The sequence below is a fragment of the Streptomyces rectiviolaceus genome (assembly GCF_039533825.1).
Taxonomy (GTDB): Bacteria; Actinomycetota; Actinomycetes; order Streptomycetales; family Streptomycetaceae; genus Streptomyces; species Streptomyces rectiviolaceus.
The window spans coordinates 15,875-71,495 of the sequence record NZ_BAAAUG010000077.1 but is presented as its reverse complement, the minus strand read 5'-3'; the positions used below and the strand labels follow the sequence as shown (position 1 = coordinate 71,495).

54 protein-coding genes and 3 pseudogenes are annotated in these 55,621 nt (G+C 70.4%); 29 read left to right on the top strand and 28 right to left on the bottom strand.

Features of this window, described 5'->3' with window-relative positions; genetic code table 11:
• Nucleotides 1–157 precede the first annotated feature (157 nt).
• Nucleotides 158–1,048, top strand: a pseudogene (locus tag ABD378_RS44210) (TauD/TfdA family dioxygenase); the annotation flags it as partial.
• A gap of 192 nt (nt 1,049–1,240) precedes the next feature.
• Here the strand turns inward: ABD378_RS44210 and ABD378_RS21830 are convergent.
• The 5 genes from ABD378_RS21830 to ABD378_RS21810 form a co-directional block, all read right to left on the bottom strand.
• On the bottom strand, nt 1,241–2,521 hold the full coding sequence (locus ABD378_RS21830) for a lipase family protein (RefSeq protein WP_344522685.1): 1,281 nt from the start codon (nt 2,519–2,521) through the stop codon (nt 1,241–1,243).
• 242 nt (nt 2,522–2,763) lie between these two features.
• The gene (locus tag ABD378_RS21825; RefSeq protein WP_344522683.1) at nt 2,764–2,979 is read right to left on the bottom strand and encodes a DUF6243 family protein; all 216 of its coding nucleotides are present in this window, start codon (nt 2,977–2,979) and stop codon (nt 2,764–2,766) included.
• 209 nt (nt 2,980–3,188) lie between these two features.
• On the bottom strand, nt 3,189–4,502 hold the full coding sequence (locus tag ABD378_RS21820; protein WP_344522681.1) for a cytochrome P450: 1,314 nt from the start codon (nt 4,500–4,502) through the stop codon (nt 3,189–3,191).
• 217 nt (nt 4,503–4,719) lie between these two features.
• Entirely contained in the window at nt 4,720–5,655 is a 936-nt protein-coding gene (locus ABD378_RS21815; protein WP_344522679.1) for an endo-beta-N-acetylglucosaminidase H, read from the bottom strand.
• A gap of 189 nt (nt 5,656–5,844) precedes the next feature.
• Entirely contained in the window at nt 5,845–6,537 is a 693-nt protein-coding gene (locus tag ABD378_RS21810; protein WP_344522677.1) for a TetR/AcrR family transcriptional regulator, read from the bottom strand.
• 53 nt (nt 6,538–6,590) lie between these two features.
• Here ABD378_RS21810 and ABD378_RS21805 point away from each other — a divergent pair, with 53 nt between their 5' ends.
• The 4 genes from ABD378_RS21805 (at nt 6,591) to ABD378_RS21790 (ending at nt 12,416) form a co-directional block, all read left to right on the top strand.
• Nucleotides 6,591–7,715 carry an FAD-dependent oxidoreductase gene (locus tag ABD378_RS21805; protein WP_344522675.1) on the top strand — a complete coding sequence of 375 codons (1,125 nt, stop codon included), beginning with the start codon at nt 6,591–6,593 and terminating at the stop codon, nt 7,713–7,715.
• A 75-nt stretch (nt 7,716–7,790) separates the two neighbouring features.
• Nucleotides 7,791–8,249 (top strand): SRPBCC family protein, encoded by a 459-nt coding sequence (locus ABD378_RS21800; protein ID WP_344522673.1) that lies wholly within the window; start codon nt 7,791–7,793, stop codon nt 8,247–8,249.
• A 182-nt stretch (nt 8,250–8,431) separates the two neighbouring features.
• Nucleotides 8,432–9,763, top strand: coding sequence for a phosphatase PAP2 family protein (locus ABD378_RS21795; protein ID WP_386546914.1), 1,332 nt, complete (start codon nt 8,432–8,434; stop codon nt 9,761–9,763).
• 238 nt (nt 9,764–10,001) lie between these two features.
• Entirely contained in the window at nt 10,002–12,416 is a 2,415-nt protein-coding gene (locus tag ABD378_RS21790; protein WP_344522671.1) for a SpoIIE family protein phosphatase, read from the top strand.
• A gap of 32 nt (nt 12,417–12,448) precedes the next feature.
• On the opposite strand, the gene ABD378_RS21785 is transcribed toward ABD378_RS21790, so the two are convergent.
• The 4 genes from ABD378_RS21785 to ABD378_RS21770 form a co-directional block, all read right to left on the bottom strand.
• Nucleotides 12,449–13,276 (bottom strand): aldo/keto reductase, encoded by an 828-nt coding sequence (locus ABD378_RS21785; protein ID WP_344522669.1) that lies wholly within the window; start codon nt 13,274–13,276, stop codon nt 12,449–12,451.
• A gap of 224 nt (nt 13,277–13,500) precedes the next feature.
• Nucleotides 13,501–15,006: a hypothetical protein gene (locus ABD378_RS21780; RefSeq protein WP_386546219.1), complete on the bottom strand. Its 1,506-nt coding sequence runs from the start codon at nt 15,004–15,006 to the stop codon at nt 13,501–13,503.
• 310 nt (nt 15,007–15,316) lie between these two features.
• Entirely contained in the window at nt 15,317–16,495 is a 1,179-nt protein-coding gene (locus tag ABD378_RS21775) for a serine hydrolase domain-containing protein (RefSeq protein ID WP_386546217.1), read from the bottom strand.
• 213 nt (nt 16,496–16,708) lie between these two features.
• The gene (locus ABD378_RS21770) at nt 16,709–17,980 is read right to left on the bottom strand and encodes an alginate lyase family protein (protein WP_344522667.1); all 1,272 of its coding nucleotides are present in this window, start codon (nt 17,978–17,980) and stop codon (nt 16,709–16,711) included.
• 256 nt (nt 17,981–18,236) lie between these two features.
• Between ABD378_RS21770 and ABD378_RS21765 the strand changes: the two genes are divergently transcribed.
• Nucleotides 18,237–18,803, top strand: coding sequence for a DinB family protein (locus ABD378_RS21765; protein WP_344522665.1), 567 nt, complete (start codon nt 18,237–18,239; stop codon nt 18,801–18,803).
• A gap of 140 nt (nt 18,804–18,943) precedes the next feature.
• Here the strand turns inward: ABD378_RS21765 and ABD378_RS21760 are convergent, their stop codons facing one another.
• The gene (locus ABD378_RS21760) at nt 18,944–19,525 is read right to left on the bottom strand and encodes a TetR/AcrR family transcriptional regulator (protein WP_344522663.1); all 582 of its coding nucleotides are present in this window, start codon (nt 19,523–19,525) and stop codon (nt 18,944–18,946) included.
• Between the two features lie 272 nt (nt 19,526–19,797).
• On the opposite strand from ABD378_RS21760, the gene ABD378_RS21755 reads away from it, so the two are divergent.
• From ABD378_RS21755 to ABD378_RS21745, 3 genes are all read left to right on the top strand, one after another.
• Complete coding sequence (locus ABD378_RS21755; RefSeq protein ID WP_344522661.1) at nt 19,798–20,964, top strand: agmatine deiminase family protein; 1,167 nt, start codon at nt 19,798–19,800, stop codon at nt 20,962–20,964.
• A gap of 161 nt (nt 20,965–21,125) precedes the next feature.
• Nucleotides 21,126–22,634, top strand: a complete 1,509-nt coding sequence (locus ABD378_RS21750) for a carotenoid oxygenase family protein (protein WP_344522932.1) — start codon at nt 21,126–21,128, stop codon at nt 22,632–22,634.
• A gap of 64 nt (nt 22,635–22,698) precedes the next feature.
• Complete coding sequence (locus ABD378_RS21745; RefSeq protein ID WP_344522659.1) at nt 22,699–23,469, top strand: MBL fold metallo-hydrolase; 771 nt, start codon at nt 22,699–22,701, stop codon at nt 23,467–23,469.
• Nucleotides 23,470–23,528: 59 nt separating this feature from the next.
• On the opposite strand, the gene ABD378_RS21740 is transcribed toward ABD378_RS21745, so the two are convergent.
• A complete protein-coding gene (locus tag ABD378_RS21740; RefSeq protein ID WP_344522657.1) occupies nt 23,529–24,596 on the bottom strand; it encodes a S1 family peptidase in 1,068 nt (355 codons plus the stop codon).
• A gap of 246 nt (nt 24,597–24,842) precedes the next feature.
• On the opposite strand from ABD378_RS21740, the gene ABD378_RS21735 reads away from it, so the two are divergent.
• The 4 genes from ABD378_RS21735 to ABD378_RS21720 all read left to right on the top strand — a co-directional run bounded on the left by ABD378_RS21735 (nt 24,843) and on the right by ABD378_RS21720 (nt 27,008).
• Nucleotides 24,843–25,442: an RNA polymerase sigma factor gene (locus ABD378_RS21735; RefSeq protein ID WP_344522655.1), complete on the top strand. Its 600-nt coding sequence runs from the start codon at nt 24,843–24,845 to the stop codon at nt 25,440–25,442.
• Between the two features lie 322 nt (nt 25,443–25,764).
• On the top strand, nt 25,765–26,076 hold the full coding sequence (locus tag ABD378_RS21730) for a hypothetical protein (protein WP_344522653.1): 312 nt from the start codon (nt 25,765–25,767) through the stop codon (nt 26,074–26,076).
• 97 nt (nt 26,077–26,173) lie between these two features.
• Nucleotides 26,174–26,572, top strand: coding sequence for a hypothetical protein (locus tag ABD378_RS21725; protein ID WP_344522651.1), 399 nt, complete (start codon nt 26,174–26,176; stop codon nt 26,570–26,572).
• A 34-nt stretch (nt 26,573–26,606) separates the two neighbouring features.
• Nucleotides 26,607–27,008, top strand: coding sequence for a peptidase M23 (locus tag ABD378_RS21720; protein WP_344522649.1), 402 nt, complete (start codon nt 26,607–26,609; stop codon nt 27,006–27,008).
• A 95-nt stretch (nt 27,009–27,103) separates the two neighbouring features.
• Here ABD378_RS21720 and ABD378_RS21715 read toward each other — a convergent pair whose 3' ends face one another.
• Nucleotides 27,104–28,141 (bottom strand): helix-turn-helix transcriptional regulator, encoded by a 1,038-nt coding sequence (locus tag ABD378_RS21715; RefSeq protein ID WP_344522647.1) that lies wholly within the window; start codon nt 28,139–28,141, stop codon nt 27,104–27,106.
• Between the two features lie 69 nt (nt 28,142–28,210).
• Between ABD378_RS21715 and ABD378_RS21710 the strand changes: the two genes are divergently transcribed.
• From ABD378_RS21710 to ABD378_RS21690, 5 genes are all read left to right on the top strand, one after another.
• Entirely contained in the window at nt 28,211–28,423 is a 213-nt protein-coding gene (locus ABD378_RS21710; RefSeq protein WP_344522645.1) for a hypothetical protein, read from the top strand.
• Nucleotides 28,420–28,881, top strand: a complete 462-nt coding sequence (locus ABD378_RS21705) for a VOC family protein (RefSeq protein WP_344522643.1) — start codon at nt 28,420–28,422, stop codon at nt 28,879–28,881. The genes ABD378_RS21710 and ABD378_RS21705 overlap by 4 nt, the downstream gene beginning before the upstream one ends.
• 124 nt (nt 28,882–29,005) lie before the next feature.
• Entirely contained in the window at nt 29,006–29,197 is a 192-nt protein-coding gene (locus ABD378_RS21700; RefSeq protein WP_344522641.1) for a CsbD family protein, read from the top strand.
• 305 nt (nt 29,198–29,502) lie between these two features.
• Entirely contained in the window at nt 29,503–29,931 is a 429-nt protein-coding gene (locus tag ABD378_RS21695; protein WP_344522639.1) for a hypothetical protein, read from the top strand.
• Nucleotides 29,932–30,014: 83 nt separating this feature from the next.
• A complete protein-coding gene (locus ABD378_RS21690) occupies nt 30,015–30,701 on the top strand; it encodes a DUF6766 family protein (RefSeq protein ID WP_344522637.1) in 687 nt (228 codons plus the stop codon).
• Between the two features lie 31 nt (nt 30,702–30,732).
• Here the strand turns inward: ABD378_RS21690 and ABD378_RS21685 are convergent, their stop codons facing one another.
• Nucleotides 30,733–31,542, bottom strand: coding sequence for a uracil-DNA glycosylase (locus tag ABD378_RS21685; RefSeq protein WP_344522635.1), 810 nt, complete (start codon nt 31,540–31,542; stop codon nt 30,733–30,735).
• Nucleotides 31,539–32,087 (bottom strand): cysteine hydrolase family protein, encoded by a 549-nt coding sequence (locus tag ABD378_RS21680; RefSeq protein ID WP_344522633.1) that lies wholly within the window; start codon nt 32,085–32,087, stop codon nt 31,539–31,541. The genes ABD378_RS21685 and ABD378_RS21680 overlap by 4 nt, the downstream gene beginning before the upstream one ends.
• A 177-nt stretch (nt 32,088–32,264) precedes the next feature.
• Between ABD378_RS21680 and ABD378_RS21675 the strand changes: the two genes are divergently transcribed.
• Nucleotides 32,265–33,803, top strand: a complete 1,539-nt coding sequence (locus ABD378_RS21675; RefSeq protein ID WP_344522631.1) for a carboxylesterase/lipase family protein — start codon at nt 32,265–32,267, stop codon at nt 33,801–33,803.
• 46 nt (nt 33,804–33,849) lie between these two features.
• Here the strand turns inward: ABD378_RS21675 and ABD378_RS21670 are convergent, their stop codons facing one another.
• Nucleotides 33,850–34,380, bottom strand: coding sequence for a YceI family protein (locus ABD378_RS21670; protein ID WP_344522629.1), 531 nt, complete (start codon nt 34,378–34,380; stop codon nt 33,850–33,852).
• 143 nt (nt 34,381–34,523) lie between these two features.
• Entirely contained in the window at nt 34,524–36,065 is a 1,542-nt protein-coding gene (locus tag ABD378_RS21665; RefSeq protein WP_386546202.1) for a SulP family inorganic anion transporter, read from the bottom strand.
• A 196-nt stretch (nt 36,066–36,261) separates the two neighbouring features.
• On the opposite strand from ABD378_RS21665, the gene ABD378_RS21660 reads away from it, so the two are divergent.
• On the top strand, nt 36,262–36,687 hold the full coding sequence (locus tag ABD378_RS21660) for a MerR family transcriptional regulator (protein ID WP_344522930.1): 426 nt from the start codon (nt 36,262–36,264) through the stop codon (nt 36,685–36,687).
• Here ABD378_RS21660 and ABD378_RS21655 read toward each other — a convergent pair.
• On the bottom strand, nt 36,660–37,880 hold the full coding sequence (locus tag ABD378_RS21655) for a 4-hydroxybenzoate 3-monooxygenase (protein WP_344522625.1): 1,221 nt from the start codon (nt 37,878–37,880) through the stop codon (nt 36,660–36,662). The two genes, ABD378_RS21660 and ABD378_RS21655, sit on opposite strands and share 28 nt — an antisense overlap.
• Nucleotides 37,881–37,967: 87 nt before the next feature.
• Between ABD378_RS21655 and ABD378_RS21650 the strand changes: the two genes are divergently transcribed.
• Nucleotides 37,968–38,510, top strand: a complete 543-nt coding sequence (locus ABD378_RS21650) for a hypothetical protein (RefSeq protein WP_344522623.1) — start codon at nt 37,968–37,970, stop codon at nt 38,508–38,510.
• Nucleotides 38,511–38,558: 48 nt separating this feature from the next.
• On the top strand, nt 38,559–39,092 hold the full coding sequence (gene cpt, locus ABD378_RS21645) for a chloramphenicol phosphotransferase CPT (RefSeq protein ID WP_344522621.1): 534 nt from the start codon (nt 38,559–38,561) through the stop codon (nt 39,090–39,092).
• Between the two features lie 190 nt (nt 39,093–39,282).
• On the opposite strand, the gene ABD378_RS21640 is transcribed toward cpt, so the two are convergent.
• The 3 genes from ABD378_RS21640 to ABD378_RS21630 form a co-directional block, all read right to left on the bottom strand.
• Nucleotides 39,283–39,639 carry a PRC-barrel domain-containing protein gene (locus ABD378_RS21640; protein ID WP_344522619.1) on the bottom strand — a complete coding sequence of 119 codons (357 nt, stop codon included), beginning with the start codon at nt 39,637–39,639 and terminating at the stop codon, nt 39,283–39,285.
• A 147-nt stretch (nt 39,640–39,786) separates the two neighbouring features.
• Nucleotides 39,787–41,856, bottom strand: coding sequence for a CocE/NonD family hydrolase (locus tag ABD378_RS21635; protein WP_344522617.1), 2,070 nt, complete (start codon nt 41,854–41,856; stop codon nt 39,787–39,789).
• A 39-nt stretch (nt 41,857–41,895) separates the two neighbouring features.
• Nucleotides 41,896–43,200 (bottom strand): ATP-grasp domain-containing protein, encoded by a 1,305-nt coding sequence (locus ABD378_RS21630; RefSeq protein ID WP_344522615.1) that lies wholly within the window; start codon nt 43,198–43,200, stop codon nt 41,896–41,898.
• Nucleotides 43,201–43,559: 359 nt separating this feature from the next.
• Here ABD378_RS21630 and ABD378_RS21625 point away from each other — a divergent pair, with 359 nt between their 5' ends.
• Genes ABD378_RS21625 through ABD378_RS21615 form a run of 3 tightly spaced genes read left to right on the top strand, consistent with a single transcriptional unit; the run spans nt 43,560 to nt 45,583 of the window.
• Complete coding sequence (locus tag ABD378_RS21625; RefSeq protein WP_344522613.1) at nt 43,560–44,240, top strand: HemK2/MTQ2 family protein methyltransferase; 681 nt, start codon at nt 43,560–43,562, stop codon at nt 44,238–44,240.
• Nucleotides 44,241–44,244: 4 nt separating this feature from the next.
• Complete coding sequence (locus tag ABD378_RS21620) at nt 44,245–44,544, top strand: CDGSH iron-sulfur domain-containing protein (protein WP_386546912.1); 300 nt, start codon at nt 44,245–44,247, stop codon at nt 44,542–44,544.
• Nucleotides 44,534–45,583, top strand: coding sequence for an iron-containing redox enzyme family protein (locus tag ABD378_RS21615; protein ID WP_344522609.1), 1,050 nt, complete (start codon nt 44,534–44,536; stop codon nt 45,581–45,583). The genes ABD378_RS21620 and ABD378_RS21615 overlap by 11 nt, the downstream gene beginning before the upstream one ends.
• Before the next feature lie 18 nt (nt 45,584–45,601).
• Here ABD378_RS21615 and ABD378_RS21610 read toward each other — a convergent pair whose 3' ends face one another.
• Nucleotides 45,602–46,606 carry a MerR family transcriptional regulator gene (locus ABD378_RS21610; protein WP_344522607.1) on the bottom strand — a complete coding sequence of 335 codons (1,005 nt, stop codon included), beginning with the start codon at nt 46,604–46,606 and terminating at the stop codon, nt 45,602–45,604.
• A gap of 154 nt (nt 46,607–46,760) precedes the next feature.
• Between ABD378_RS21610 and ABD378_RS21605 the strand changes: the two genes are divergently transcribed.
• Complete coding sequence (locus ABD378_RS21605; RefSeq protein WP_344522605.1) at nt 46,761–47,357, top strand: sigma-70 family RNA polymerase sigma factor; 597 nt, start codon at nt 46,761–46,763, stop codon at nt 47,355–47,357.
• Nucleotides 47,358–47,579: 222 nt separating this feature from the next.
• On the opposite strand, the gene ABD378_RS21600 is transcribed toward ABD378_RS21605, so the two are convergent.
• The 3 genes from ABD378_RS21600 to ABD378_RS21590 all read right to left on the bottom strand — a co-directional run bounded on the left by ABD378_RS21600 (nt 47,580) and on the right by ABD378_RS21590 (nt 50,224).
• Nucleotides 47,580–48,290, bottom strand: a complete 711-nt coding sequence (locus ABD378_RS21600; RefSeq protein ID WP_344522603.1) for a C39 family peptidase — start codon at nt 48,288–48,290, stop codon at nt 47,580–47,582.
• A gap of 83 nt (nt 48,291–48,373) precedes the next feature.
• A complete protein-coding gene (locus tag ABD378_RS21595; RefSeq protein WP_344522928.1) occupies nt 48,374–49,000 on the bottom strand; it encodes an SDR family oxidoreductase in 627 nt (208 codons plus the stop codon).
• 243 nt (nt 49,001–49,243) lie between these two features.
• Complete coding sequence (locus ABD378_RS21590) at nt 49,244–50,224, bottom strand: ArsR/SmtB family transcription factor (protein ID WP_344522601.1); 981 nt, start codon at nt 50,222–50,224, stop codon at nt 49,244–49,246.
• A 293-nt stretch (nt 50,225–50,517) separates the two neighbouring features.
• Here ABD378_RS21590 and ABD378_RS21585 point away from each other — a divergent pair, with 293 nt between their 5' ends.
• Nucleotides 50,518–51,099 carry a TIGR04222 domain-containing membrane protein gene (locus ABD378_RS21585; RefSeq protein ID WP_344522599.1) on the top strand — a complete coding sequence of 194 codons (582 nt, stop codon included), beginning with the start codon at nt 50,518–50,520 and terminating at the stop codon, nt 51,097–51,099.
• A 94-nt stretch (nt 51,100–51,193) separates the two neighbouring features.
• Here ABD378_RS21585 and ABD378_RS21580 read toward each other — a convergent pair.
• Nucleotides 51,194–51,778, bottom strand: a pseudogene (locus ABD378_RS21580) (dioxygenase family protein); the annotation flags it as partial.
• Nucleotides 51,779–51,963: 185 nt separating this feature from the next.
• Nucleotides 51,964–52,920, bottom strand: a complete 957-nt coding sequence (locus ABD378_RS21575) for a helix-turn-helix transcriptional regulator (RefSeq protein WP_344522597.1) — start codon at nt 52,918–52,920, stop codon at nt 51,964–51,966.
• Nucleotides 52,921–53,097: 177 nt separating this feature from the next.
• On the opposite strand from ABD378_RS21575, the gene ABD378_RS21570 reads away from it, so the two are divergent.
• Both ABD378_RS21570 and ABD378_RS21565 read left to right on the top strand, forming a co-directional pair.
• On the top strand, nt 53,098–53,856 hold the full coding sequence (locus ABD378_RS21570) for a PP2C family protein-serine/threonine phosphatase (protein ID WP_344522595.1): 759 nt from the start codon (nt 53,098–53,100) through the stop codon (nt 53,854–53,856).
• 100 nt (nt 53,857–53,956) lie between these two features.
• Entirely contained in the window at nt 53,957–54,577 is a 621-nt protein-coding gene (locus ABD378_RS21565) for an L-threonylcarbamoyladenylate synthase (RefSeq protein ID WP_344522593.1), read from the top strand.
• Between the two features lie 9 nt (nt 54,578–54,586).
• Here the strand turns inward: ABD378_RS21565 and ABD378_RS21560 are convergent, their stop codons facing one another.
• Together ABD378_RS21560 and ABD378_RS21555 are read right to left on the bottom strand one after the other, a co-directional pair.
• Entirely contained in the window at nt 54,587–55,246 is a 660-nt protein-coding gene (locus ABD378_RS21560; RefSeq protein ID WP_386546195.1) for an alpha-ketoglutarate-dependent dioxygenase AlkB family protein, read from the bottom strand.
• Nucleotides 55,243–55,621, bottom strand: a pseudogene (locus tag ABD378_RS21555) (hypothetical protein); the annotation flags it as partial. The gene ABD378_RS21560 and the pseudogene ABD378_RS21555, both read right to left, overlap by 4 nt.

Here is a 55,621-nt window from a genome sequence, read left to right as displayed (position 1 = left end):
GGGAGCAAGCTCACCTCCCACGAGGCCTGCGGAATTGTGGCTGAAACCCAGCAAAGTCCAGGTCCCGCCGGGTACTTCTGGGTTCCGTGCCGGTGCGCCGCGAAGGACGGAGGGTTGGCGCGCACCGGCACGCGGAAAGAGGGGAGGCGTGACGTTGATGACTCACGACAGCGGCATCATCACCCTCGACGAGACGCCATTCGCGCTCCCCTGGCTGCGCTTCAGCTGCCCCTGCGGAGACTGTCGGCACCCGGGCTCCTTCCAGAAGACCGCAGACCTCAGTCTGGGGCCGCAGGAACTGCCCGTCGCCCGGACGGCCGCCCTCAGCCCGGACGGCCGTCTGCTGCACATCACCTGGCGTGAAGACCCGGGGCACCGAAGCACGTACCGGGTCGACTGGCTGCTCGACCACGCCTGGGACCGCAGCGACAGCGAACAGTTCGGCAAGGAAACACTCTGGGACAGCACAACGCCCGGCGCAGCGGGCATGCGCCGGCACCAAGCGGTGGACTGCCACGCCGGACTCGGCCCCTGGACCGATGACCTGTTCACCCATGGTTTCGCCCTGCTGCGCGACACCACCGTGCCCGAACTGGAGCGGCTGCTCGAGGAGTTCGATCCCGTCCACCACACCGAATACGGCAGATACGCCGACGTGCGCGCGGTGCCGGAAGCCGAGGACCTGTCCGAGATGGCCCTCACCCTGACCGCCCACACCGACTACCCCTACCGGACGGTCGGCCCGCTGCTGGAGTTCTGCTGCTTCGTCGAGAACCAGGCGACGGGAGGCGAGTTCTTCTTCCTCGACGGCTTCAAAGCCGCCGAGGACTTCCGGACCGCGCACCCATCCTGGTTCGCCCTGCTCACCGATACGCCCGTGGAGTTCGAGCAGCTCTACTCAAGCCACCGCTACCTGTACCGCCTGCGCCGCCCCGTCATCACTGTTGGCCCCGACGGCCGCGTGCAGGCACTGCACTTCGGCCACTCGCACGTCTGGACCTGGCACCTCCCACCCACGCAGGCCGGCGACTTCTACGGCGCCTACCACGCATTCCTGCGCCATCTCCGCTCCGAGCCCTACCGGATCACCAGGCGGTTCGAGGCCGGAGGCCCGAGCCCGTTTCCACCGCGAAGCCCCTCACTATCGAATGCCTCCGCCCGAGTAGGCCGCCGACAGACATCGGCGCCCCTCCGCCACCGTCCGTGGACGGCGGCGGAGGGGCGCGTCCGGGCCCTTGCCTCAGGTACCGCAGTTGCCCGACGTGGGCTCGTCGGCGAAGCGTCGTCCCAGCCATTCAAGTGCCGGGCCATTGCCCTGAATCGCCGTCCCCACATGGGACTGCCCAGGGAAGGACTTCCACTCCACCGCGTTGCCCTTCGCGCACCAGTCGGCCCGCAGCTTCTGCCCGATCGCGTAGGGGATCGTCTCGTCCGCGTCCCCGTGGTACACGAACGTCGGTGCCGACGGCCGCTTGGTTCCGATCAGCTGCTTGGCGATGGCCCGCTGCCAGTCCGGCCGGTCCAGCGGGTTGGACGTGGTGACGTCCTCGATCGTCTTGCCGCGCCCTGCCTCCAGGACCGTACCGACGCACTCCTTCCGCACCACTTCGGCGAGCTTGCGGCCCTCCTTGTTGAGGTACTTGTTGAGCGCCAGGGCCGGGTGGGCGGCGTTCTGGCCGACGGCGGACATCAGCAGATAGCCGGCACTGTCCCCGCCCTCCAGTGAGTCGGCGACCTTGGTGAGATCGGCGGGGACGCCGCCGCTCGCCGTTCCCTTGACCTTCAACTCGGGAGCGTAGGTCGCGGCCATCTCGGCGGCCTTCGCGCTGGCGCCGCCACCCTGGGAGTAGCCCATGATCCCGACGGGCGCAGCCGCGGAGACACCGTACTTCGCCGCATCCGGATGCCGCTGGGCCGCACGTGCCGCGTCGAGGACGGCGCTGCCCTGAGCCTTGGCGACCATGTAGGTGTGGTCACCAGGGGTACCGAGGCCTTCATAGTCGGTGACGACGACGGCGTAGCCACGTACCAGCGCGGCGTTGACGAGCGGCGCCTCGGCCGTCGTGCCGCCCGGGAATCCGGCGGACGGCGCGCACTTGTCGCCGAGGCCGACCGTGCCGACGGCGTACGTGATCAGCGGGCGGGGGGTGGCCCTGCCGTCGTCGGGAACGATCACGGTGCCGGAGACCACGTTGGGCCGTCCGTCGGCGGAAGTCGACCGGTAGGTGATCTTCCAAGCTTTGGTGGGGGTCGGTACGCCCGGGGTGTACTGGAACGAGGACGTCTTCGAGCTGATGATCTTGCCAGGGTCGGTCTTCTTCTTCGGGCTCTTCCTGGTCTTGCCCGGGTGGTGATTGCCCTTCTTGTGCTTCGCGGCTCCGGGAGCCTCCCCGGCGGTCTGCGCCGCGGATCGGGCCGAGGGGGTCGCCTCTGGGGCGCCGCCCGGCGCGTTCGCGCTCTGCGCGGCGGCGGACCCGGGGAGACCGAGCACCGCTACCGCGAGGACGGTACCCGCGGCCACCGGTCGTCTGCGTAAGGATGACATCATGCAGCACTCCCAACTCTCCTGTGGGCAAGGGGGGTTGGGCAGCACCGTACTGACCCGTCAGTAATACGGCCATAGATGTGCAGGGTCCGAGGCGACGAATCGACGCGGTCACGCCGTCGGGAAAGGGCGCAGGCCCCTTTACGGCAGCAGGGCCCGGACCGCCACGCGCGGTCCGGGCCCTGCCCCGTGCGGTGCCGCCCTGCGGCGGCGGTGCGTCAGCTCTGTGCGGTGTCGTCGCTCGTCTGCCCGGCGCCCTCGGCTGCGCCTGCGCCTGCCTTCTCGCGCATCTTGCGCACCAGCTCCGCCTTCTGGTCGGCGGCACCCTGGCGGTCGAGGTTGCGGTACGGACCGTTGTTCTGCCGTTCGGCGCGGGACAGCTTCTTGCGCTGGCCGCCGCCCTGGCCCACGGGGTTGTTGATGTTCTTGCTCACGGGTTCTCCCGGAATGATGTGAAGTGATCTACGGATTCATCGGTGGGGGACGGGCGCGGCGACGTCGCAGGGCGTCAGCGGGGGCCCATCACGCTCTCACTCGTAAATCAGCGTCTGGAAGAACATGGCCAAGACATTACCTCGTTCCGTCGGCCCCGCACACCAAGTTTTCGCCGTCCCGGTGTCGGCCGGGCTTCATGAGAAGCGCCCTAGAGCCCCCGCGGCCCCACCGTCATCCGGATTCCGTCCCGTGCCCACAGCACGAAACGTTCCACCGGAATCACTTCGTGCCCCACCGCGGGCCGAAAGCGCAGGCGCTTGAGGAGAACGGCAAGGACAACCTGGGCCTCGACCGTGGCCAAAGCGGCACCCTCGCAGCTGCGTGGCCCGATCCCGAAGGGGACGTACGCGAGCCGCGGCCGCTTGGCCACCTCCTGCGGCGTGAACCGCTCGGGGTCGAACCGCTCCGGCTCCGGCCAATGCTCAGGGTTCAGGTGCACCGCCCAGAACGGATAGAAAACCGTCGTCCCGGCCGGGATCTCGTACGGGCCCAGGACCAGGTCCTCGGTCGTCTCGCGCGCGCCGTACGGACCGGGCGGGAACAGGCGCATCGACTCCTTGAGCACCATGTCCAGATACGTGAGCCGCCGCAGATCACCGTATTCGGGCGTGGCCCGCTCGCCCAGCACCTGGTCCAGTTCGGCGGTGAGGCGATCGGCCACGTCAGGGTGGCGGCCCAGCAGGTGCAGCGTCCACGAGACGGCGACGCCCGTGGTGTGGTGGGCGGCGAGCAGCGTCACCATCACGGTGTCCCGGATCCGCGCCGGGCTCTGACCGGCCTCGACGAGCGCCCCGATCAGGTCGCTGCGGTCGGTGCGGCCTTCCGAGCGGTGCGCCGCCACCACGCGGTCGACCGTCGCGCGCAGATATGCGAGGGCCGCATCGGCCCGCTCCGCCGAGCGCGGGTCCGCCCGCGGCACCTGGTACAGCCGCCCGAGGTGTTCGGTGAGCACCTCCTCGAACGCGGCGACGACACGGTCCGTGTCGGTTTCCGCGCCCCCGAGCGCGAACCCGCAGATCATACGGAGCGACAGCGCGGTCAACTCCTTTTGCAGCTCGACGGGTTCGCCGTCGGCCTGCCCGGCCCAGCGGTCCGCGAGCTCTCGCGCCAGCTCGGTGAAGCGCGCGAAGTGCCGCTCGTGAGCGGGCCGTCCGGCCAGCACCGAGAGCAGTAGTCGGCGCCAAGGTGTGTGCTCGTCGGCGGGCAGCACTTGCAGGTTGCCCGCCTCGCACAGCGGGTCCAGGAACGCGAACAGCTCCTCGGGCCGCTTGTCGATGTGCGCCGTGGCCTCCAGAAGCACGGGGTCGGCGACCGACACGGCCGTGCCCGCGCCCGGCAGTTGGAAGCGCACGACGGGCCCGTACGCCTCATGCAGGCGTAACTGGTGCCGGTGCAGCCCGCCCGCGGCCGCGATGGCGCTCAGCCCGCCGTCCTCCTGGTGCTCGGGTCCGGGGATGCGCACAACGGGGCCTCCTGTCGTAAGTCCCGCCCTCGGGTCTGTCCGAGGGCCCTCGACTCGCCCTTGTATCAGCCTGCCGGACCGGTGTCGCGGTGGTCGGGCAGGTCGGCCCGCACCGCGCCCCCGACATCGTTGTCGAAGGCGCGGCTTGCACGGATCGCGGCCCTACGGGATGCGGCTAGCCCCGAGGGAGCACCGCGCACTGGGGCGTGCGGTCGCCCTATGGCGTGTAGACGGCGTCACTGCCGTACAACTCCCTGGTGAACGCGGAGACATCGGCGCTGCGGTCGGTGCCGTCGAGGTTGTACGTCAGATAGACGCCGTACCCCTCGCTGACGGTGCGGCGGGCGAGGTCGGCGGCCGTGCCCTGCGAGGTCCCGCCGATCTCGACGGCCGCCGGCGACAGCTTCGACTTGGGCAGTGCGATGCCGGGGACCTGCCAGGTGCCGTAGTACGGGTTCCAGGCGTAGTCGAACTTGGACGAGACGTCGACACCGCCGTAGGAGAGGCGCGACGCGGCCGGGCCGATGTTGTAGAGACTGATGATCTTGTCCGGCATGTTCGCGCGCAGCGCCGTCACCAGGTGCACGAACGAGCTGGCGTTGGGCTGGCCGGTGCCGTTGTTGCCGTATTCGGCGTACTCGTCGTCGAAGTCGATGCCGTCGAGGCCGTACTTGGTCACGGTGTCCGACATCTCTTTCGCGAACGCCGAAGCCGCTTGCTGGGAGGGGAAGTTGGCGAAGCCCGCGCCCTGGTGGTTGCCGAGCACCGAGAGGACGACCTTGATGCCCTTCTGCTGCAACGGCTTTATCTCCGTGGCGGCGTTGTCGAGGACGCGCTGCACGTTTTCGTTGAAGTGCAGATACGCCTTCTTCTTGCCCGTGTCGTAGTTGATGTTCGCCGCGAAGATCACGGCGACGTCGAAGACGTTGTCACCGCCGTTGGCGAGGGTGTACTTGCCGACGTTCAGCATGCTGTTGTTGTTCACCTCGACGTACGCCACCGAGGTCGGTCCCTGTTTCGCGGGAGCGGGAGTCGGAGCGGAGGCAGGGGCCGCTGCCGCGCCGGTCATGGCGGTCGTGCCGAAGGTGAGGGCCGCCACGGCCGAGAGCGCGAGCGCGGCCGTCCGCACCCTGCTCCGTACCAGAGTGAACATCGTTGATCGGTCTCCCATCGCATGGGTCGGCGCCCGACCTGTTCGAAAGCGCCGAGTGAGCCCTCCGAGTTTTCCTGTCCCGTGACCGAATCCCAAGAATCATGCGCAAACTCGTTACGACTCCTACGCACCTCACGCCGCAGCCCGACGCCTGACCTGCCGTCGGGTGGCCCGAGCACGAGCTGAGCCTCACGCGTGCGGCGGGGTGAGTTTGGCGGCCACGGCGTCGAGGACCCAGTCCAGGCCGGTCGCGAAGGATGTCTCGGCGTCCACGTCCGTGCCGTCGTACACGGCCTTGGTCAGCGCCGGGAAGCGGCCCGTGGCCAACATTCTCGTCACATGCGGGCCGGAGGCGCGCTGCCAGTCGCGCTTGGACAGGCCCGTGGCGCGCTCGGCCCGCAGGTTCGCGATCTCGCGCCTGATCGCGCCGGTGAAATAGGCGCTGACGGTCTCCACGGCGCGCATGACGGTGTCGATGTCGGCGACGCCGTCGAGTGCGGCCAGCGTGGCCTCGGCCACGGCGAGGCCGTTCGGGCCCAGGGTCGGGCGGCCGCCGAGCAGGTCGGCCAGCCATTCGTGACGGAGAGCGGCCTGCCTGGTGCGGTGGGCGAGGACGCGCAGCGCCTCCCGCCAGTCACCGGGCTGCTCAGCGGGGAGGATCTCGGCCTGGACCTCGTCCACCATGAGGTCGAACAGCTCCTCCTTGGTGGAGATGTATCCGTACAGCCGCATCGGGCCGGCGTTCAGCCGGGCGGCGACCTTGCGCAACGACACCGCCTCAAGACCGCCCTCGTCGGCCAGCGCGATGGCGGCGGCGACGATCCGCTCCCGGTCGAGGGGCACGGGGCGAGTCGGCGGCTCCGGCCGGTCCCACACAGTCATGGTCACTCCGCACTGTTGCGATGCATCGTAATGAGGAAATACAGTGTATCGATATGAGACATCGTATCGCCGTGGTCGGGAGCGGCCCTGCCGGGCTTACCTTCGCCCGCGTCCTGCAGCGTCATGGTCACCCTGTCACCGTCCTCGAACGCGATCCCGCCCGCGACGCCCGTCCCGCGGGCGGCACGCTTGACCTGCACGAAGGGCTGGGCCAGCTCGCGCTGGACAAGGCGGGTCTCCTTGCGGAGTTCCAGGCGCTGTCTCGTCCCGAGGGGCAGGCCATGCGCATCCTGGACCCGGCCGGGACCGTCCTGCGCGACTGGCAACCCCGTCCGGATGACCGGGCCAATCCCGAGATCGACCGCGGGCAACTCCGTGACCTGCTGCTCGGCCCTCTCGACGTCCGGTGGGGGCGGGGCGTGACGCAGGTGGAGCCGGGGGCCCGGGACGGCGTGCTGGTCCATTTCGCGGACGGGCGACAGGAGACGTTCGACCTCGTGGTCGGCGCGGACGGCGCCTGGTCCCGGGTCCGCCCGGCGGTCTCGTCGGTGACGCCGCAGTACACCGGCGTCATCTTGGTCGAGACCTCCCTGGACGACGTCGACACCCGCCACCCTGACCTCGCCCGGCTGATCGGCGACGGTTCCGTGGCTGCGTACGGCGTGAACCGAGCTCTCGTCGCCCAGCGCAACAGCGGCGGCCACGTCAAGGTGTACGCCCAGTTCCGCGCGCCGCTGGACTGGCACACGAACCTGGGCCTGGACCTGGCCGACGTCGAGGCCGTGCGGTCGAGTCTGCTGGCTCTGTTCGACGGCTGGGCCGCTCCCGTCCTCGACCTCCTCCGCCACTGCACCGCTTTCGTCCACCGCCCCCTCTACGTCCTGCCCGTGTCCCACACCTGGACCCACGCCTGCGGGGTGACGCTACTGGGCGACGCCGCCCATCTGATGCCCCCCTTGGGTGCGGGCGCGAACCTCGCGATGCTGGAAGGCGCCGAACTCGCCGAGTCCATCGCCACCGGCCCCGGAGACCTGGACGAGACCGTCCGCGCCTTCGAGGAACAGATGTGGGCACGGGCCGGCAAGTGGGCGAAGATCACGACGGCCGGTCTGGAACGCCTCGTGAGCCCGGACCCCGCCGAAGCCCTCGCCCTCTTCGACCAAGTCCAGCCATCCTGACCGCCAAACGCGAGACCGCTCAGCGGTCGCCGCCCAGGATCGCAACGCTGAAACCGCGCGTGCGAGCATCCCGGCATGAAGTGTTTCGAGACCGTCACGCTCATCGCCGCGTCTCCGGCGACCGTCTTCGACCTGTCGCTGGACGTGGATCTGCACACCGCGTCCATGGCCGGCTCCGGGGAGCGGATCGTCGGCGGCGTCCGCGCCGGACGTATGACGCTCGGTGACACGGTGACGTGGGAGGCCCGGCACTTCGGTGTGCGGTGGCGGATGACCTCACGCATCAGCGCGTACGAGCGGCCCGGAAGATTCGTGGACGAGCAGGTGGCCGGGCCGTTCAAGCGGTGGCACCACACGCACCACTTCGCACCGGACGGGCGCGGGGGCACGGTGATGCGTGACGTGATCGAATTCGCGGCGCCGTTCGGCCTGTTGGGAACGGGCGTCGAGGCGGTGGCGCTCGCCCGCTACATGCACAAGCTCATCGAGGCGCGCAACGTGCACGTGAAGGAGTGCGCGGAGGCGTCGGCGTGACCGGCGCAGCCACCCGCACCGCTCCGATGGCATGATCAGCCTCGCAAGGCCCCATCACCCTTCCTTCACCGGAAAACCACGCCATGCGGCATGAAGGGGCATCTATACGAACACCACCTAACAAAACGGTCAAATAATTGATACCTATAGTCTCGCGGGCGCTCTCACGAACAGGCCGCAAGATCAAGTTCACTGCATGGCGTCAACCACGGGTGATCCTGTGGGCCACGGCATGTGTGGTGGCCATCGGATTCCTCGTCGCGCTGGAGATCGCCGCGCGTCGCTACGGCGGCGTACCGGGACCGATCACCAACCAGGCGCGCGAGGTGGTGTTCGCGCCCAAGCCGGGTCCGCTGTACGGCGGCCTGGCGTTGATGATGGTGGTGCTGACTTGGCGGCAACGGTTCATCGCGGCCGGCGTCGCGATCGGCGTCGACGTCGTCTTCATACTGGTGCGATGGGCGGTCGACGCCGAGGTGCCGGAGGGTCAGTTCTTCGGCAACGGCGCGTTGTGGGCGATGCTGGGCTGTGCGGTCGTCGCGATCACACGCCGTACCGGCCAGGAACGTGTCCTGCTGCTGAAGGGCGTCGGCCTTGGCCTGCTCCTTGTGACCGGCCGCAAGACCGGTGATACGTGGCTGCTCATCACGGCGAAGACCCGCCCGACCGTGTTCGACCCGTACGTGGCAGTCGCCGACCACGCACTGGGCAACCCGTCGTGGCTTGCGGGCCGGATACTTGAGGCCACGGCACCGATCGGCACCCATGTTCTCGACCTTGTCTACGCCCAGCTCGCGGTGGCGGCGGTCGCCGTCGCCCTGTACCAGCTGCGCAACGTGGCGTCCGAGCGCCGCTTTCCGCGCCACCACCTGGTGCGCACCTTCCTGGTGATCGGCCTCCTCGGCCCGGCCATCTACATGATCTTCCCGGTGGTCGGACCGATCTTCGCCTACGGCCCGGGCACCTCGGGCACCGGCGGCGTGCAGTGGGCGGTGGCCGACCTGTGGCCGGACACACCGCCGCCGATCAGCGTCCCGCACCCGGTGACGTACGACGGGATCACTCCTCGCAACTGCATGCCCAGCCTGCACACGGCGTGGGCCACCGCGATCTTCATCCACTCCCGCAAGGGCCCGCGCATCCTGCGATTCGCGGGGACGTTCTGGCTGACCGCCACGCTCGGCGCGACGCTGGGCTTCGGTTACCACTACGGCGTGGATCTCATTGCCGGCGTGGTGTTCACGCTCACGGTCGAGGCGGCTCTGCGCGCGTTCGACCGCGGCTGGGACCGGCAGGGCGTTCAGCTGGTCGCCTACGGCACGACGGTCTTCGCCGTGCTCCTGGTGTCGTACCGCTATCTGCCGATGGACATGGCCGCGCACCCTCGGGTGTTCGGACCACTTCTCATTCTGGCGCTGGCCTCAGTGATCTACGGCTACGTACGGACCACCAGGCTGTGGGAACCGAAGGCCGCGCCAGCACTCCAACCGAAACCACAACCCGAACCGATCTGAGTCTCTGTGGGCCGTCACCACTGGTGAAAGACCACTCCTGACCAGCCCTTCCGGACCAGTCACAGCCAGTTTTCTTCATCAGCGCCGGTCAACGCCCCGGGCGTGGGAACGGCAGCGCCGGGGACGGGAGGCAGGTCGGTCTTTGCCCGGCCGTGCCACGTTCAGTGGGTGCACCGCGGTTGTGCCTGCCCCGGAGACGGCGGATTCTGTAGGGGATGAACGGGGCTGATGTGGCGCCATGACTGCATGGAACGCGGAGCAGAAGGCTGACTTCCGTGGCCCCCTCGACGTCACCAGGGCGGCCACGGCGGTCGTCGACGCCCAGGACACGGTCATCGGATGGAGCCCCGCGGCGGAGCGGCTCCTCGGTTACCGGCCGCAGGAGATCGTCGGCCGGCCCATGGCCACGTTCCTGGCGCCCGGCCCGACGCCCTCTGTTCTCCCGCTCCCGCTGCCTCCCGGGTTCCAGGGAAACGAGATCCGTGTCGCGCGGCATCGCGACGGGCGTGAACTCATTGTCGGCACCGCCGTGTGCCCTCTGCCGGGCGCCGGCACGGCGTCGCGCGTCCTCGTCGCGACGGAACTGAAGGATCTACGGCTGTGGGAATCCCGGCAGGCCCTCCTGCACGGGCTGGCCACCCAGTCACCCGTCGGCCTGGCCATCTACGACACCGACCTGCACCTGGCCTGGTGCAACGCGGCGTACGAACAGGAGATGGGGCGGCCGTTCGCCGAGTTCCGTGGCTCTCGCCCGGATGAGCTGTACTCCGAGGGAAGATTCGTGTCCAAGGGGCACCCGCCCACGCTCGACGCGGTCATGCGTCACGTCCTGGACACCGGGCAACCCTTTCTGGACCTGCACTTCCAGGGCCGACCGCCCAGCGACCCCGAAACGGACCACCTCTGGTCCTGTGCCTACTACCGGCTCCAGGACGCCGACGGACACGTGTTCGGCGTGTGCGAGGACGCGTTCGACATCTCCGATCGCTTCAGGGCCCAGCGGCGCCTTGCCCTGCTCGTCGAGGCGGGCCGCGGGATCGGAACCGCGCTCGATGTGCTGGCCACCGCCGAGAAGATCACCGAGGTGGCGGTGCCGGAGTTCGCCGCCACGGTCACGGTCGACCTCGCCAGGGCGGTACTGGAAGGCGAGGTTCCGGCCACCAGCGGTTCGGCGGCGATGTCTCTGGTCCGGGTCGCCCGCTGCTCGGCCGATGACGCCGACCAGGAGGGGCCGGGGCAGCCGACCTGCTCTCCTCCCCCTCCCCCGGTGGACCACTCACCCGTGGAGTACCCGCCCGGTTCACCGCAGGACCGTTGTCTCTCATCGGGCGGGCTCGTGCACGACGACACGGTCCTGGTCGTGCCGCTGCGGGCCGGGAACAGCACGCTGGGGCTCGTCACCTTCGTTCGCCGCACCCGTTCGGCCACCTTCGACAGCGGCGAAGTGGCGCTGGCCGTCGAGTTGGTGGCCCGTACTGCCGTGTCCATCGACAACGCCCGCCGCTTCACCCGTGAGCGCACCGCATCCCTTGCCCTCCAGCGCCAGTTGCTGCCACAGCACGTACCGGAGCAGTCAGCGGTCGACCTGGCCTACCGCTACCTGCCCACGGACGACGTGACAGGGGTCGGCGGTGACTGGTTCGACGTCATCCCGCTGTCCGGGACCCGGGTCGGACTCGTGGTCGGGGACGTGGTCGGCCACGGACTGCAGGCGGCCGCCACCATGGGCCGGCTGCGTACGACCGTACGGGCGTTCGCCCAGATGGACATGGATCCCGTCGAGCTGCTTTCGCGGCTCGACGATCTGGTGGCGCAGTCGGCGGAGGAACAGCGGAGCGAGCTGGGAACGCCCGACGGCACCTACGCCGACGTGACCACCGGAGCGACCTGTCTCTACGCGGTCTACGACCCGGTCTCGCGGCGCTGCGTCATGGCCAGGGCAGGGCACCTGCCTCCGGCGCTCGTCGACCCGGACGGCCGGCTGACCTTCCCGGACCTGCCGGCCGGGCCGCCGCTCGGCCTCGGCGGCCTGCCGTTCGAGTCGCTGGACATCGAGCTGCCGGTGGGCAGCCTGCTGGCTCTTTTCACGGACGGCCTGGTCGAGGCCCGCGACCGCGACATCGATCACGGTCTCGACATCCTGGGCCGGGTACTCAGCGACCGGCAGGCGTCACTCGAAGAACTGTGCGACCGGGCGGTGGCGGAGCTGCTGCCGGGCGGCTCGATTGCCGACGACACCGCCCTGCTGCTCATCCGTACCCGCGAACTCGACGCTTCGCAGGTCATCGAGTGGGAACTGCCCGCAGAACCGGTCGCCGCGGGCCATGCCCGGGACCTGGCCACCCAACAGCTGCACCACTGGGGCCTCGAGGAGCTGTCGTTCGCGACCGAGCTCGTCGTCAGCGAGCTGGTGACCAACGCGGTCAGGTACGCCGAAGGCCCGATCCAAGTACGCCTCATCCGCGACCGCACCCTCCTGTGCGAGGTGGCGGACCGGGGCCACACCTCACCGCATCTGCGCCACAGCGGCGAGGACGACGAAGGCGGGCGAGGCCTGTTCATCGTCGCGCAACTCGTCCAGAGGTGGGGGACGCGCTACACCCGCTCCGGCAAGACCATCTGGACCGAACAGGCCTTTCCCAAGACGGGATGAGACGGGTCCGTCCGGGTGACGTGGCCCGGCGCTCAGCCGTTGAAGCGGTCCGGGTCGGGGCCGATCCGCTCGTCGCGGTTCAGCGCGGAGATCTCACCGATGTCGCCCTCGCTGAGCTCGAAGTCGAAGAGGTCGAAGTTCTCCTCGATGCGCTTTTGGGTCACCGACTTGGGGAAGACGATGTCACCGCGCTGGATGTGCCAGCGCAGGGTCACCTGGGCAGGGGACTTGCCCACCCGCTGCGCGATGCGGTTGATCGTCGGGTCGTCGAGCACCTTGCCCTGCGCGATGGGCGACCAGGCCTCGGTGGCGATGTCGTGCTCGGCGCCGAAGGCCCTGACGTCGTCCTGGGTGAAGTAGGGGTGCACCTCGATCTGGTTGACCGCGGGCACCACGTCGCTGCCTTGCAGCAGCCGACGCAGATGGTGGGGCTGGAAGTTGGAGACTCCGATGGCCTTGGACCGCCCGGAGCGGTAGATCTCCTCCAGAGCCTTCCAGGTCTCCACGAAGTCGCCCTTGCCCGGCAGCGGCCAGTGGATGAGGAAGAGGTCCAGGTAGTCGAGGCCCAGGTCCTCCATGGTGCGGTCGAACGCCTTGAGGGCGTCGTCGTGCTCATGGGCGCCGTTGTTGAGCTTGCTGGTCACGAAGATGTCGGCGCGGTCGAGACCGGAGTCACGGACCGCCTCGCCGACCTCCTTCTCGTTGCCGTACATCTGCGCCGTGTCGATGTGCCGGTAGCCGGCCTCCAGCGCGGCCAGCGTCGTCTCGCGGGTCTCCTCCGGCTCGATCTGGAAGGTGCCGAAGCCGAGCTGAGGGATCCGCACTGCGTTGTTGAGGGTGATGGCGGGTACTGCGGTCACGGTTGCTCCTTGGGCATTGCTGGTTTCGCGTGCGGAGGGCTTCGCGTGCGGACGGTTTCGCGTGCAGAGGGCTTCCTGTCGGGGGCTGCTCTCCGTTCACTCGGAACGTCACGCTCCGGCCCCACCCCGGGGTACCCGGCATTGCGATGCACAAACCGCCCATATATCCAAAAAGGGTGCGCACGCCTGCACGGGAGTCGGGTGCCCGGTGAGGGCCCGCCCAGTCATCCCTGGCTTCCCGACCTGGTCGCGGGGCCCACATGGATACGCAGGTCGCCGAACCGGTGGGACGGCCAGCCACGCGCGTGCCCCGGCGGCCGGTCCTCCGCCGCGACGAGGGTGGCCGTCGGCGTCTGCCGGGCGGTCCGCAGGAGGTCCGCCCGGGTGGTACTGGCGTTGTGCCCCTGCGTCTGGGCGGAGGAGCACCCGGCGTAGAAGGCGATCGGCAGCGCCTCGTGCCCGGTCAGCACGCACGGCGGCCGTACGCCGATGCGGTGCAGCTCCGATGCCGTGCGGGCCCAGCCCTCGCGCCCGGCGGTGGAGCGGCTGACGGCGTCCTCCAGGACCGCGTACTGCACGGCCAGATGCCCGGCGAGGCCGAACGCCACCAACGTCACGACCACCGGCCGCCACGCTGGGCGCGGGGTGGTGACCAGGTGGATGAGGGCGTCGGCGACCGGGATGGCGAGCAGCGCGTAGAACGGCAGCAGGAACCGCGGCGCGGCGTATCCGATCATGAACAGGTACGGGAGGCTCGCCGTCGTGGCGCAGGCCAGCGGCAGAAGCGTGCCGCCGGTGCGCCGGGACCTGACCGCGACGGCGAGACCCAGTGCGGCGAGCAGCGGCAGGGCGAACCACCACGCGATCAACTCCGGCGCCGGAACCGAACCGGTGCACGGGCGGCACAGGGTCTGGCCGCGCAGGCTGCGCAGCTGATCGAGGACGGCGATGTTCCAGCCGAGGCCGCCCTGGATCCGGGAGGCATCCGCCAGCCGCGCGCCCAGGCCCCCGAAACTGATGTGCGCCTCGACGATCCACCCGACCGCCCCTGTCCCCAGCCCCACGACGAGCGCCGCCGGCAGCCGCGGTCGCCGCCACCGGGGAGCACACACCAACAGAACGAACAGGGGGAGGGTCACCCAGACGGCGTCGGTGGGCCGCATCCACGCCATCAGGGCCGCGCTCGCGGCCACGCCCCACAGGGCGGCCCGGTCGCGGCGGTCCGCCCGGACGCGCAGGAAGCATCCGACGCCCGCCAGGGCACCGATCGCGACCCAGTAGTTGGGCATGACCTCAGGGCCGTAGAACACGGTCACCCAGAGCGTCGCGAACAGGGCTCCGGCGAGGGCCACCACCCGTACGGGGAACAGTCCGCGCCAGACGCGCAGCGCCAGGAACAGGCCGAGCCCGGACAGCAGGGCCAGATAGACCCGCAGGAGTGAGGTGGACGACGACCACGAGGCGATCGGCGCGACCAGCAGGGAGATCCCGCGGGAACGGGGTGCGCTGAAGAACGCCGCCGGAGCGTGGCCGCTCACCTGGCTGACGTACACCGCCTCGTCCCAGCCGAGACCCATTCCGGGCCGTACGAGCGCCAATTGGGCCAGCGTGAAAGCCACCGCCACCGCGGCGAGCCAGCCCTGGCCTCCGGTGCGGCGCGGGGTGCGCACGACCTGCATCGCGCCGCGGTGGTCCATTCCGACGAGCGGCACGTTCAAGGTCCTGGCCATCGCCCGCCTTTCCCCCTACACGCCGTAGGGCTCCTCTGCTGACCTACAGGGCGCAGGACAGAAGGCCGGTACAAACGTGGACAAACTAACCCGACCTCTGCGGGAGCGCAGGGCGAAGATCGAGGATGTGCACGGGCGGCCGTCCGGCGTCGCCACAACAGAAGGGGCCCCGCCCGCCGCACCGAGAGACGCTCGGCGAGCGTGGGCAGGGCCCCACCTCTGTCTTGCCTGACTGGCCATCACGTGCAGCGTCAGGCTGCCTGGTTCACCTGGATCATCCGGTTCACCTGGTTCATCTGGTTCATCTGGTTCAGCGACAGAGGGCCGCGACCACGACCTTGTCGACGCGCTTTCTGCCCGCCTCGTCGCTCAGTTGCATGGTCACCGCGACATTGGCGGCGCGGCCGTCGTCGGTGGCTCCGCCCCGGGTCTCGTATCCCGGGAAGCTGCCGCCATGGCCCCAGTAGAGGCCGTCCCCGCACGGAAGCGGCTTGCTCACGATCCCCAGGCCGTAGCGGGCGCCGCGTCCGAAGGTCCCTTCGGCGGGGCGGGTGGAACCGCGCATCTGGGCGAGCTGTGCCCGCGGGAGGAGGTCGCCGGACAGGAGTGCGGAGTAGAAACGGTTGAGGTCGGAGTTGGTGGAGACCAGCTGACCTGCGGCCCACCCCCAGGAAGGGTCGATCTCCGTGACGTCCTGCAGAGGCGCGTCGGCCGCGTCCCGGTAGTAGCCGTGGGGATGGGGTTCTCGGATGGTCGCGTCGCCGGGGGCGGGGAAGTAGGTGTGGCGCAGCCCGATGCGCTTGATGATGCGCTGGTCCATCTCCTTGGCGAGAGGGCGGCCGGTGACCTTCTCGACGATCAGACCGGCCAGGACGTAGTTCGTGTTGCTGTACGCCCATTTCTTTCCCGGGGCGAAGTCAGCCTTGTGCTGGAGTGCGATGTCGACGAGCTCGCGGGGCTCGAAGTAGCGGACGTCGTCCCCGAGGTAGTTGCTGTAGTTGGGGAGCCCACTGGTCTGCTGCAGGAGATGGCGGACGGTGATGCGGCGTCCGTCGATGCCCTTTCCGCGGACGAGGCCCGGCAGATAGGTGTCGACCGGGGCGTCGAGGCGGATCTTCCCTTCACCGACCAGCTGCAGCACGACCACCGCGGTGAATGTCTTGGTGTTGCTGCCGATCCGCACCTGCCCGTCTCTGGGCACCTTCGAGCCGGTGGCCAGATCGCCGACCCCCGCGGTGTAGTCACGGGTGCGGCCCTCGCGGTCCTGGGTGCCGGCCAGCGCGGCGGGCAGGCCGTCGGTGTGCACCAGCGAGTTCAGGCCCTGCTGGACGGTGTCCGGCCTGGCGGCGGCGGAGGCCGCGGGCGGTGCGAGGGCACCCATCGTCATGACGCCTACGGCCACCGCGGCCGCGGCCGGGACGGCCCTGCGCAGACCGCTCTGCTGCCTGGACCTGGGAGAACGGGACCTCTGCCATACCTGCTCACGCACGAGCCAACTCCTACGGAATCTTGGAAAACCACCGGCATATGCCGGTCCCAGCATTTCCGTAGGCGGCTGCCCGGGACGATCCCGCTAGCCGCCCGGCTCCGGGTAGGGCTATCCCCCGGTACCCAGGTACCCCATCGCAGACGCCGTCTCCGCGACGGAGGAGCCTCCTCCAGCACCGGCCCTGCCCGTCACCCGACACCGAACAGCCGCCGCTCATCCCGCGATCGAGTCCAGCTGCTCGGCCGCGGGACGCAGCGCCCACAGGTCCCCGCCGGGCGGTGTCTCCAGCTTCGGGACCGCCTCGCGAGCGGCCGCGTCCCCCGCGTCGGCCGCCGCGTGCACGACGTCACTCGCGGCGAACCGGTGGAATTCCAGCTCGGGGTGCGGCCACTTAGCCGCCCCCGTGGCCGCGGGCAGCAGATAGTCGACGGCCTTGAACAGGCTCTGTCCGTCGGGCCCTTGGTGCGACCAGAGGTCCACGCCGACGTTCCGGCCGATGGCGGCGAGCCGGGTGTAGGCGACCAGGTCGAAGGTCGAGTAGTGCCAGCTCCGCGTCCGGGCGAGCTCCTGCGGCTGGCTGCCGTCGGCCGCGATCTGCGGGTCGATGCGGCGGGCTCGGGCGTCGAGGACGGTGCGCCGGGCGAGCGCCGTGTCCCCGGTGGCGTAGGCGAGGGCGGCGACCTGCATGTCGTAGAACGTGCCGTGATTGTTCTGCGCGGCGCTCTCCTGCTTGCCGAAGTCGCTGTCGACGAGCCAGGTCAGGAAGTCCTTGTTCCATTTCCCCATCGCGGAGCGGTCGCTCTTCGACCAACCGGGCGCGCCCGTGCCGAGGATGGCGATCGCGTCCACGACGCTCGTGTACGACTGCGAGAAGTCGATGATGCCGATGGCGCGGCCGTCGTACTTGCAGGGGATGAACTGCGCGTGGTCCAGGTTCGGGTTCATCTTGGTCGCCGGGTCGAGGAACCAGGTGCGCAGGACGGAGGCGGCCTTCTCGGCGTACCGCTTCTTGCCGGTGTAGTACCAGGCGAGCGTGAGGTCGTACGTCGAGTCGAAGACCTTCTCCACGTCCTGACGGTCGGTCCCGGTGTCGACCTCGGGGTTGCGCTGCCCGTCGCGCTGTTCGTACGGGCAGCCCCACGGATTGTCGGCGGTCGGCGTCTGCGTGGGCCACCAGTAGGGCGCCTGGCTCAGATAGTCGTGCACGTCGCCGCCGGGCGCGGGCTTCGGTTTGTCGACGACCGTCCAGGGCCCCTGGTCGATCCAGGCGTCGGCGCGGTCCTTCAAGTCCCGGACCGAGCGCTTCAGTTGGGGGTCGCCGTGGTCCAGGCGGAGCTTGGTCCGCTGGAGCCGTTCGCCGTCGAGCACGGCGGTTCGCGGGGCGCCATCGCGGGCGGTGGCGTTCGCGGTCGGCAGCAAGACGGAGGCGAGGGCCGCCGCCGCGGTGAGCAAAGCGCCGAACCGTACCCGGGATCTTGCGCGCATCACACACTCCAGTCACAGTCACGGATCAGCGGCGAGTCATGAATGTGAACATCGTTCGCCATGCGGACCGGGCGAGCGTAGAACCAGCGGGGTCACGCAGGCAACGGGTGTGACACGACGATCACTTGTGTACCGATGTGTACCGACTGGCGCTCTACGTCGAGGAAGGGGCTTCCATCTAGGACCACATCTGGCCTATATAACCCATAGCGTGGTCCATGACCGGCGGGACAGGCACCTTCGGAAGGCTGCAACCATGACTGCGAACGAGCTGACCACCACCCCAGACCTGGCGGAGGCCCCGGCCGTCACCGTCACCGGTGAGCGTGCCGAATGGCTGGAGACGCTGGCCAAGCACCGGTACTTCCTGCGCTTCACCACCCGTGACCTGACCGACGAGCAGGCCGGGCTTCGGACCACCGCCGGCGAGCTGTGTCTCGGCGGCCTGATCAAGCACGTGACCGAGGTCGAGAAGACCTGGGTGGACTTCATCCTGGACGGCCCGTCGACGATGGCGGATGTCACGGACCTGTCCGAGGACGACTTGACCAGTCGGGCCGACGGGTTCCGGCTGCTGCCGGGCGAGACGCTGGCGGGCGTACTCGCCGACTACGCCGAGGTGGCCCGCCGGACCGACGAACTGGTCGCCACACTGCCCGACTTGGACGTCGCGTGGCCGCTGCCGAAGGCCCCGTGGTTCGAGCCCGGTGCGCAGTGGTCGGCACGCCGGGCGCTGATGCACATCGTCACCGAGACCGCCCAGCACTCCGGACACGCCGACATCATCCGCGAGTCCCTGGACGGCGCGACGAGCATGGCCTGAGGCGCGTCCCGCCCGGCAGCAGCATCAGCAGTGGGTCACGGCCGGGAGGGATCACGAACCACAGGCCTTGAAGGCACTGAAGGCACTGAAGGCACTGACTGACTTTTCAGTTTCGAGAAGATCCACCCTGGAACCCGGAGCTACTTCTCCCGCAGCAGCGCCAGCTCGGCGTCGATGGCACCGCGCAGCAGGTCACGCGCGTGGTCGATCTGCAGTCCACCGCTGAGCCAGCGCATGCTGAGCCCTTCGAGCAGGGCGGTGAGCCGCTCGCCCGCGGCGGCCAGGGCGGGCGCGGGGGCCGTCGGCGTCACCTGACCGAGGAGAGCCGCCACCTCCTGCACCCACACCAGGGTCGCCCTGGCGAGGTCCTCCCGCAGCACTTCGTCGAAGACGGCGCTCGCCCGCAGCTCGCCCCAGGCGGAGCTGTTCTCCCTGACCACCGGGGTGTCCTGCAGTTCCAGGAGGAGGGTCTCCGCCAGCTCCTCACGCGGAGCGAGCGGTTCGGCGTCCACCGCGCGGCCTGTGGTGTAGCGCTCCGCACGGTCGTTGATGAACTCCAGCGTGTGGCGCAGGATCCCGGTGCGGTCCTTGAAGTGGTAGTAGATCAACCCGGTCGAAACACCCGCCTCCGCGGCGAGCTCTTCGACGCGCAAGCCGCGGACGCCGCGACGGGCGATGAGCCGTGCGGCCGCTTCGAGGATCTGAGTAGTGCGAGACGCCATGAATCCGAACCCTATCGGGCCGTTCCCCGCCCGGTGATCTCGGGCGACCGGCAGAAAGCGACACCTGGGCGGACGCGGGCGCCTCCATGCCCACCTTCTCGGCCCCTCCTCGCCCCCTCCTCGGCCCCTCCTCGACTCTTTGACTGAATTTTCAGTCCGTGTCACAGTCGACGTGTCGAGAGCGTGGGGCGGCTTCGTCCGCGCCGCGCTCGCCGCGCGTCCCGCCATGCCGATGGATAGCTTGATCCCCATCACGATGATCGGAGTTCACCGTGTCCCCCCTCCTCCCGCCGCTCCCCTCCCGCCGCTCGGCCCTGCGCGCACTGGCCGGTGTCGGCACCGTGGTCCTGGGTGCCTCTGCCTGCGGCCCTGGAGACGAAACCGCCGGGGCCGCGAGCACCGCGGGTGATGCGGACACGGCGGCAAAGGGGCTGCGCATGGGCGCCGAGTGGGAGAGTCACGCGCGCACCTTCATGTCGTGGCCCGCCCTGGAGTCGGTGTGGGAGGAGGATCTCCCCTACGTACGCCAGGACATCGCCCGCATCGCCCGCACCATCGCGGAGTACGAGTCCGTCGTGATGATGGCCAGGCCCGACCAGCACAAGGCCGCCCAGAAGGCCTGCGGGCGTGACGTCGAGGTCATCCCGCTGGCCGTCGACGACCTGTGGGCCCGCGACACCGTGCCCGTGTTCGTGGAACAGGACGGCGACGTCGTCGGCGTCGACTTCAATTTCAACGGGTGGGGCGACAAGCAGGAGCACACGAACGACGCCCGGGTGGGCCGCACCCTCCTGTCGCGGTACGACATCCCCCGCAGGAAGGCCCCCCTGATCGCCGAGGGCGGCTCCTTCGAGACCGACGGCGAGGGCACCCTCCTCATCACGCAGAGCTCGATCGTCAACGACAACCGCAACCGCGGAAAGAGCCAGGCCCAGATCGAGGCCGAGATCAAGCGGACCTTGGGCATCAAGAAGGTGATCTGGCTGGCCGGTGTGCGCGGCGAGGACATCACCGACGCCCATGTGGACAGTCTCGTGCGCTTCACCGCACCCGGCGTGGTCCTCCTCGACCGGGCGCACCCCGATATGCCCGCCGACTCCTGGTCACGCGCGGCCGACCAGGCCAAGTCCGTACTCAGCAAGGCCACCGACGCCGACGGCCGGTCCTTCGAGATCATCGACCTGCCCCAGCCCGACCTGTACGACATCACCGGCGAGGGCGACGACTTCGTCTCCACCTACGCCAACTTCTACGTCGCCAACGACTCCGTGTTCATGCCCAAGTTCGGAGACCGCAAGGCCGACAGGCGCGCCCGCAGCATCCTTCAGGAACACTTCCCCAAGCGCGACATCGTGCCCATCCCCATCGACACCATCGCCTCCGGTGGCGGCGGCATCCACTGCTCCACACACGACGAGCCCGGAAAGCCGGTCGACTGAGCCCGGCCACCCGCGGAGACGGGCGGGGTGGCCTCAGCAACACCCCCGGCTCGGGCCCCAGACCTCCTGCCCCGCGGTCACCGTCGGCGCAGGCTTACTCCCGTAACCAGCGAACAGTCCGGCGGTCCCCCGCCGGACACCGAGCGGAACGGGGAGACATGATGGCCAGTCATACACGGCGGAGGATTCTCCAAGGGGCGGCGCTCACGGCGGCGGGCAGCGTGGTCGGTGGCTACGCTCTCGGCCAACACGCCCCGGCGGCGCAGGCCGCGACGCGCGGGGCGACGGCCGGCGGCAAGAAGTCACTCCCGTTTCTGGAGGGCGCTTTCGCGCCGGTCACCGAGGAGTTGACCGCGTTCGACCTGAAGGTGACCGGCCGCGTGCCGCGCGACCTGGACGGCCGCTTCCTGCGCACAGGACCGAACGCCCTGGGCCTCGAGGACCCGCGGGCACACCACTGGATGCTGGGCGACGGCATGGTGCACGGGGTACGGCTGCGCGGCGGACGCGCCGAGTGGTACCGCAACCGCTGGGTGCGCTCCTCGCAGGTCGCGAAGAAGCTGGGCGAGACGTACCCGGGTGAGGCACCGCCGGACGACTTCGCGTGCAACACGCACGTGATCCCGTACAAGGGCCGGATCCTGGCGCTCCAGGAGGGCGGACCGCTGCCCTACGAACTGGACGGCGAGCTCGACACGGTGCGACCGTACGACTTCCGCTCCACGCTGCGGGGCGCGTTCACCGCGCACACCAAGTACGACGCGGCGGCGGACGAGCTGCACGCGGTGGCGTACTACCCCACCTGGGACCACGTACGGCACATCATGATCGACCGGACCGGGCGGGTGGCGCGGACCAGCAAGATCCCGGTGGCGGACGCGCCGATGATGCACGACTTCGCCCTCACCCAGAAGTACGTGGTGATCGTGGACGTCCCGATCACGTTCGACGCGGCGGCCGCGGAGGCGGGGGCGACGGTGCCGTACATCTGGAACGGCCACCACCCCATGCGCGTCGGGATCATGCCGCGGGCCGGAGGTGCCACCCGCTGGTTCGAGATCGACCCGGTCTACTTCTCGCACACCCTGAACGCGTACGACCAGGGCGACACGGTGGTGGTGGAGTACACCGGCATGCCCGCCCCGTTCTACGCGGCCGGTCGGGGCAGCGGCGGCCCTTCCGCGACCGGCACGCCGACGCTCGACCGCTGGACGGTCGACCTGCGCACCGGCCGGGTCCGCAGCAGCCGCATCGACGACCTGCCGCAGGAGTTCCCTCGCGTCAACGAATCCCTGGTCTCCCGCCGGCACCGCTTCGGGTACACGGCGAGCGCGGCCGAGATGTGGCGTGCGTACGAGACGGTGGACGGGGTCGTACCGGACGGCAAGTTCACCAACTGCCTGGTGAAACACGACATGTTGCGCGACAGCAAGCAGGTCGTCCGCTTCCCGAAGGGCGCGGCGGCGAGCGAGCCGGTGTTCGTTCCGCGCCGGGGCGCGCGGGACGAGGACGACGGCTACATCCTCTCCTACGTGAACGACCCCGACCGCGGCGCAACCGATCTGGTGATCCTCGCGGCACAGGACTTCACAGGCCACCCGCTGGCCCGCGTCCACCTGCCAGGACGGGTACCGCTCGGCTTCCACGGAAGCTGGGTGGGGGACGCGTAGCAGCCGGGCGCTCCGGTGGGCCGCAGGAAGCCGCTCTCTGGTCCAGGCGTTCTAGACTCGCCGGGTGACCAGCGATCTTCTCCGTCTCACCGTTCTGGGTTCCGCGACGCCTTATGCGAGCGTGGACAGTCCGTGCTCCGGATATCTGGTGTCCGGCGGCGGCGCCCGGGTGTGGGTGGACGCGGGCAGTGGGACGCTGGCGCAGTTGCAACGGCACGTGCGGCTGGATGAGTTGGACGCCATCTGGATCTCACATCTGCACGCCGATCACAGCGCGGATCTGCTGACCGCCTATTACGGCGCGCTCTTCGCGGACGTTCGGCTCACCGCGCCCATCCCCTTGTACGGGCCGCGGGGCATCGCCGACCGGCTGGCTCATTTCCTCACGAACACCGAGGTCCGAAGCCCGATCGAATCGGCCTTCGAAGTTCATGAACTGCACGACGGACACCGGGTGCGCATCGGTGCGCTCACGCTGACCAGCCGCGCGGTGGCGCACGGCATCCCGGCGTTCGCCCTGCGCGTCGAGGCCGCGGGCAGATCGTTGGTCTACTCCGGGGACACCGCGCCGTGCGCCAACCTCACGAGTCTGGCCGAGGGTTGCGACGTACTGCTGTGTGAGGCCGACAGCGCGCAGCCGCCCGCGGAGGGCGAACAGGTCCATCACACGCCCGAAGAGGCCGGGGACACGGCCGCCGCGGCCCGCGCCGGCCGGTTGATCGTCACGCATGTGGGCCGCTCCCTCTCGCCGGGACAGGCGGTGGCCCGCGCCGCGACCCGCTTCGACGGCCCCGTCGACCATGCCGCCCCAGGGGCCACCTTCCCGGTCGGTTGAAACACGACAGAGGCCTTGGCCGGCGTGGCCGCCGCCACGCCGGCCAAGGCCGCCGCACGTTACGCGCCGCCTCCGATTTCGGCGCCGACCGCCGCCAGTGCGGTGGTGACGGGCTGGAAGAACGTCTCGCCGCCCGCCGTACAGTCGCCGCTGCCGCCCGAGGTGAGGCCGATCGCGCTCCCGTCGGTGGTGAACAGCGAGCCTCCGCTGTCTCCCGGTTCGGCACAGACATCGGTCTGGATGAGGCCGCTGACCGTGCCTTCCGGGTAGTTCACCGTGGCGTTGAGGCCGGTGACCGCCCCGGTCTGGAGGCCGGTGGTGCTGCCCATGCGGGACACCTCGAGCCCGACCGCCGCCTCGGCGACCTGCGTGATCTCTGTGGTCTGGCCATCGCCCGTGTTGACCACGCTCGGGGCATCGGCGGCCGGGTCGTCGTACGTGACCAGTGCGAAGTCGCCGTCACCCGGGAACGTCGCGGCCTGGACGGTGCCGATGGCCGCGCCGTCCTGGGCGTCCGACCAGCTCTCGGCGGCCACCCCGCAGTGCCCGGCGGTGAGGAAGCCGGGGCTGCCGTCGTCGGTCGTCACGTTGAAGCCGAGCGAACAGCGTGAGCCGCCTCCGAAGATGGCGTCACCGCCTGCGGCGAAGGGCTTGAACTCTCCCGCGGACTTCTGGATGCGGGCCATTCCTGTTCCGAGCGACTCGACGGTCGTCTCGAGCTTGTCCCAGCGTTCACCGGTGACCGTGCGGTCGGCCGTGACCACGATCTGATTGGTCCTGGGGTCGGTGGCCCACGCGGTTCCGGCCATGGTGGCCCGACTGGCCAACGTCTTTGTTGCGGAACCCAGTTCACCGTTGCTGTTGTCGACGCTCCGCGCCACCGCTCCAGTTCTGTTCACCTCGTTCACCGCGTCGGCGTCGCCCGCGACGTTGACGACGAGCTGCTGCTTGTCCTCGTCGTAGAACGCCCCGCCGTAGGCGTCACCGAGCTCCGAGGCCAGCGGCTCGACAAGCTTCGTCGCCGATGCCGCGCTGATCCTCTTGGCGGCGGCACCTGAGGCGTTTTCCGTCCCGGATTGCGAGGCGTTGGCCTGCTGCAGCAGGACGGCCGTCGCGACCATGCCCATGGCCGCGGCCCCTGCCAGAACGGCCTTTCGCTTGGGTATTCGCTTGTGCCTCAACTCGTCGCCTCCTGTGGGGGATGCCGAATCCGATCACCGGCCGAAGCCGGGGACATGTCCGGCCCTAGATACGGGTGAGACCAGAGTTGCGTTCATCGGCACCGCCGAAGACGGTGTCTGACGGGCAGTCGGAGGCCAGAGCTGACGGTTCACCAGATTGGGAGGCGCGTGGCGGGGTAGCCTCACGCGGCTATGCCCAACGATCAGACTGGTGGCGCGAAGCCCGACAGGTCGACGTTCGATGACGTCTTCTGCGGCCTGCTGCCGAGGCTCTATCGCAGAGCCGTGATGTTCTCCGGATCACGGCAGCTCGCCGAGGACGCCGTGCACGAGGCCTATCTCAAGCTCGCCGGCCGTCCCGAACGGCTGCTCGCACATCCCGAGCCCTACGCCTACGCTTTCTCGGCACTGCTGAGCGCCGTGCGGGACGCGTACCGCAGGGAGAGACGGCAGGTGCTCATCGAGGACGTCGAGACGCATGCCGGGGTGAGGGCGCTCGAGAGCGGGGGTGCGCACGGTGGTGCCTTCGTCGACGGCGCCTGGGACGGCGGACTTGAGCGGCGGCAGGGCGAGTGGGAGGCTGTGCGGCTGCTGAGCAGGCTCTCGGCGCGCCAGGCGGGTGTCGTCATCCTCGTCGATCTCGACGGCTACACCATCGACGAGGCCGCGAAGATCATGAAGGTGCACCGGGGGACCGCGGCCCGCCATCGTGCCCGCGCCCTGGACAGCCTGCGCGGCATGCTCGTCGAATCACGGTCCGGGCCGAGCCCCGAGGAAGGGAGGGCGTCATGAACTCGACTCCGGGCCCCCCGGGGCAGCCTCCCCCGGACGACGCCGCGGTCGCCGTGCTGCGCGAGCGGTTGCGCGCGGCCGACGAGGCGATCGAGGTCCCGCACGGACTGTGGGACCGCGTCCGTGCGGACGCCCCCGCCGGGCGCCGGCAGCGCTGGACGCGTCGCCTTGCCCCGCTCGACGTACCGGGCACGGCCCGTGCTCGCCTGGCTCTCGTCGTCGCGGCGGCGCTNNGCTGGTCGGCGCGGTCGCGCTGGGGACGTGGTGGCTGGTGCGCCCAGACGCGGGGCACCGGCCGGCACCGCCCGCAGGCGCGCGGAGCGTGACCGTCACGGTGCACAACGCGGAGTCGGCCTGCCGTGAACTGCGCACCCTGGAGTGCGCGTTGCGGGTCGCGAAGGATCCGTACGGGCGGTATGCCGCACCCGGCAACCGCGCGGCCCGCGTCTGGCACGGCGACCGCATGAAGGCACTGTGCGTCGTCACCGACGGCACGCTCGTGCGGGACGAGAAGGGGATCACATCCACCCGGTGGTACTTGGTGCGCACCGCGCTCGGCACGGAGGGCTGGCTCCCCGGTGTCCGTACGCGCAACAGCGCGGAGGTGCCCGACTGCGTGGAGGACGACCACTGACACGTTTGTGACGCAGGTCACATCAACAGGTGTCATACAGGAGGCCGTGCCGCCCCGTGTAGCGCATGAGAGTACGCACTACACGGGGAGAACGAGCATGAGCGTACGTACCTTTCTGACCGGGACCGTGGCGGCCGTGGCGCTGACCGCGGGCGGGCTCGCCATGACGGCGGGCACGGCATCCGCCGAGGCGGCGCCGAAGGCCGAAGCGGCTGCCGCCTTCACCGTCTGGGCCACCGATGTGAACGTCCGCGACAACCCGCAGTCGCCCGCGACCTGTGACGGATTCCCGTCGCCGGGCAACTGCCCGGTCGTGTCCGGCAAGTTGCAGCCGGGGCAGCAGTTCGAGGCCCGCTGCCAGCGCAAGGGCGAGGCGGTGAGCGGCAACGACTGGTGGGTGTTCATCGAGCGGGGTGACTCGCGCGGCTGGATCGCCAGTTACTTCGTGGACACGCCCTCCAACCAGCTGCCCGGTGTACCGGTCTGCGGCGCCTGACCAACCGAACCAACCACCCAACGGGGAGACAGAGATGAGGATTCCGCGAAACACGGGCCGGACCGTGGCACTGGCGGTGGCCGTCGGCGCGCTGGCGCTGACCGCGCCGTCGACGGCGTCGGCCGGGAGCGCGCCGTCCGCCGGGGTCAAGCCCGCGGCAGCACAGAAGGCGCAGGCGGGCAAGGAGGTCCAGGTCTGGGCCGACCATGTGCGCCTGCACGTCGAACCGTTCGTCAACTCGCCCTCACCGACCACCTTCGGGCCGGGCAAGCTGATCGACTTCTGCCAGCGGCAGGGCGACTTCGTCTCCGAGCCGGGCCAGGGATCGAGCAGCTGGTGGTCCTACGTGGAGCTGCCCGGCGGCAGTGACGGACTGTGGATCAGCAACGTCTATCTGGTCGGCGGGGAGAAGATCGACGGGGTGCCCGACTGCTGACCCCGCCCCCTGTCACGCGCCTCCCGCCGCCGCCCAAGGCGGCGGGAGGCGCGCCTCGTTGTCTCCCGTGACCGCTTCACCGGCGTGATCGCGGCTCATGGTTTCTCCGGGTCCGGCACCGGTGCGACTACGGGTGCGGCCGTCGCTCCGGCCGACATGAGTCTCTCCGCCAGCTCGCGACAGCGCTCCCCGAGCTCCGGAGGGTCGAGCACCTCGAAGTCATGACCAAGCAGGAGCACATGCATCAGCACGGCGTCGAGGCGTTCGCCGCCGCTGAGCACCTCGCAGCGTCCGCTCCCCCGCCCTCGTACGACGGCCGCCGACGCCGGAATCTGCGCACGCACCGTGCCGGCCGACGCATGGACGAGGAAGCGTGCCTGGTGCGAGTAGACCCGACTCGCCACGCCCTCCTGTACGTACGTCGCCGCGTCGGGCGCCTCGCGTGGGCGGAAGCGCCAGGTCCGTGCGGACGCGTCGGTCATCCGGTCGACGCGGAAGGTGCGCCAGTCGTCGCGATCGAGGTCGTAGGCGAGGAGATACCAGCGCCGGTCGGAGGCGACCAGGCGGTAGGGCTCGACCCGCCGCCGTCGCACCTCACTTCCTGGGGGAACCTCCCGGCCGAATTCCGAGGGAGAGTAGTCGAAGCCGGCCTCGACCTCGTCCCTGCAGGCTCTGGCCAGCGTCATGAGCACCTCGGGGTCGACGGGTGTGCGGCCGCCGCCGAAGAACTCCACCGAGCCGGACAGCGCGCGCACCTCGTGCCGGAGCCGGGTGGGCAGCACCTGGTCGAGCTTGGTCAGCGCCTGGAGTGCGGCGTCGCCCGCGCCCGCGACCGCGCCTCCCGCACCGGCGAGCAGCGAGACCGCGGTGGCGATCGCCTCCTGGTCGTCGAGGAGCAGCGGCGGCAACTCCTGCCCCGGACCGAGTCGGTAGCCGCCGCCGACTCCCTGGCCCGCGTGGACCGGATAGCCGAGCGTGCGCAGCCGCTCCACATCACGCCGCACCGTGCGCGACGTGACCCCGAGCCGGTCGGCAAGCTCGGGGCCGGTCCAGACCCGGCGCTGCTGCAGCAACCCGAGCAAGGTGAGCACCCGCTCCGTCGTACCCCGATCATCACCGCGTGCCCCGTCCATGTCGCCACCCTGCCAGAGATGCCGATATAGCGGACCGATCCTGTCCGCCAGGGGTGCGACGGTGGCTCCATGAACGCAGACGAAGTCTCCGGTGCCGACGCGTGGAGCGTGTGGCCGCGCGGCAGCGGCGTCGTACGAGAGCTGGGAGTATGCCGACAGCGCGGCCACCGCGCTCGGGCGCTGCCCATCCACCGCGAGCTGATCCACCGTCTGTCCGAGGTCCGTCCGCCGCGCGGCCTCTCCCCGCACGCGCGTCCCGCTACGAACGGAGCAATCCGATGAGCCGCCACATCCAGGTCACCTTCGATGCCCACGACCCGCGGGCGCTGTCGTCCTTCTGGCGCGAAGTGCTGGGCTATGTCCATCCCGGCCCGCCCGGTGTCGATCTGCCCGAGGGCGCCGACGCGCTGGCGGCGTGGGACGACTTCCTCGCGCGGATCGGCGTACCGGAGGATCAGCGCAACTCGAGGTCGGCCATCGAGGACCCGGCCGGGGACGGCCCACGCGTCTTCTTCCAGCAGGTGCCGGAGGACAAGGTCGCCAAGAACCGCGTCCACCTCGACGTCCGCGCGGCTCCCGGCCTTGAGGGTGAGGAGCGGATGGCCGCGCTGGAGGCCGAGTGCGACCGCCTGGTCGCGCTGGGAGCGAAGCGGGTACGCCGTGACGAGCCCGCTCCCCCGATGAGCTCCGGGTACATCGTGATGACCGACCCCGAGGGCAACGAGTTCTGCCTGGACTGACGCGCCCCGTCGTGACCGTGTGTGACGGCTGGACGCGCGAGGTGACCGTGAGCCGCCTACGTTGAACGCAGAGGCCCACACGCCGGGTGAGTCCGGTGGGCGCTGCATCGACAAAGGAGTGGTCATGGCTGACAAGGGCGGCATGGACAAGATGAAGGGCAAGGCCAAGGAGATGACGGGCAAGGTCACGGGTGACCGTGGCAAGCAGGCCGAAGGCAAGGTGGACCAGGCGAAGGGCGAGGCCAAGAAGGCCATGGGCGACGCGCGCGAGCGGGCCCAGGAGTCGCAGGAGTCCCTCAAGCGCCGTCACACCTGACCGGCTCAGCCGCAGGCCCCCGCCCACTCGCGTGCGGGGGCTTCGGCCGTTCTGGACGCATGGAAGTTCGGGCGCATGGACGCTTGGACGCTTGGACGCACAGCCGGGGTGTCGGCCGCGCGGGGCACGGGCGCTCTGGGCCGCCACGATGAATCGGACCGGGTGCCACAGCGTGTCGGACGCGCGGGTTCCGCCCACCGGGCAGGGGTGAGGCATCGTCAGAACAGCTCGTACCCGCGCGGATCACCGCCGCGGTGCGGCAGCTCAACTCAGCTACCGGCGGCCCGCGAAGGAGAGCAGATCTGGTGCGAGGAACGCGCGGAGCGAGACCGGGTGCGCTCGCGGCAGTGCTGCTTGCCGCGCTGAGCGGCTGCGGCAGCGTCCAGGAGCGCGAGGACTCCGCCGCGGCGGCGGTGTCCCGCTTCCAGGAGAGTCTGCGCGCCTCGGACACCGCGCGTGGCTGCGCGGCGCTGGCCCCCGGGACCCGCGACGAGCTGGAGCAGACCGCCGAACTGCCGTGCACGCGTGCCCTGCCCGACGCGGGGCTGCCCGGCGCGGGGCTGCCCGAGGCGGACGACGTGAGCGTCGTCGACGTGTACGGGCGTCAGGCCCGTGTCGTGACGAACCGCGACACGCTCTTCCTGTCGTCCTTCCCCGGCGGGTGGAAGATCACGGCGGCCGGCTGCGCCGAGCGCCCGGGCATGCCGTATCAGTGCCTGGTCAAGGGCGGTTGACGGATGCGGACGTTGTTCACGCTGTATCTCCTGATGGTGACCGGGGGCCTGGTCTACTGCATCGCCCTGGGGCTGATGCAGCGATGACGCGGGCCGGACGGTTTCTGCACGCCAACGGACTGACCCTGGTGTTCGGCACGGCGTTCGTCCTCGCCTTGGCCGGACAGGCGGTCACCGGGCACGCCGACTTCAACAACCAGCTCGTCGCCGAGCAACTGCATCCGGTGAGCTTCGGCGGCTACCTCCTCACCTCCGACTTCGCCGTGGACGTGACGGAGAACTGGCAGTCCGAGTATCTGCAGTTCTTCCTCTACATCTTCGGCACGGTCTGGCTGCTCCAGAAAGGGTCGCCCGAGTCCAAGAAGCTCGACAAAGCGGGCCCCGAGGCGGACGAGGACCAGAAGGTCGGCCGGTACGCGAAGCCCGACTCACCGCGCTGGGCGTCCGCGGGCGGGGTGCGCCAGGCCTGGTACTCCCGGTCCCTCGGCACCCTCATGTGCACGCTGTTCCTGCTCTCCTGGCTGACACAGTCCATCACCGGAGTGGCCGCGTACAACGAGGAGCACCTACGGGAACTCCAGGCGCCGATCAGCTGGTTCGAGTACCTGGGCGCCGCGGACTTCTGGAACCGCACGCTGCAGAACTGGCAGTCCGAACTCCTCGCCGTCGGGTCCATGGCCATCTTCTCCGTCTATCTGCGCCAACGCGGCTCACCGGAGTCGAAGCCGGTCGGCTCGGCCCACACCTCGACCGGGGTCGAAGGCGGCTGAGAGCCCGTCGTTCCGGCCGGCGTCTCGCTGATCACCGCTGACCGGTCGAGAGCGCGTACGGCGGAATGCCCGCATCGCCCGCCGCCTCCCGCAGGACGTCCTTGAGCATGTCCGGGGTCAGCCGACCCGTGAACGTGTTGCGCTGGCTGACGTGGAAGCAGCCGTACAGGGTCACCGGACCCGGGTCGCCGGATTCGCCGGATTCGCCGGATTCACCGGATTCACCGAGTGGGAGGGCGCCCGAGCGGCCTCCCGGTTCCCCGGCACCCTCGCGTTCCAGCGTCACCCGCGTGCCGTGCGCGAACCGCGGCCTTGGCTTCGGTACTCGCCACCCCGCCGCCGCGAACGCAGGCAGCGCCGCCTGCCATCCGAACGCCCCCAGGATCACCGCCGACCGCAGACGCGGCCCCAACAACTCCATCTCCCGCACGAGCCACGGCCTGCACATGTCCCGTTCGCCCGGGGTCGGCTTGTTCTCGGGCGGGGCGCAGTGCACCGGCGACGTCACCCGCGTCCCACGCAGCGTCAGGCCGTCGTCCACGGACACGGCAAGCGGTCTCGACGCGAGGCCCAGCTCGTACATGGCCTTGAACAGGACGTCTCCGGAACGGTCGCCCGTGAACATCCGGCCCGTCCGGTTCCCCCCGTGTGCCGCGGGCGCGAGCCCGATGACCAGCATCGAGGCGTCCGCCGGTCCGAACCCGGGTACCGGCCGCGCCCAGTAAGTCCAGTCCTTGAAGGCGGCCCGTTTGACCCGCCCCACCTCTTCCCGCCACGCGACCAACCGCGGGCAGGCGGCGCATCCCGCGATCCGCGCGTCCAACTCGTCCAGCGGGTTCATTCGGGCCCGAACAGGTCGTCGTCGGTGGAACGGACCACGCGTGCCTGCATGTTCCGTTCCATCATCCGCAGCGCGGCGGCCGCGAGGTCGCTGTGGATGCTCGCGCACGCGTCCTCGGCCACGACGACCTCCAGATGCCTGATGTGAGCATCGAGCGCCGAGTAGAGAATGCACTGCTCGGTCACCTGACCGCACAGGAACACGGAATCGATGCCGCGCTGGCGGAGCAGGTATTCCAAAGGGGTGTCGTAGAAGATCGAGTGCCGTGCCTTCACCACGAAGAGCGAGTCGTCCTCGGGGCGGATCGGCGCGACCAACTCGGCGTGCGGGCCGCCCAGGACGATGTCAAGCAGCTCGTCGTGGTGCGAGCGCCACAGGCCGAAATTGTCATTGGCGTAGATCACCACGATGTCGTCGGCCCGCGCCCGGTCGATCATTCTGCGGACGTTCGGCAGTACTTCCCTGACCGACCGGCGGAGGATCTCCGCATCCGGGTGGTCGTAGAGGTTGATCATGTCGACGACGACGAGAGCCTTCACAGCCATGCCCCAACTCCATCATGCGCCTCACGCGTATTCACGCATGCCCCGCCCGAAGGGGCGGTACGGCCGCCCGTCGGTAAATGGCTGGCGCACCGTCCGGACAGGGCGAGATGCTCACAGGTGCCCGGGCCGCGCGAAGCCCTGTGATCGCGTTCCCGCCTGGTCGGAGAGGGAGTTGTGATGACCGTTGCCGCGTCGGAGCCGTCCGGGTCCGAGCCGGAAGTCCGCTCGGCGGCCGGAGCGCTGCGCGGCACGCGAGAGTCGGGTGTGGCGGTCTTCCGTGGCATCCCGTTCGCCGAGCCGCCGGTCGGCCCACTGCGGTTCGCCGCGCCGCGCCCGGCACGGGGATGGGACGGGGTGCGGGCGGCGCAGTCGTACGGACCGCCGCCCCCTCAGGGCGGCCACTTCGGCATGGACGCTCTGGCGCGGCAGGTGGTGGGCGACGACTGGCTGACGGTCAATGTCTGGTCGCCCGACCCTGGCGCGGGAGCGGGGCTGCCGGTGATGGTGTGGGTCCAGGGCGGCGCCTACACGATCGGCATGTCCGGTCTGCCCGAGTACGACGGCGGCCGCCTCGCGCGTGAGGGCGGCGTCGTCGTGGTGACGTTCAACTACCGGGTGGGGCTCGAGGGGTTCGGGCAGTTCGAGGGGGCGCCCGCCAACCGGGGTCTGCTCGATCAGGTCGCCGTGTTGGAGTGGGTGCGTGACAACATCCGGGCCTTCGGCGGCGATCCGGACCGCGTCACGGTCTTCGGCCAGTCGGCGGGCGCCGGATCGGTCGCCGCGCTTCTCGCGATGCCGCGTGCGGCCGGGCTCTTCGGCCGGGCCGTCGCGCAGAGTGTGCAGGGCACGTTCTTCTCGCCGGAGCTCGCCGCCGACATCGCCTGCGCCTGCGCCGCCGAGCTGGGGCTGAGGCCCACGGCGGCCGATCTCTCCACGGTGGACCCCGTCCGGCTGTCCGCCGCCGGTGACGCGGTCGGCGCCAAGTCGGTCCAGTGGGCGGAGCGCTGGGGCCAGGTGGCGCACAGGTCGATCGCGTTCTCGCCGGTCGTCGACGGCGGTGCGCTGCCGGTGACTCCTTGGCAGGCCCTGGCCGACGGCGCCGGTCGCGGCATCGGCCTCCTCGTCGGCCACACCCGCGACGAACAGCGGCTGCTCACCGCGCTCGACGGTCTGCTCGGCCAGGTGACACCGGAACAGGCGGCGACGGCGCTGGACGTCTTCGGCCCCGGCCGGGACGGCGCCCGCCGCTACCGCGACGGTTTCCCGGCTGCGGGCCCGGACGAGTTGTACGAACTGGTCCAGTCCGACTGGCTGTTCCGCATGCCGAGCCTCCACCTCGCGCGGTCCCAGACCGCCGCCGGAGGCCGAGCCCACGTCTACGAACTGACCTGGCCCGCTCCGGGCATGGGCGGTGTGCTCGGCGCCTGCCACGGCCTCGACGTGCCGCTCGTCTTCGGCAACCTGGACCGCGGCCAGCCTGCCGCACTGATCGGCGAGGGCCCGCCCCCGGAAGCGGAGGCGCTGTCCGCTCGCATGCGCGGCGCTTGGACGGCGTTCGCCGCGCACGGCGATCCCGGCTGGCCCGCGTACGACACCGAGCGGCGCCTCGTGCAGGTCTTCGGCACGCGGTCGGCTGTCACCGCGTACCCGGAAGAGTCCTCGCGCCGGATCTGGCGGGACCACACCTTCCCCGTGCTGCCGCTCATCGGCCGCTAGCCGGACGCGGACCCTGCGGGGACCTCGTGGGAGCCAGGTGATCCGGTCAGCGGGCGACCGCTTCGACGGAGAGGTCGATCTTCAGGCGGCGGCCGGTCATGCCCTTCGCCGTGGTCACACCGAACGCGTACCGGTCGACGGTGGCCGTGCCCTCGAGGGTCAGCCGCCGACCGTCCGGGACGACCGCGCCGACGGTGACGGCGACGGGCTGCGTGACGCCCCGCACCGTCAACTCCCCCTGAAGCACCGCCGTACCCGTCGCGGATTCGGCCACCCGTCGGCTGCGGAACTCGATGTCCGGATACGCGGCCGCGTCGAGGTAGTCGCCGGACGCGACGTGCCGGTCGCGGCGCTCCAGACCGGAGTCGAACGTGTCCGCCCGGATCGTCACGTCCACCGAGGACTCCTCGACGGCATCGGTCACGGTGATCCGCCCCCGATCGATGCCGAAGGTGCCCCGCACCGGGAACAGGCCGAACACCGTGCGCGTCCGGAACCGCACCGTCGAAGCCGTCGGGTCGATCTCGTACGTGCCGCTCTTCGGCACTCTTTGATCTTTCAGGCTCGGCAAGACCATGGCCCCGCGCCTCCCTCTTGCGCCGTCCGCGGCGGCTCGGCCGCCACCGCGGTCACGTCACTCATCGTGCCCGCAGGGTGAGGCAGGGGGCAGATCCGGATGTCGCCGATCGCCCGGTACAAATGTCACCGGTACGCGAACGGTCAGTGGCTGCCGGTGAGTTCGCCGCTGAGCTTCTCGTGGATGCGGGCGCTCGGCTTGTTCAGGCCGATGATCTCCACCGTCTTGCCGCGCTGGGCGTACTTGGCTTCGATCGCGTCCAGGGCGGCGACGGAAGAGGCGTCCCAGATGTGGGCGGCCGTCAGGTCGATGACGACCTTGTCGGGGTCGTCGGCGTAGTCGAATTGTCCGACGAGGTCGTTGGCCGAGGCGAAGAAGAGCGCGCCTGTGACGGAATAGGTGACGTTGCCGCCGTCATGGTCAAAGGTGGCGGTGACCTCGGCGAGGTGGGCGACGCGCTTGGCGAAGATGACCATCGCAGTGACCGATCCCGCGACCACGCCGACGGCGAGGTTGTGCGTGGCGACCACGCACGCCACGGTGACGACCATGACCGTGATCTCGCCGGCGGGCATCCGCTTCAGCGTCTTCGGCGCGATGGAGTGCCAGTCGAAGGTCGCGAAGCAGACCATGACCATCACGGCGACCAGGGCGGCCATGGGGATGTCGGAGACGACGGGTCCGAAGACGATGCACAGGACCATCAGGAAGGCGCCGGCGAGGAAGGTGGACAGGCGGGTACGGGCGCCCGACACCTTCACGTTGATCATCGTCTGGCCGATCATGGCGCAGCCGCCCATGCCGCCGAAGAAGCCGGTGACGATGTTGGCGATGCCCTGGCCGATGGACTCGCGGGTCTTGGAGGAGCGGGTGTCGGTGATGTCGTCGACGAGCTTGGCGGTCATCAGGGACTCCATCAGGCCGACCAGCGCCATGGCGAGGGCGTAGGGCGCGATGGTGGTCAGAGTGTCCATCGTGAAGGGCACGTCGGGCAGGCCCGGCACCGGCAGGGAGGACGGCAGCTCGCCCTTGTCGCCGACGGTCGGCACCGCGATCCCTGCGGCGACCGTGATCACCGTGAGGATCACGATGGACACGAGCGGGGCCGGGACCACCTTGGTGACCTTCGGGAAGAACACCATCAGGGCGAGCCCGCCGATGATCAGCGGGTAGACGGGCCAGGGCACGTCGTGCATCTCGGGGACCTGCGCCATGAAGATCAGGATGGCCAGGGAGTTGACGAAGCCGACCATCACGCTGCGGGGCACGAACCGCATCAGCTTGGCGACGCCGACGGCGCCGAGGACGATCTGGAAGACACCGGCCAGGATGACGGCGGCGACCAGGTATCCGAGGCCGTGCTCGCGGTTGAGCGGGGCGATGACCAGGGCCACGGCGCCGGTCGCGGCGGAGATCATCGCGCGGCGTCCGCCGACGAGGGAGATCGTCACGGCCATGGTGCAGGAGGCGAACAGACCGATCGCGGGGTCGACCCCGGCGATGATGGAGAACGAGATCGCCTCGGGGATCAGCGCGAGCGCGACCACCAGACCGGCGAGCACCTCGGTGCGCCAGACCTTCGGGTCGGACAGCCAGTCGGGGCGCAGGCCACGCAGCCGGGCGGCCGGGGACAGTGCGGACGTGGACAAGAGAGGTACCTGTCGTGCTCGGGCAGCGCCTGGCATGACCCTGGGCGTGCGGAAAGGGGGCCGCAAGCGCTGCTCTCGTGGCTGCGACACGGCAGAGGTCGCGGAAGGTGTCCCGCACCATGAGCGGGGCGGCACGCGGTCCGACCCGGCATCCGCCGACCCTACCCTAACGTTACGGTAGAGATCGAAGGCGGTCGTCGTGGCCGCGGTGAGTGACGAGGAAGGCAGACGCGTGGGCAGCGAGCACATGCAGATCGGTGAGGTCGCCGCACGGACCGAGCTGTCGCTGCGCACGATCCGTCATTACGAGGACACCGGCCTGGTCATCCCCTCCGCCCGTTCCCAGGGCGGGTTCCGCCTGTACACGGAGGCCGACGTGGCCCGCCTGATGGTCATCCGCCGCATGAAGCCGCTCGGTTTCACGCTGGACGAGATGCGCGATCTGCTCGTCACCACCGACCGCCTGGACTCCGGTGATGAGCTGTCGGCCGCGGAGCGCGAAGAGCTGGTGGAACGCGTGCGCGGCTTCGAGCAGGCCACGCAGCAACGGGTGCGGGACCTGCGTACGCAGCTGGAACGGGCCGAGGAGTTCGCCGCCACGCTGCGCGGACACCTCCCCCACGCCGGGCGTCAGCTGCCGGCGCCCGTCCCGATGTAGATCTCGGCGAACGCGGCCGCGGCGGCCGGCGAGCGGAGAATCCTGCGCAGCCTGGCGCCCGCGATGCCCGCCTTGAACGGGTCACCCGATGACGTCCCGTGCAGCAGCTCCGAGAGCCACTGGGAGAACTCCTCGTACTGCCACACCCGCGGCAGGCAGGCCTCCGAGTAGCCGCTCAGGTCACTGTCGTTTCCTGACCCGCAGTAGGCGACGAGTGCGTCGCCCAGGAACAGCGCGTCGTGCAGCGCCAGGTTCATGCCCTTCGCGGCGATCGGAGCGGCGAGGTGGGCGGCGTCGCCCGCGAGATACAGCCGCCCCCGGGACATGGGCTCCACGACGTAGTTGTGCATGTCGAGGACGCGCTTCTCGATCAGCCGTCCCTCGGTGAGCGGCGGCGCCCCCGCGACCGCGAGGCGGGCGCGCAGCTCGGACCAGACGCGCTCGTGCGGCCAGTTCTCGGGGTCGTCGCCTGGCGGGCACTCGAGGTAGTAGCGGGTGACCTCGGGGCTTCGGGCCATGTGGGCCGCGAAGCCGCGCGGGTGGATGCCGAAGACGACGCAGTCCGAGGACGGCGGCGCCTCGGCGAGGAGAGCGAGCCAGCCGATGCCGTAGTCGTGCCGGGCGACGGTGGCCCGCTCCCCCAGGTAGGTGCGCGTCACGCCGCGCGCGCCGTCGCAGCCCGCTATCGCGTCGCAGTCGACGCGGGTGCGCTCGCCCGTCGCCGGGTCTGTGTACGACACCGAGGGGCGGTCCGTGTCGATGCCGTGCAGTTCCACGTCGCGTATGCCGAAACGGATGTCGCCGCCCGCGCGGTCGGCGTAGGCGTGCACCAGGTCCGTCACCAAGAGGGGCTGGGGATAGACGAAGTGGCGGTTCCCTGACAGCTCGCCGTAGGAGAACCGGTGGCGCTCCCCCGCCCAGCGGAACTCGCATTCACTGTGTGTCTGCGCGTGCGCGAGGAGCCGGTCGGCGAGGCCCCGCTGTTCCAGGGCGCGCACCGCCCACTCCTCGATGAAGCCCGCGCGGGGCCGCTGTTCGATGAACTCCCTGGTCTCCGTCTCCAGGACCACGCAGTCGACGGAAGCGGCTCGCAGGATGTTGGCGACGGTGAGCCCCGCCGGTCCGGCTCCTACGACGACGACGCGGGTGCGCCGTCGCGGCGCGGAGGGCTCAGGAGTTGAGGCGGGGTTCATCCGGGAATTATGACGGGGACACGACGAGAAGTGAGCCGGGGCCGTCGTGGGCGGCCGCGCGGAGCCGGACGATCGCCCCCGGATGTGGTGCGACAATCTGCCCAGGACCACGCCCTGAGCCCGATCTCCGGTGCGTCGGTCTCGTTGCGGGAAGCGCCGGTCACGGACGTCCCCGGGGCATCGGCGCCCCGGCGGACCGGCGGTGGGGAGGAGTCGATGGTGCTGGAGTGGCGGTACATCGCCAAGGGCGTGCGGGTCGTTCCCGAACCCGTGGCGACTCCCTTCATCTGGACGGGCGCGTACGCGGGTGCTTTCGTCCTGGTGACGGTGCTCGACCTGCTCGGTGCGCTCGACCGCACGGGCCTCGCGCTCGCGGCTCTCTCCGTGCTGGCCGCGCTGCTCGGAGTGCGGGGCCGTTTCGTCGCGGCACCGGGGACGGCGCTGTTGTGCTGGATGCTGCTGAACTTCTTCGCCGCCCACCCCATCGGGGAGATCTCCTGGGCCGGGCACCGGGATCCCGAGTGGATGGCTTGCCTGTTGGCCGCGGCTCTCATCGGCACGACGGCGGGCCGCGTCCTGCACGCGCGCGCCGCATACCGCCGCGTCAGCCCGTACGACGGCACGGGCTGACGGCGAAATCCGTTTCCCGCGGCGCGGCGATGCTTCTACTGTGGCGCGGTGACGGCTCAAGTGATCGTTCTCAATGGTGGTTCCAGCTCCGGGAAGTCGGGCATCGCGCGGTGCCTGCAGGCGGTGCTGCCGGATCCGTGGCTGGCGTTCGGATGCGACACGCTGGTCGACGCGATGCCCGCGTCCATGCAGACCGCGTCGGAGGGAATCGAGTTCGCCGCGGACGGCGGGGTGACCGTCGGCCCCGAGTTCCGGACGCTGGAGGCGGCGTGGATCGAGGGGATCTCGACGATGGCACGCGCAGGCGCCCGGGTCATCGTCGACGAGGTCTTCCTCGGCGGCGCGGCGTCCCAGCAGCGGTGGCAGAAGTCCCTCGGTGATCTGCGGGTGTTGTGGGTCGGCGTCCGCTGTGACAGCGCGGTCGCCGCAGGCCGGGAGACGGCACGGGGCGACCGGGTCGCCGGAATGGCCGCCTCCCAGGCGGATGTGGTCCACCACGGCGTGCTCTACGACATGGAGGTGGACACGACGGACACCGAGTCCCTGGAGTGCGCGCGAGCCATCGCCGCCCGCGCCGCCTGAAAAGGACACCGATTCCGCGGGGCCCGGAATCTCGCAGTACACCCGCGCATCGAATGCGATCGACGAAAAGCAGTGCTCCGGAAATACCTGCCGGAAAACCTGCCGGAAAAACCTGATGGCGTCCGAGGCGCTGGAGGCCTCGGACGCCATCGGTGTCAGTGAGTCGGTGTGGGTGACGCCTCGACGAAGCTCAGTGGCCCGGGCCGAGACCGCCGTAGTAGCCCCCGAGCTGGTCGCGGTAGGCGGGATCGCCCAGGTGCTTCTCCTTGTCGAACTCAGGCGCGTTCTTGATCTGCTCCTTGGTGAGCGCGACCAGGATCTTCCGCGCGTCGTGGTCGATGGCCGTGGCGGTGCTCGCGGGCAGCAGCACCTCCTTGCCGAAGATCCACACGCCGGTGTCGACGACGATGTACTGGTTGGCGACCTCGTTCGAGTGTTTGTCGACCTTGCCGATGTGCCCGTCCGCCGCCTCGACCTTGTAACCCGTCAGGTCGGCGTCCGGACCGTGCCCGGCGGTCGGAATGTAGCTCCAGATTTCGTTGCTCATCGAGAACTCCTCAATTGCTCTTCCCTGAAACGCAGGGGATCGAATTACGGGAGGGGATGATCAACCTCCAACGCATCGGGTGCCCTGCCGGAATGAGGCCAAACAGAAATATCCGGCCGTCCGGAACCGGCTTGTCCCACGACAGCACTACATCAAGTCACGGGGCACGGATTCGTTCCAGGTCCGCGAGAACACCCGCCGGTCGCCCTCGTATCCGTCCAGGGTGGCGTCCACCCGGAAGTGGTCCTCGTCGCAGCTGAGGACCGTGCGGGTCTCCACTCGTACGTCCCAGTCGTCGCGCCGGAAGGACATCGTCCAGGCCGACTCCCCGGTGGCGGACGTGAAGTCCTCCGCCACGGAGGTGTAGCGCTCGTAGGCCCGGCGGCCGACGTCGAGGCCGATGTCATCGAGCCGCACCGTCCCCCGGTCCTTGACGATCTCCAATTCCGCGGCGTAGTCGACCAGATCACGCTTGACCTGCCAGCGCTCCTCGGGGGCGATCAGCTGGGTCGGGGTCCTGGGCCGCGCGCCCTCCGGTTCGCCGAAGGGCCGATCGGGCAGGGCATCGGGCTCCGCCACCGGGCGGACCGGGAGCGTCAGGGTGCTGGACTTCTCGTACACGGTCATGAGCACGGGCTTGGGCGGTGGCCAGGCCAGCGGCCAGTACGACGTGGACAGCGACAGGCGGATGCGGTGGCCGGGCGGGAAGGCCTGGGCGACGCCGTTGAGGGGGATGACCGCACGGTAGCGGCGCCCGGGTTCGAGAGGCCGCGGATCGCCGTTGTGCGTCTGGTTCCGGGTGAGGTTGAGCAGGCCGTAGCTGACGCGGGTGGCCCTGCCGTCGGGGGCCACGTCGGACAGGCGGGCCGCGACCATGGCGACGGGTTCACTGACGCTCAGGTCGAGTTCGACGCAGGGCGAGCCGAGGATCTCCGTGCGCTCGGTCAGCCGGCCGGTCTCGAAGACGAGCGAGCCGCCGTCCTCCTCGCGCTGGTCGTAGGGCAGGTCGGGGGGCGCGTTGTAGGAGGCCCACTTCCCGCCGAACTGACCTACGGACAGCGGTGATTGGACGGAAAGGACGTCCTGCGGAGCGGCGCCGTCCGCGGCCTCGGCAGGCTCGGCCGAAGCCTCGGACCCGGGAAGCGGGTCGGAGAGACCGTGGCGCGTGAGGCGCCGCGCCACGGGGGTGATGTGCGGGGAAGGCCAGGACGGCTCCCCCACCCAGCGGCCAGGACGTTCCTCGTACGACGTGGACGGCGGCACGCTGTCCTGCATCCACGTCCGCAGCATCGGTCCTTCCATGGCTCCGTTGTCGACGCCCTTCAGCCAGTGGTCCCACCACCGCACCACTTCCTGGAGATAGCCGATGGCGGGCCCAGGTTCGCCGAGGTGGGGGAACTTGTGGGACCAGGGGCCGATCAGACCCTTGCGCGGCACGTCCAGATGGCCCAACAGCCGTGTCACGGCGTTCGAGTAGCCGTCCGCCCAGCCGCTCGACGCGAGGACGGGACAGCGTACGGCCCGGTAGTCCTCGCAGACCGAGGCGTGGCGCCAGTAGTCGTCGCGGCGCTGGTGGCGGAGCCATTCGAGCACCCAGGGGCGGGTGCCCTCCATCCGCTCGTGCCACATGTCGCGCCACCGGTCGCCCACCATGGCCGGGTCGGGCGGGCAGGTGCCGTAGGCGAACATGGTGCCCGCTTCGGCGAGGTTGTCCGACAGGAGGGCGCCGCCCATGTAGTGCATGTCGTCGGCGTACCGGTCGTCGGTGAAGGACGCGATGACGATGGCGCGCAGGCTCTCCGGCTGCCGCGCGGCGACCTGGAGCGCGGCGAAGGCACCCCAGGAGATCCCCATCATGCCGGTCGTGCCGTCGCACCAGGGCTGGTCGGCAAGCCAGGCCAGGACGTCCTCGGCATCCGTCTGCTCCTGCTCCAGGTACTCGTCCTCGAGCACCCCTTCGGAGTCCCCGGTGCCGCGCAGGTCGACGCGTACGCAGGCGTAGCCGTGCCCGGCGATGTACGGGTGGTGGATGGAGTCGCGCTCGGCGGTCAGGTCGCGCTGACGGTAGGGGATGTACTCCAGGATCGCGGGCACGGGGTCCTGGTCGGAGCGGGTCGGCCGCCAGACGCGGGCCGCGAGGCGGGTTCCGTCCGCCGCGGGGATGGTGACGTTCTCCTCTTCCTTGGTCTCGTACGGAAGGTCGCTCACATAGCGCAAGCCGGGATCGCTCCTTCGTGTTGCGGCGGTCTTCGCCGTTCAGGCGTTCTTCGTGTCGCGGCTGCCGGGTTCGGCCCCGTCGAAGGTGAGGTCCAGGGCCGCCACGCACTGGTCGTACTTGGCCCGCATGTCCTCCTCGCTCTCCCCGCCGGTGAAGATGTGGGCCAACTCGTAGCTGTAGCTGTCCTGTTGGGACACCTCCGACAGGCGCTGCCCCTCCTCGACCACCACGTCGACGCGCACCCCGGGGATGCGGCGCTCGATGCTCTCGATGTCCTTGCGGGAGGGGACGTTGTGCACGGTGGCGTCGGCGAACCAGCGGTAGTACCACTTGGCGGCCGTCTCGAACCGGCCCTGGCGGTACGGCAGTTCGGGCTCCTTGCCGAGGGCGAGGCTCAGCATGCAGTGGTGGTTGGGCACCCCGTCGACGTACTCGAACATCTCCGCGTGCGACTGGGAGTGACGCGGATTGATCTCAAGGAGGTTGAGCACGTCGGACCGCGGGTCGTAGAAGTACTCGATGCTGAAGGTCGCCGCGTCCATGCCGATCTGCCGCATCACCCGCTCCGACACGTCCCGCAGCCGTTCGAGGACGGGCTCGGGGAGCGTGGAGGGGTACTGGTGGCGCAGGAAGCACGACGAGTCGGGGTACTGGATCGAGTCGAGGATGCCGTAGAGGGTGATCCGCCCTTCGTGGACATAGCCCTCGACCGCGACCTGGATGCCGTTCAGCGCGCCTTCGGCCAGGCACACCTGCCCGCCCACGTCGGCCATCTCCGGGGGCAGCTCGACACGGTCGAGTATGTCCTCGAACGGCCGCCCGATGCGCCCCATCCCCTCACGGATGCGGTCGGCCGCCTCGGTGAACTCGGCCTGGTCCCCGACCCCGTAGGCCAGCTCCGATGAGTAGGACAGCGCCGGCTTGAGCCACATCGGGAAGTCCACGCCCTCAGGAGGCTTGGGGTCGGGGCTGTCCATGTCGACCCGGCCGAACGGCGGATGCGCGTCGGTGACCCGCTGCTGCTCCAGGCGGCTCCAGTACTTGTGCTCGCACTTGACCACGGAGTCCAGGCTGGTGCTGCGCGTGCCGTAGCGCTCGCTGAGGATCGGTACGAGTGTGCTGACGGGGAAGTCCCAGTAGCCGACGATCGCGTCGATGTGGCCGTCGAACGCGTCGAGGACCCGCTCGGCCTCGGCGAGCAGCCCGGGGACCGACACCTCACCGCTCTGCAGCTCTTCCACGGTGAGCAGGGGGTGGAAGACGTAGTCCCGCGCGTTGGGCACGGCGCGCAGCGTCGGCAGATTGGACTCGTCGAGACCGAGTACGAAGATGTTGTGCGGCATGGCGCCCTTTCGATGGCCGGGTGCCCGCAGCTGTTCCGCTGGGTGGCAGGGATGGCCGCGTACCCCGGCCGCCGTGACGCAATCCCCACCCCTCTTCCGCTCCCGTTCCCGGCGGATTCCACCGGGCACCGCATGTGTGCGTCACGGTTCACCGGGCACCAGGGACGACGGCAGTCGCGGGAGCGAGCCCCGAGCACCAAAAGGAATCTATGAGGCCAGAGGTGTACCCAGCCGGTCCGCATCGCCACTGTGCGTCATCCCCCGAGTGGTGGCCGGTCCCGGAACAGCGGAGTGTGGTGAGTGGGGCACGGCCGGAGCGAGCTTGGCCCCGTGGGGCCCATAACGACCGGAGGTGCGTGATGGTCGCCGATACGGCCGCACCGGCGGGCCCGGGACATCTGATGACCCTCCCCGGGGTCTACGCACCGCAGGACGACACGGGCCTTCTCGCCCGGGCCCTGTGCCGCGAGACCATCGGTCCGGGCACGGACGTACTGGACCTCGGCACCGGCAGTGGCGCACTGGCCGTCCACGCGGCGCGGCTCGGCGCCCGGGTGACGGCCGTGGACATCGCCTGGCGTGCCGTCCTGACCGCCCGCCTCAACGCGATGCTGGCTCGGCAGCGCGTCACCGTCCTGCGGGGCGACCTGACGTCCGCCGTTCCCGGCCGGACGTACGACTTCGTGGCGAGCAACCCGCCGTATGTGCCCTCCCCTTCCGGCCAACTGCCACGGCGCGGCCCGGCCCGGTCCTGGGACGCCGGGCAGGACGGCCGCGCGGTGGTCGACCGCATCTGCGACGCGGCCCCCGAAGTGCTGCGCCCCGGAGGTGTGTTGCTCATGGTGCACTCTGCTCTGTGCGACACCGACGCCACACTCGCCCGTCTCTCGGGGGCCGGCCTGGAGACCACGGTCGCCGACCGCGCCCGCATTCCGTTCGGGCCCGTCCTGCGCTCGCGCAGGACCTTCCTGCGCGGACAGGGACTGCTGGACGCCGAGGACCTGGAGGAACTGGTGGTCATCCGTGCCGAACGCATCTGACCCCGTGCCGGCCGCACGGGACCAGCGGCCCCGCCGCGTCACGATCGACCCCGAAGGCCCCCTGCTCGTCGAGGGGCCTGTCGAAGTGGTCGGGGACGACGGCAGGGTCATCGCCTCCCGGCGCTTCACCGCCGCGATCTGCACCTGCCGCCGCAGCCGGACCTATCCGTGGTGCGACACCAGTCACCGCCGCCGCGTCAGGGCCGATGACGAGACCGTGTCCGGCGATGAGCCGGACACTGACATCGAGAACACTGAGAACACCGAGTACGCCGAGGGGGAGGAAGCACCCGATGCCCGCTGAGAGCCAGAGGCCTGCCCCCGGCGATCTCCGCGAGTCGCGCCGCACGAGCCCCGCCCTGCCCGAGCCCCGCGGCGTGCTGTCCCGCCTCGTGGTCAACACGCTGCGCTCCGGGGGGAGTCCGGGGCCACTGCCGCTCGACACCCACGACGCCGACCCCTACGGCGACGACCTCCAACTGGCTCTCTACACGCTGTACGAGCTGCACTACCAAGGCTTCGACGGCGTCCGCGACGACCTCGAATGGGATCCCGAACTGCTGGGGCTGCGCCGTGCTCTCGAGGGGCGTTTCCTGGGCGCCCTGCGCGCCAACTGCCGTTCCACCGACAGCGCCGAACGCGCCCTGGCCGGACTGCTGGTGGAGCCCGTCGGCCACAGCGGCACCAGTGTCAGCCACCACCTTCAGCGCGACGGCGAACTGTGGCAGCTGCGTGAGTACGCGGCGGCACGCTCGCTCTACCACCTCAAGGAGGCCGACCCGCACGCCTGGGTCATCCCCCGGCTGCACGGGCGGGCCAAGGCCGCCATGGTGGCCGTCGAGTTCGACGAGTTCGGAGCCGGGCGCCCCGAGGACATCCACGCCCGGCTCTACGCCGAGCTCATGGCGGACCTCGCGTTGCAGACGGCGTACGGGTACTACCTCGACGCCGCCCCTGGCGAAGTGCTCGCGACGGTCAATCTGATGTCCCTGCTCGGTCTGCACCGGGCGCTGCGCGGCGCTCTGGTCGGGCACTTCGCCGCCGTGGAGGTGACTTCGCCCCCCGGCTCGCGGCGGCTGGCCAAGGCCATGCGAAGGAGCGGCGCCGGGCGGGCCGCCGAGCGTTTCTACGACGAGCACGTGGAGGCCGACTCCGTGCATGAGCAGGTGGTGCGCCGTGATGTGATCGGCGGCCTCCTGGCGAGCGAACCCGGCCTCGAGTCCGACGTGGTCTTCGGCATCGAGGCCACGGGCTTCCTGGAGGACCGCCTCGCCTCACGGTTCCTGGGCGCCTGGCGCGGCGAACGCAGCGCTCTGCGCGCGCCGTTGACGGCGACGGGCTGACGGGCTGATTGGGGAGGTTCACCTCCCGCGGCCGGACGTGGCCTCCCCGCGTACCCTGCCGATCTGGGTCAGCGCCTCCCGCAGACTGGTGGGCCGCAGCGCACCTCGCACCGCGGGTCCTGCCCAGCCGGGCCCGCCCAGCATGACCACGGGACGGCCACGGGCGCCACGTACGCCCCAGCGGGTGTCGGCGATGTGCCTGGCCAGCGGGACGCTCGCGGTGGAGCGGGCCTGGGCCCACAGGACGACGACGGCCGGACCCGTCCTGCGCACGGCCGCCGAGACCGCCTCGACCGGCACGGCAGCGCCGAACATCCGCTGGGGAACGCCGAGTTCACCCAGCGCCGCGCTGAGCGCCTCCAGCGGCAGGGAGTGCTCCTCACCCGGTACGCAGGCCAGGACGAGGGGTGCGTTCGGACCGGGCGAACTCGGCAGGGGCGGGGCGGTCGCGCAGCGGTGCAGGGTGCGCGAGACGTGCCAGGACAGCAGGTGCTCGACCTCCACGTACCGGTCGCCCGCCTCTTCCCACTTGCGGCCCACCGCGTGCAGCGTCGGCACCATCACTTCCTGCCACGCGGTGACCAGACTGTGGCTCTCCACCGCGTCGGTCAGCAGGTCCTGCACGGTGGGGGCGTCCAGCCGTACGACGGCGCGCGACAGGCCCCGCCGTCGGCGGACGAACGTGTCGGGTGACGGCGTCGGGGCGGGGGCCGTCTCGGAGGCGCCCTCCGAGACGGCCCCCGAGGCGGCCTCGGGGTCGAGCAGCTTGAGCGCCTCGTGGGCGGCCTCGGCCGGCGGCACCCCTGCCGAGGTGAGGCGGCCCATCTCCTCCACCATGGCGATGTCCCGCTCGGACCAGCGGCGATGGTGACCGGGATCGCGCAGGGCGGGGCCAAGGCCGTACCTGCGGTCCCAGGTGCGCAACGTCGTCGGTGACACCCCCAGACGCCGCGCCAGGGCACCGGTGGTGACTCCTGTACCCGCCGGATCGCTGTCCTGCTCGCGGCGTCGGCCCTCGCTCATCCGGCCACGATACGACGCACAACCGATGCGAGTTGCCGCGCGCGAGCGGCTGTTTCCAGGATGACCGGATCGCGGCCACGGCTACGGCGCGACTGCCCGTTTCCCTTCGGTCGTACGGCGATTGTGTTCGCCACGAGGAGCTGACGAAGCGTCGATGAGCACACTGGTGCGACAGCCGGTGCGGGCCCCTGCCGGGGAGCTGACCGCAGACCTGGCCCGGGGCCTCGCCGGCGGAGACGAGGCGAGCCTCACGGCGGTGTACCGCCGGTGGGGGCCGCTGGTGCACGCCCTGGCCCACCGCGCGCTCGGCGACAGCCGTGAGGCGGAGGACATCACGCAGCAGGTGTTTCTCGCCGCTTGGCGGGGCCGGTCCTGCTACCGACCCGAACTGGGGAGCCTGGCCGCCTGGTTGACCGGCATCACGCGGCACAGGATCGCGGACGCGCTGGTGGCACGCACCCGCCGGGCGGCTCTCGTCGAGGACGCCGGGGAGCAGTACGCCGCCATGCATCACCGCGCCCAGGAGGGGATGGACCCGACGGTCGACCGGGCGCTGGTGACAGAGGAGTTGGCGAGACTCCCGGCGGCGCAGCGAACGGTGCTGCGTCTCGCGTTCTACGAGGACCTCACCCATCCGCAGATCGCCGAGCGCACCGGGTGGCCGCTGGGCACGGTCAAGAGCCATGCGCGGCGGGGCATCCGCAGTCTGCGCCTTCGCCTTCGCCCGGAGGACCTGCGGGACGGACGCTGAGAAATTCCGGGATCCGGTGCATCCGCGCACCCGGTTCGGACGGAAGCAAGAAGTAGCTGGTCCTGACCTGAGGTCGGCAGGATCGCCCGGACCCTGCTTCCTGTACGGCCTCAGCGGAGTCGGTGCCGCTGAGGCTGTCGCCGTTGCCCCCGGAACGGCGACCGAGCGGGCTGTGGGTGGCGCACGCGTCGTGCGACGCCACCCACAGCCTCCGCTCACGGCTCAGGCCGCGTACCCCTTCGGCGGGATCAGGGTGGCGAGCTGGTCGAAGGAGAGCCAGTAGATCTGGTTGCCGCCGAAGGAGGCGGGGTCGGCGATGAGGACCGTGCGGTTCGCGTCGTCGTAGCCAATGACCGTGAAGTAGTGGTGGATCGTCTGGTCCGACGGATAGCCGGGCGGCTGATTGCCGGGCGGGGCCACGATGTTGGTCACCAGCGGGTAGTTGTTGTCGATGTCCACGACGATGTCGTTCCAGAGCAGGTCCTTCTGGGCCTGGGTGGGCGGATCGTTCGGCATTTCCTTGGTCTCGTACCAGCCCGTGCCGAGGTTGGCGTTGAGCACGCCGGTCACCTGGCTGATGTGGTCGGTGCCCGCCTCGGTGGTGCCGAGCTGCGCGGCCAGAGCGCCCTGGCTCGGCGGGGCGATCCGCGCGGACAGGGCGATGCGGGTGGCGGCGGGGCCGCACCAGTAGCCGGTCTCCTGGACCTGATAGTCGACCGGAAGCGTGTGAGCGCTCGCTGTCCGCGCTCCGCCGACGCGCAGTCGGGTGCCGGGCTCGTTCTGTCCGCTGACGACCGCGGTCCCGGCCTCCGAGCCGTGGCCGAGCACGGACACGCTGTGCGGGTGCGGGGGTTCCGCCTGGGCGGCGGCCGGGGTGACAAGGGCGCCGACCGCGGCTACGGCGATCGCTGTGGAGACAAGTCTCTTGCGCATACGGGCTCCTGGTGTGAGGAGGGGAGAGTGCGAGAGTGCGGGGGCGTGCGAGATGCGGGGCCTGACGGGTACGTGCGTGCGGGTCACGGGATCGGCGGGACCGTCGGCCCTTCCTGGGCCAGCAGGTCACGGGCGAACTGCTCCCACTGCGCATAGCGGTCGGGGTAAGCCGAGACCTGGACGGCCTGGCAGACGTCGCCCGGCGGCATCGTCTGCCAGCCGTCGATCTGGATCAGCCCCGGGTTGCTGCCGAAGGGGGCCACTCCGTAGAAGGACTTGGACGAGGTGGCGACGTCGGTGATCTGCTCGGGAGTGCCCCAGCCGGTGCTGGGACGCTGCTGGAAGATCCCCAGGGAGTCGTGGTCCACGGGCGTCAGGTAGTTGACGAACTTCGACTCCTGCATGGCGGTCATCAGCGCGATGACCAGGCCCTGTTCGGGAATCTGCGCGCCCTTGCCGACACCGATGACGGTGCGTGCGTTGGCGAGTTCCTCGGGCCCGAGGTCGGCCGCGGTCCGGAAGGTCCGGCGCAGTTCGGCATCGGGGGCCTGCTGCAGGGCTCTCGCGGTCGCGCCGTCGACCGAGCCGGTCCGGGGCAGGCCGTGCCGCTCCTGGAACCACTTCAGGCCGTGCCCGGAGGATGCCGCCAAGGCAGTGGGGGGCTCGGCGGCCCGGGCGGCGCCGGGCACGGCGCAGAGGGTGCCGACCACGGCGAGCGAGGCGGCGACGGCCGCGCGGCGGGTGAGGGTACGAGTAGTAGTGCGCAACGCCACTCCTTCATCAGGTCGTCGATGCGTCCCTCGTGCCGTGCGTGGAGAGTTCTCACGTGGACGCGTTGAACGGCGCGCGCAGGGCGGGGTGTCGGGACGCAACGCGGTGGGGGGATGCGTGTGCAACAGCCCGGTCAGCTTCCTTGCATGCCCATGCCAGACGCAATCAATGAAAGCCCAGACTTACGACCCGCAGCTGCGCAGCAGGGCGCGCCCTTCCGCGGTCGCGACATGGAGCGACCGTCCCGCCCTGCGGACCGTGGTCACAAGGCCTGCCGCGCGCAACACCTTGACGTGCTGGCTTATGGCCGGGTGGGTGACCGCGAGGAGACGGGCGAGCTCGACCGTGGACGAGCCGGTGCGGGCCGCCCTGAGGACGGCGGCGCGCGTGTGCCCGATGAGCGGCCCCAGCGCGCCGCCGTCCGGACGCTCCAGGGGCGCGGGGTGGGTCCAGTCCATCGCGTGATCGATGGGATACACCAGGACGGGCGGCAGTTCGCCGTCGGCGAGCGTGACGGGCGTGGGCCAGCAGAAGAACGAGGGCTGCAGGGTGAGTCCCCTGCCGTCGAGGCGCAGGTCCTGATCCACGGGGTAGTCGGCCTCCAACACTGGTGGGCTCCAGCGGAGTTGAGGCCCCAGACCCGCGAGCAGCCCATCGGTCCCTCCGTCGAGGAGGCTGTGCAGACGGATGATGCGGTCGGCGTCGATCTGGGCGTGAATGCGCGGCCAGAACGGCGCGAGCGCCTCCAGGTGGTACGTGTGCAGTGCTTGCCCCAACTGCCGCAGAGCGACGCTGTCGCCCCGCGCCAGCGACTCCGTCCAGCCCGGAAGCCGACGTGATGCGGCCACCCGCGTCAGGTCGGTGCGCAGCCGCGGACGAGGGGTGCGCACGAGGGCGTCGACCGCCGCGTCGAGCGTCTCGCCCTCTCCGTGGGTGGGGGTGAGGAAGTCCGGAGAGCAGCCGTGCGGCGGCAGGAGGGGCGACAGGAGCCGGCAGCTGTCGGAGAGACGCGGCCTCGCCCACCGCCGCCATTCCCCGAACACCCGCGCCCCGTCCCGCCGTTGCAGCGTCTGTACGCTGTTGCTGATCTCCCAGAGGAAGTCCGGCCCCGAGGCGACCCGCACCCGCGCCAGGTCCTCGGCCGTGAAATACACCCGCAGCATGGCCTGCCTCTCCCCCGTGTGCCCCGCGCCCTGCTTCGTGCCGCCTCGTCGCCTCGAGGCCGGACACCAGGCGATCGTCACGGGCGGTCGCTGTCAAGACACCCAGGTGTCAGTCGTAGTCGCCGGACGGCAGCGGCCAGGTCCGCACTCCCGTCGTGAGGACCGCGGGGCCGGGCCGCACCAGTGGGGCCGCAACCCTCAAGTTTTGCTCTGAAGCCGCGTGGCAGAGGGATGCGCGCTCCCGCCGTCGGGCACCACAGCCGAAAGACGGGGTGTCCGAAGGGGGTGGGGGCATGCGGATGTACTTCAGGCGGGCCACGACGGCGGCGGGAGCACGACGGATCCTTGGGGTGTACGAGGTCGCGTACCTGGCGGGTGGGCCGCGCCGGGTGGTGGAGTGCGCGGTGATCGCGCTGGCGGAGGGAGGGCTGCTCAGGCTCAGGGCTTCGCGGGTGCGCGCCGCGGGCGATGAGGTGCCCGGGCACCTGGTCGAGCGCGCCCTCATCACGGCGTGCCCGCACAGCCGCAACGCGGCGTCCGTGTGCGCGGAGTTGCGGGAGTCTCCAGAGGTGGCGGAGATCGGTGACCGGCTCGCGGACTGGGGCCTGGTGACAAGGGCCCGGCACCAGCTGACCCGGGTCGGCAGGCAGCGGCTCCAGACGGCCGAACAGGAGGGGAGCCTGCCGCCGTACGTGTTCGTCGGCCCCGAAGTCCTCCCGAAGGGGACGGTCCGACGCGGCGTCATGGAGGCGCAGTTGATCCCGTCCGGCCTGGGCCGGGCCATGATCCGCATGGGCAACGCCCTGGACCACAACTCGGACTCGGGCTCCGGCTTCGGCTGTGGAGGCGGAGGAGGCGGAGGAGGAAGCGACTGAGGAGGAACGGCGCGAGCCCGCGCGCGGGGGCGACGATCTGTCGTCCCCCGCCCGCGGGCGGCCTAAGGCGAGTTCTCTTGGTTCAGTGTCCGGCCGGGTGACTGCCCGGCGGCTGCGGCACGTTCAGGACGAAGTCGAAGTCAGCCTCCTTCGCGTTTCCGACGGTGCGTACGTTCATGAGCAGCCGGGCGTCGAAGAGCGGGTCCGTGTTGTTGCGCGGCTCACCGGGGAAGTACAGCTGGGTCGTGAGGACCGGGCGTCCCGGGGCCTGCACCTTGACGTGCAGGTGCCGGGTGCGGCCCGGATAGAGGCCGGGCACGATCGTGGTGAGCCTGAACGCGCCGCCCGCGTCGGTGAATTGGTGCCCCCGGAAGCGGAATCCCGTGTTGTCGTACGTCCCGTAGGTGTCGGCCTGCCAGAAGTCCATCAGGACCCGGGGAATCGGCCGGCAGGCACGCCCGAAGACATAGCCGGTGACGGTGAGCCGTACACCGGGTGTGCCGGGCTGGAGGAGCGAGGTGCGCCGAGGTGAGTTGGGTTTGAAGTACGGCCCCTCCATCTGCGGGGGCGTCGGGTCGTCGCCGTCGTCGCAGGCGGGGGTCGCCTCCGGTGCCACTCCACGCTCGCCCGCGGTCCGGGCCAGCGCGGGAACTCCCATGAGGGCCACGGGCAGGGACATGCCCACCGCGGCGGCCGCTCTCAGGACCGTCTTGCGGCTGGGACCGCCGCCCTGGTCCGCCTTCGGCCGACTCGTCTCGCCGTCTCCGTCAACGCCGTCGCGTATGCCGTCTCCGGTCGTGCCGGTCTCGCGCTCCATCGCTCCTCCTGAGGGGGGGTGGGGTGGGTTCCGGATCGGCTCTGAAGCTATGCGGAGGGCCGGGCGCGGGCGATGGACTCAAGTCGGTGGTCGTGGTGAATATCGCCGGTGCCGCGCCGGAAGTCCCCGGGACTGGCGCCGGTCTCGCGCCGGAAGAAGCGGCAGAAGTAGGCCGGGTCCCCGAAGCCGACCCGGACCGCTACCTGACGGACCGACAACTCCGTACGCAGCAGCAGGCGTTTGGCCTCGTGCACCCGGGTCTGCCGGATCAGTTCGCCGGGCGTGCGGCCGGTGGACGCCTTCACCGCCTCGCTGAGGTAGCTCACGGAGACTCCCAGGTGCTGTGCGCACGCGCGCACGGTCCGCAGGGGGCCCTCCGGGGTGCCGAGCAGGGTCACGAACTCCGCGGCGACGGAGCCGGGCCGCGAGCACGGCGCGGGCGGGTCCGGTGCCGGATGGGGTGCGGGCAGCCGCGCCGCCCGCACCACCAGGACGTGCAGCAGAGCCCGCAGCACGCTCTGGAACCCCTGGGCGCCCGCGCGGTACTCACCGTCCAGATCGGCGACGAGCCGCGCGGTCCGGTCCGCCGCGTCGCCGGGGAGTTCGAGCCAGGACCGCCGGCCGAGCCCCCGCAGCGCGTGCCGGTCCGCGGGGTGGTCCAGGAGGAAGTCGTCGGTGAAGAGGATGACGCGCCCCTCCAGACCGGCCACACCCTCCCAGTGGTGGACCTGGCCGGGTGCGACGAAGCACAGGTTCGGCGGCCGCAGCGCGAAGCGGGTCAGATCGACGACGTGGCTGCCGGTGCCGCCGGTGACGTGGACGATCTCGTGGAAGGTGTGCCGGTGCGGGAACGACGCGCGTGACATCGGCCCGATCGTGTCGAACGTGCCGATGGCGAACGGCAGCGCGTTGGGCATGGGCACCTCCAGGCGATGCGTCGGCATGCCTTCCGCACCGGGTAATCCGCTGTTCCCCTCGCCGGGCAAGACCGTTGTGCCGCGCATGCGTACGCTCCTCACCACGACCGGAGGCTGGTCCAGACCAGCCGGGCCCCCACCATGGCACGCACGGTCACCGGCGGGCAGAGGGCGGCCACGGTCCGCCACTGGGCCGAGGGAGGCTCCCGGCGCGACAATGGTGGTGCGGAGCACGCCTGCCGTCGGCGGAGAGGCGGGACAGGGATGCCGTACATAACGGTCACGGCGCTGAGCCACCCAGGGCTCGTGCGCGATCACAACGAGGACAGTCTGGTCGTCGGCCCATGGACCCTGTGCGGGACCATGACCGAGAACCCGCAGACCTTGGGGTTCCCGCTCGGCAACCCCCTCGTCGTCGCGGTCGCCGACGGCATCGGCGGCCAGCCCGGCGGCGAGGTGGCCAGCGGCCTCGTCGCACGGCAGTTGGCGTTGCTCGGGCACTCGCTGGACAGCGAGCAGGCCGTTCATGACGCGCTGAACGCCTGCAATCACGCCGTGTACGCGGCCGCCGAGCGCGACCCGGAGCTGACCACCATGGGGACGACGGTCGCGGGTGTCGTGGTCCTCGGGAAGGAACTACTGGTGTTCAACGTCGGTGACAGCAAGGTGCTCGACGTGAGCCGCAGCGGCACACGCGGGACGCTCCGCCAGGTGAGCGTCGACGACAGCCCGCCGCCGGCGCCGGGCCGGCGCACCACGTCGATCGTCACGCAGGCGCTCGGCGGCGCGCTGCGGTTCAGCGCCGTCACGCCGCACGTCAGCACGTCGCCGCTCGTCGGGGGTGAACGCTTCCTGGTGTGCACCGACGGCCTGACCGACCCCGTGCCCGAGGACACCGTCCACGAACTCCTCGCGGCCCACGACGGCGGACGGGCGGTCTTCGAACTGTGGAAGGCCGCCATCGAAGCCGGCGGCCCCGACAACATCACGCTCGCGCTGATCACCGTCGTCGACGACGACTAGCCGCACGGTCCTGAGCACCGTCAGCCACCCGTACGCGACGAGCAGGACTGCGCCCGCTGAGAAGCCGGTGACTGCTGATGCGATCACGTACGCTCGGCGGATGGCGAAGTATTTTGACGTGCACCCCGAGAACCCCCAGCCGCGCAGCATCAGCACCGTGGCCGACAGCATCCGCTCCGGCGCGCTGATCGCGTATCCGACGGACTCCTGTTTCGCGCTGGGATGCCAGCTCGGCAATCGCGACGGCCTCGACCGGATCCGGAAGATCCGGAACCTCGACGATCGCCACCACTTCACCCTGGTGTGCGAGAACTTCGCGCAGCTGGGTCAGTTCGTGCACGTCGACAACGACGTGTTCCGTGCCATCAAGGCCGCGACGCCGGGCAGTTACACCTTCATCCTCCCCGCGACGAAGGAGGTGCCGCGCCAGCTCCTGCACCCGAAGAAGAAGACCGTCGGCGTGCGGATCCCCGACCATGTCGTCACGCAGGCCCTGCTCACCGAGCTCGGTGAGCCGCTGCTCTCCAGCACGCTGCTCCTGCCCGACGAGGAGGAGCCGCTGACGCAGGGCTGGGAGATCAAGGAACGGCTCGACCACCAGGTGGACGCCGTGGTCGACTCCGGTGACTGCGGCACGAGCCCGACCACGGTCATCGACTTCTCCGGCGGTGAGGCCGAGATCGTGCGCCGCGGGGCGGGCGACACCTCGCGGTTCGAGTAGTCGCGCGGGTCAGCCGGTGAGACCGGTGACCCGCATCGTGATGTTCAGGCGGCCCGAGGTCAGTCCTGTGGCGGGGTCCGCGGTGCCCTCGTGGACCTTGGGCACGCCGTGGAAGATGTAGCGGGAGGGGCCGCCGAACACGAACAGGTCGCCCGAGGCCAGTTCGATGTCGGTGTAGGGCTTGGTGCGGGTCTCCGTGTTGCCCACGCGGAAGACGCACGTGTCGCCGATGGAGAGGGAGACCACCGGGGCCGAGGACCGCTCGTCCTTGTCCTGGTGCATGCCCATCTTGGCCTGCCCGTCATAGAAGTTGATCAGCGCCGTGTCCGGGGTGTAGTCGGCCGCGGCCGCCGCTTCTCCGTACGCCGCCGTCAGCGCCCGGCGGCCAAGATCGACCATCCAGTCCGGGAACGCGGCGACCCGCAGGCCGTTCACGTCACCGGCGATGCGCGTGTACTGGTAGGGCTGCCAGTGCCAGCCGACGCACACCGTCTGCACGGACATCACCCCGCCGCGCGGCAGCTCGGTGTGGCGGATCGGCACCGGCCCGGTGGCCCAGTCGCGGCACGCCGTGACGAGTTCGCGCTGCTGCTCCAGGGTGAGCCAGTCCGGCACGTGCACCGCGCCGGGGGCGACCTCCATGGTGGGGCGGGGGATCAGCGCGCTCACGCGGTCACCTCGGCGGGCAGGTGGGTGGTGACCCAGCGGTGCCGTACGTCCCAGGTGGCGCCGTCGGGGGTGGCGCCGCGCAGGCCGTGGAGGACGTCGTACCCGGCGAGCGCGGGAACGCGGGAGTCCCGCAGGGAGGCGAAGGCGTAGGTGCGGGCAGGGTCCCAGTCGGTGGAGCGGCGCAGGCGGCGGGCCAGTTGGGCGAGGCCGAGCGGAGCCGCGGCCATGACCCAGGCGTCCGGGATCTCCGCGGTCAGCCGGTGCGCGGGGCGCAGCCAGGACGCGGCCGTCTCGGGCCAGCTCACCGTGGTGAGGACGGTGCCGCCGCGGGCCGTCCACGCGGCGGCGAAGGCGTCGGCGGGGGGCCCGGGGGGC

What these genes read in the sequence shown, in the direction of transcription:
- ABD378_RS21815 (WP_344522679.1), bottom strand. Translation starts at nt 5,655, where the DNA reads ATGTTCACTCTGGTACGGAGCAGGGTGCGGACGGCCGCGCTCGCGCTC.
- ABD378_RS21810 (WP_344522677.1), bottom strand. Translation starts at nt 6,537, where the DNA reads ATGACTGTGTGGGACCGGCCGGAGCCGCCGACTCGCCCCGTGCCCCTC.
- ABD378_RS21805 (WP_344522675.1), top strand. Translation starts at nt 6,591, where the DNA reads ATGAGACATCGTATCGCCGTGGTCGGGAGCGGCCCTGCCGGGCTTACC.
- ABD378_RS21800 (WP_344522673.1), top strand. Translation starts at nt 7,791, where the DNA reads ATGAAGTGTTTCGAGACCGTCACGCTCATCGCCGCGTCTCCGGCGACC.
- ABD378_RS21790 (WP_344522671.1), top strand. Translation starts at nt 10,002, where the DNA reads ATGACTGCATGGAACGCGGAGCAGAAGGCTGACTTCCGTGGCCCCCTC.
- ABD378_RS21780 (WP_386546219.1), bottom strand. Translation starts at nt 15,006, where the DNA reads ATGGCCAGGACCTTGAACGTGCCGCTCGTCGGAATGGACCACCGCGGC.
- ABD378_RS21770 (WP_344522667.1), bottom strand. Translation starts at nt 17,980, where the DNA reads ATGCGCGCAAGATCCCGGGTACGGTTCGGCGCTTTGCTCACCGCGGCG.
- ABD378_RS21765 (WP_344522665.1), top strand. Translation starts at nt 18,237, where the DNA reads ATGACTGCGAACGAGCTGACCACCACCCCAGACCTGGCGGAGGCCCCG.
- ABD378_RS21760 (WP_344522663.1), bottom strand. Translation starts at nt 19,525, where the DNA reads ATGGCGTCTCGCACTACTCAGATCCTCGAAGCGGCCGCACGGCTCATC.
- ABD378_RS21750 (WP_344522932.1), top strand. Translation starts at nt 21,126, where the DNA reads ATGGCCAGTCATACACGGCGGAGGATTCTCCAAGGGGCGGCGCTCACG.
- ABD378_RS21740 (WP_344522657.1), bottom strand. Translation starts at nt 24,596, where the DNA reads ATGGGCATGGTCGCGACGGCCGTCCTGCTGCAGCAGGCCAACGCCTCG.
- ABD378_RS21735 (WP_344522655.1), top strand. Translation starts at nt 24,843, where the DNA reads ATGCCCAACGATCAGACTGGTGGCGCGAAGCCCGACAGGTCGACGTTC.
- ABD378_RS21725 (WP_344522651.1), top strand. Translation starts at nt 26,174, where the DNA reads ATGAGCGTACGTACCTTTCTGACCGGGACCGTGGCGGCCGTGGCGCTG.
- ABD378_RS21720 (WP_344522649.1), top strand. Translation starts at nt 26,607, where the DNA reads ATGAGGATTCCGCGAAACACGGGCCGGACCGTGGCACTGGCGGTGGCC.
- ABD378_RS21715 (WP_344522647.1), bottom strand. Translation starts at nt 28,141, where the DNA reads ATGGACGGGGCACGCGGTGATGATCGGGGTACGACGGAGCGGGTGCTC.
- ABD378_RS21710 (WP_344522645.1), top strand. Translation starts at nt 28,211, where the DNA reads ATGAACGCAGACGAAGTCTCCGGTGCCGACGCGTGGAGCGTGTGGCCG.
- ABD378_RS21705 (WP_344522643.1), top strand. Translation starts at nt 28,420, where the DNA reads ATGAGCCGCCACATCCAGGTCACCTTCGATGCCCACGACCCGCGGGCG.
- ABD378_RS21700 (WP_344522641.1), top strand. Translation starts at nt 29,006, where the DNA reads ATGGCTGACAAGGGCGGCATGGACAAGATGAAGGGCAAGGCCAAGGAG.
- ABD378_RS21690 (WP_344522637.1), top strand. Translation starts at nt 30,015, where the DNA reads ATGACGCGGGCCGGACGGTTTCTGCACGCCAACGGACTGACCCTGGTG.
- ABD378_RS21685 (WP_344522635.1), bottom strand. Translation starts at nt 31,542, where the DNA reads ATGAACCCGCTGGACGAGTTGGACGCGCGGATCGCGGGATGCGCCGCC.
- ABD378_RS21680 (WP_344522633.1), bottom strand. Translation starts at nt 32,087, where the DNA reads ATGGCTGTGAAGGCTCTCGTCGTCGTCGACATGATCAACCTCTACGAC.
- ABD378_RS21675 (WP_344522631.1), top strand. Translation starts at nt 32,265, where the DNA reads ATGACCGTTGCCGCGTCGGAGCCGTCCGGGTCCGAGCCGGAAGTCCGC.
- ABD378_RS21670 (WP_344522629.1), bottom strand. Translation starts at nt 34,380, where the DNA reads ATGGTCTTGCCGAGCCTGAAAGATCAAAGAGTGCCGAAGAGCGGCACG.
- ABD378_RS21665 (WP_386546202.1), bottom strand. Translation starts at nt 36,065, where the DNA reads ATGCCAGGCGCTGCCCGAGCACGACAGGTACCTCTCTTGTCCACGTCC.
- ABD378_RS21655 (WP_344522625.1), bottom strand. Translation starts at nt 37,880, where the DNA reads ATGAACCCCGCCTCAACTCCTGAGCCCTCCGCGCCGCGACGGCGCACC.
- ABD378_RS21640 (WP_344522619.1), bottom strand. Translation starts at nt 39,639, where the DNA reads ATGAGCAACGAAATCTGGAGCTACATTCCGACCGCCGGGCACGGTCCG.
- ABD378_RS21630 (WP_344522615.1), bottom strand. Translation starts at nt 43,200, where the DNA reads ATGCCGCACAACATCTTCGTACTCGGTCTCGACGAGTCCAATCTGCCG.
- ABD378_RS21625 (WP_344522613.1), top strand. Translation starts at nt 43,560, where the DNA reads ATGGTCGCCGATACGGCCGCACCGGCGGGCCCGGGACATCTGATGACC.
- ABD378_RS21615 (WP_344522609.1), top strand. Translation starts at nt 44,534, where the DNA reads ATGCCCGCTGAGAGCCAGAGGCCTGCCCCCGGCGATCTCCGCGAGTCG.
- ABD378_RS21610 (WP_344522607.1), bottom strand. Translation starts at nt 46,606, where the DNA reads ATGAGCGAGGGCCGACGCCGCGAGCAGGACAGCGATCCGGCGGGTACA.
- ABD378_RS21605 (WP_344522605.1), top strand. Translation starts at nt 46,761, where the DNA reads ATGAGCACACTGGTGCGACAGCCGGTGCGGGCCCCTGCCGGGGAGCTG.
- ABD378_RS21600 (WP_344522603.1), bottom strand. Translation starts at nt 48,290, where the DNA reads ATGCGCAAGAGACTTGTCTCCACAGCGATCGCCGTAGCCGCGGTCGGC.
- ABD378_RS21590 (WP_344522601.1), bottom strand. Translation starts at nt 50,224, where the DNA reads ATGCTGCGGGTGTATTTCACGGCCGAGGACCTGGCGCGGGTGCGGGTC.
- ABD378_RS21585 (WP_344522599.1), top strand. Translation starts at nt 50,518, where the DNA reads ATGCGGATGTACTTCAGGCGGGCCACGACGGCGGCGGGAGCACGACGG.
- ABD378_RS21575 (WP_344522597.1), bottom strand. Translation starts at nt 52,920, where the DNA reads ATGCGCGGCACAACGGTCTTGCCCGGCGAGGGGAACAGCGGATTACCC.
- ABD378_RS21570 (WP_344522595.1), top strand. Translation starts at nt 53,098, where the DNA reads ATGCCGTACATAACGGTCACGGCGCTGAGCCACCCAGGGCTCGTGCGC.
- ABD378_RS21565 (WP_344522593.1), top strand. Translation starts at nt 53,957, where the DNA reads ATGGCGAAGTATTTTGACGTGCACCCCGAGAACCCCCAGCCGCGCAGC.